This is a genomic window from Paenibacillus sp. J5C2022 (assembly GCF_025567625.1).
GTDB lineage: Bacteria > Bacillota > Bacilli > Paenibacillales > Paenibacillaceae > Pristimantibacillus.
In genome coordinates this window covers 1-57,671 of record NZ_JAOQJC010000005.1, presented here as the reverse complement: position 1 = coordinate 57,671, position 57,671 = coordinate 1, and the positions used below count along the sequence as shown (strand labels likewise).

General features: G+C 53.1%; 57 protein-coding genes and 1 riboswitch (1 of these 58 running past the window's edge). Of the genes, 50 read left to right on the top strand and 7 right to left on the bottom strand.

Features of this window, described 5'->3' with window-relative positions; all coding sequences use genetic code 11:
• From M6D81_RS05545 to M6D81_RS05500, 10 genes are all read left to right on the top strand, one after another.
• Positions 1-218, top strand: partial view of an alpha-ketoacid dehydrogenase subunit beta gene (locus M6D81_RS05545; protein ID WP_262675832.1) — the end only. The gene continues 760 nt to the left of window position 1, outside the view; 218 of the gene's 978 nt are visible here — the last part of the coding sequence; the start codon falls outside the window, past its left edge; it ends in the stop codon at positions 216-218.
• Between the two features lie 55 nt (positions 219-273).
• Positions 274-1,560, top strand: a complete 1,287-nt coding sequence (locus tag M6D81_RS05540; RefSeq protein WP_262675831.1) for a dihydrolipoamide acetyltransferase family protein — start codon at positions 274-276, stop codon at positions 1,558-1,560.
• 3 nt (positions 1,561-1,563) lie between these two features.
• Positions 1,564-2,979, top strand: a complete 1,416-nt coding sequence (lpdA, locus tag M6D81_RS05535) for a dihydrolipoyl dehydrogenase (protein WP_262675830.1) — start codon at positions 1,564-1,566, stop codon at positions 2,977-2,979.
• 115 nt (positions 2,980-3,094) lie between these two features.
• Entirely contained in the window at positions 3,095-3,583 is a 489-nt protein-coding gene (locus M6D81_RS05530) for an acyl-CoA thioesterase (protein ID WP_262675829.1), read from the top strand.
• A 57-nt stretch (positions 3,584-3,640) separates the two neighbouring features.
• On the top strand, positions 3,641-4,597 hold the full coding sequence (locus M6D81_RS05525) for a thymidylate synthase (protein ID WP_262675828.1): 957 nt from the start codon (positions 3,641-3,643) through the stop codon (positions 4,595-4,597).
• 23 nt (positions 4,598-4,620) lie between these two features.
• On the top strand, positions 4,621-5,121 hold the full coding sequence (locus M6D81_RS05520) for a dihydrofolate reductase (RefSeq protein ID WP_262675827.1): 501 nt from the start codon (positions 4,621-4,623) through the stop codon (positions 5,119-5,121).
• 178 nt (positions 5,122-5,299) lie between these two features.
• Positions 5,300-6,787, top strand: coding sequence for a glutamate synthase subunit beta (locus M6D81_RS05515; protein ID WP_262675826.1), 1,488 nt, complete (start codon positions 5,300-5,302; stop codon positions 6,785-6,787).
• 130 nt (positions 6,788-6,917) lie between these two features.
• Positions 6,918-7,235 carry a hypothetical protein gene (locus M6D81_RS05510; protein ID WP_262675825.1) on the top strand — a complete coding sequence of 106 codons (318 nt, stop codon included), beginning with the start codon at positions 6,918-6,920 and terminating at the stop codon, positions 7,233-7,235.
• Positions 7,236-7,293: 58 nt separating this feature from the next.
• Positions 7,294-8,319 carry a hypothetical protein gene (locus M6D81_RS05505; protein ID WP_262675824.1) on the top strand — a complete coding sequence of 342 codons (1,026 nt, stop codon included), beginning with the start codon at positions 7,294-7,296 and terminating at the stop codon, positions 8,317-8,319.
• A gap of 23 nt (positions 8,320-8,342) precedes the next feature.
• Positions 8,343-10,571, top strand: a complete 2,229-nt coding sequence (locus M6D81_RS05500) for a type IA DNA topoisomerase (RefSeq protein WP_262675823.1) — start codon at positions 8,343-8,345, stop codon at positions 10,569-10,571.
• On the opposite strand, the gene M6D81_RS05495 is transcribed toward M6D81_RS05500, so the two are convergent.
• Positions 10,568-11,305 (bottom strand): HAD family hydrolase, encoded by a 738-nt coding sequence (locus M6D81_RS05495; protein ID WP_262675822.1) that lies wholly within the window; start codon positions 11,303-11,305, stop codon positions 10,568-10,570. The genes M6D81_RS05500 and M6D81_RS05495 overlap by 4 nt on opposite strands.
• A gap of 154 nt (positions 11,306-11,459) precedes the next feature.
• Here M6D81_RS05495 and M6D81_RS05490 point away from each other — a divergent pair, with 154 nt between their 5' ends.
• Entirely contained in the window at positions 11,460-11,597 is a 138-nt protein-coding gene (locus M6D81_RS05490) for a hypothetical protein (RefSeq protein WP_262675821.1), read from the top strand.
• Between the two features lie 68 nt (positions 11,598-11,665).
• On the opposite strand, the gene M6D81_RS05485 is transcribed toward M6D81_RS05490, so the two are convergent.
• Positions 11,666-11,890, bottom strand: coding sequence for a hypothetical protein (locus tag M6D81_RS05485; protein ID WP_262675820.1), 225 nt, complete (start codon positions 11,888-11,890; stop codon positions 11,666-11,668).
• Positions 11,891-12,054: 164 nt separating this feature from the next.
• Here M6D81_RS05485 and M6D81_RS05480 point away from each other — a divergent pair, with 164 nt between their 5' ends.
• The 7 genes from M6D81_RS05480 to M6D81_RS05450 all read left to right on the top strand — a co-directional run bounded on the left by M6D81_RS05480 (position 12,055) and on the right by M6D81_RS05450 (position 19,721).
• Positions 12,055-12,786, top strand: coding sequence for a phosphonate ABC transporter ATP-binding protein (locus tag M6D81_RS05480; RefSeq protein ID WP_262675819.1), 732 nt, complete (start codon positions 12,055-12,057; stop codon positions 12,784-12,786).
• Between the two features lie 63 nt (positions 12,787-12,849).
• A complete protein-coding gene (locus tag M6D81_RS05475; RefSeq protein ID WP_262675818.1) occupies positions 12,850-13,461 on the top strand; it encodes a DUF3298 and DUF4163 domain-containing protein in 612 nt (203 codons plus the stop codon).
• Positions 13,462-13,552: 91 nt separating this feature from the next.
• Positions 13,553-15,121 (top strand): amino acid permease, encoded by a 1,569-nt coding sequence (locus M6D81_RS05470; RefSeq protein ID WP_262675817.1) that lies wholly within the window; start codon positions 13,553-13,555, stop codon positions 15,119-15,121.
• A gap of 219 nt (positions 15,122-15,340) precedes the next feature.
• Complete coding sequence (locus M6D81_RS05465; protein WP_262675816.1) at positions 15,341-16,270, top strand: polysaccharide deacetylase family protein; 930 nt, start codon at positions 15,341-15,343, stop codon at positions 16,268-16,270.
• Between the two features lie 21 nt (positions 16,271-16,291).
• Positions 16,292-17,251 (top strand): AAA family ATPase, encoded by a 960-nt coding sequence (locus tag M6D81_RS05460; RefSeq protein ID WP_262675815.1) that lies wholly within the window; start codon positions 16,292-16,294, stop codon positions 17,249-17,251.
• Between the two features lie 14 nt (positions 17,252-17,265).
• Complete coding sequence (locus M6D81_RS05455) at positions 17,266-18,384, top strand: DUF58 domain-containing protein (protein ID WP_262675814.1); 1,119 nt, start codon at positions 17,266-17,268, stop codon at positions 18,382-18,384.
• Positions 18,381-19,721, top strand: a complete 1,341-nt coding sequence (locus M6D81_RS05450; RefSeq protein WP_262675813.1) for a DUF4129 domain-containing protein — start codon at positions 18,381-18,383, stop codon at positions 19,719-19,721. Before M6D81_RS05455 ends, M6D81_RS05450 begins: the two co-directional genes overlap by 4 nt.
• A 61-nt stretch (positions 19,722-19,782) precedes the next feature.
• On the opposite strand, the gene M6D81_RS05445 is transcribed toward M6D81_RS05450, so the two are convergent.
• Positions 19,783-20,760: a YpdA family putative bacillithiol disulfide reductase gene (locus M6D81_RS05445; protein WP_262676008.1), complete on the bottom strand. Its 978-nt coding sequence runs from the start codon at positions 20,758-20,760 to the stop codon at positions 19,783-19,785.
• 111 nt (positions 20,761-20,871) lie between these two features.
• Between M6D81_RS05445 and M6D81_RS05440 the strand changes: the two genes are divergently transcribed.
• The gene (locus M6D81_RS05440) at positions 20,872-21,396 is read left to right on the top strand and encodes an ADP-heptose synthase (RefSeq protein WP_262675812.1); all 525 of its coding nucleotides are present in this window, start codon (positions 20,872-20,874) and stop codon (positions 21,394-21,396) included.
• A 27-nt stretch (positions 21,397-21,423) separates the two neighbouring features.
• Here the strand turns inward: M6D81_RS05440 and xerS are convergent, their stop codons facing one another.
• A complete protein-coding gene (gene xerS, locus M6D81_RS05435) occupies positions 21,424-22,518 on the bottom strand; it encodes a tyrosine recombinase XerS (RefSeq protein WP_262675811.1) in 1,095 nt (364 codons plus the stop codon).
• A 211-nt stretch (positions 22,519-22,729) separates the two neighbouring features.
• Here xerS and M6D81_RS05430 point away from each other — a divergent pair, with 211 nt between their 5' ends.
• The 9 genes from M6D81_RS05430 to M6D81_RS05390 all read left to right on the top strand — a co-directional run bounded on the left by M6D81_RS05430 (position 22,730) and on the right by M6D81_RS05390 (position 30,736).
• On the top strand, positions 22,730-23,311 hold the full coding sequence (locus M6D81_RS05430) for a cell wall hydrolase (RefSeq protein ID WP_262675810.1): 582 nt from the start codon (positions 22,730-22,732) through the stop codon (positions 23,309-23,311).
• A gap of 74 nt (positions 23,312-23,385) precedes the next feature.
• Positions 23,386-24,102, top strand: coding sequence for a DsbA family oxidoreductase (locus M6D81_RS05425; RefSeq protein ID WP_410795696.1), 717 nt, complete (start codon positions 23,386-23,388; stop codon positions 24,100-24,102).
• A gap of 33 nt (positions 24,103-24,135) precedes the next feature.
• Complete coding sequence (locus tag M6D81_RS05420) at positions 24,136-25,209, top strand: lactonase family protein (protein WP_262675808.1); 1,074 nt, start codon at positions 24,136-24,138, stop codon at positions 25,207-25,209.
• Positions 25,210-25,234: 25 nt separating this feature from the next.
• On the top strand, positions 25,235-25,495 hold the full coding sequence (locus M6D81_RS05415) for a cold-inducible protein YdjO-related protein (protein ID WP_262675807.1): 261 nt from the start codon (positions 25,235-25,237) through the stop codon (positions 25,493-25,495).
• 120 nt (positions 25,496-25,615) lie between these two features.
• The gene (locus M6D81_RS05410; RefSeq protein ID WP_262675806.1) at positions 25,616-26,062 is read left to right on the top strand and encodes a thiol-disulfide oxidoreductase DCC family protein; all 447 of its coding nucleotides are present in this window, start codon (positions 25,616-25,618) and stop codon (positions 26,060-26,062) included.
• Positions 26,049-26,927 carry a radical SAM/SPASM domain-containing protein gene (locus tag M6D81_RS05405; RefSeq protein WP_262675805.1) on the top strand — a complete coding sequence of 293 codons (879 nt, stop codon included), beginning with the start codon at positions 26,049-26,051 and terminating at the stop codon, positions 26,925-26,927. Before M6D81_RS05410 ends, M6D81_RS05405 begins: the two co-directional genes overlap by 14 nt.
• A 41-nt stretch (positions 26,928-26,968) precedes the next feature.
• Positions 26,969-27,394: a GNAT family N-acetyltransferase gene (locus M6D81_RS05400; protein WP_317259094.1), complete on the top strand. Its 426-nt coding sequence runs from the start codon at positions 26,969-26,971 to the stop codon at positions 27,392-27,394.
• 65 nt (positions 27,395-27,459) lie between these two features.
• Positions 27,460-28,890 carry an MBOAT family O-acyltransferase gene (locus tag M6D81_RS05395; RefSeq protein WP_262675804.1) on the top strand — a complete coding sequence of 477 codons (1,431 nt, stop codon included), beginning with the start codon at positions 27,460-27,462 and terminating at the stop codon, positions 28,888-28,890.
• 16 nt (positions 28,891-28,906) lie between these two features.
• The gene (locus tag M6D81_RS05390; RefSeq protein WP_262675803.1) at positions 28,907-30,736 is read left to right on the top strand and encodes a polysaccharide deacetylase family protein; all 1,830 of its coding nucleotides are present in this window, start codon (positions 28,907-28,909) and stop codon (positions 30,734-30,736) included.
• Between the two features lie 96 nt (positions 30,737-30,832).
• Here M6D81_RS05390 and M6D81_RS05385 read toward each other — a convergent pair whose 3' ends face one another.
• Positions 30,833-30,979, bottom strand: coding sequence for a hypothetical protein (locus M6D81_RS05385; protein WP_262675802.1), 147 nt, complete (start codon positions 30,977-30,979; stop codon positions 30,833-30,835).
• Between the two features lie 143 nt (positions 30,980-31,122).
• Here M6D81_RS05385 and M6D81_RS05380 point away from each other — a divergent pair, with 143 nt between their 5' ends.
• On the top strand, positions 31,123-32,091 hold the full coding sequence (locus tag M6D81_RS05380) for a 2-hydroxyacid dehydrogenase (protein ID WP_262675801.1): 969 nt from the start codon (positions 31,123-31,125) through the stop codon (positions 32,089-32,091).
• Between the two features lie 711 nt (positions 32,092-32,802).
• Here M6D81_RS05380 and M6D81_RS05375 read toward each other — a convergent pair.
• Positions 32,803-33,609, bottom strand: a complete 807-nt coding sequence (locus M6D81_RS05375) for a helix-turn-helix transcriptional regulator (protein ID WP_262675800.1) — start codon at positions 33,607-33,609, stop codon at positions 32,803-32,805.
• 119 nt (positions 33,610-33,728) lie between these two features.
• Here M6D81_RS05375 and pyk point away from each other — a divergent pair, with 119 nt between their 5' ends.
• From pyk to M6D81_RS05340, 7 genes are all read left to right on the top strand, one after another.
• Positions 33,729-35,147, top strand: coding sequence for a pyruvate kinase (pyk, locus tag M6D81_RS05370; RefSeq protein ID WP_262675799.1), 1,419 nt, complete (start codon positions 33,729-33,731; stop codon positions 35,145-35,147).
• 73 nt (positions 35,148-35,220) lie between these two features.
• A riboswitch (purine riboswitch) is annotated at positions 35,221-35,331 on the top strand.
• Positions 35,332-35,462: 131 nt separating this feature from the next.
• Complete coding sequence (locus M6D81_RS05365; protein WP_262675798.1) at positions 35,463-36,410, top strand: EamA family transporter; 948 nt, start codon at positions 35,463-35,465, stop codon at positions 36,408-36,410.
• Positions 36,411-36,664: 254 nt separating this feature from the next.
• Positions 36,665-37,297 carry an SGNH/GDSL hydrolase family protein gene (locus M6D81_RS05360; protein WP_262675797.1) on the top strand — a complete coding sequence of 211 codons (633 nt, stop codon included), beginning with the start codon at positions 36,665-36,667 and terminating at the stop codon, positions 37,295-37,297.
• 275 nt (positions 37,298-37,572) lie between these two features.
• A complete protein-coding gene (locus M6D81_RS05355; protein ID WP_262676006.1) occupies positions 37,573-39,825 on the top strand; it encodes an ABC transporter ATP-binding protein in 2,253 nt (750 codons plus the stop codon).
• The gene (locus M6D81_RS05350) at positions 39,822-40,313 is read left to right on the top strand and encodes a DUF1854 domain-containing protein (protein WP_262675796.1); all 492 of its coding nucleotides are present in this window, start codon (positions 39,822-39,824) and stop codon (positions 40,311-40,313) included. The genes M6D81_RS05355 and M6D81_RS05350 overlap by 4 nt, the downstream gene beginning before the upstream one ends.
• Before the next feature lie 54 nt (positions 40,314-40,367).
• Positions 40,368-42,593, top strand: a complete 2,226-nt coding sequence (locus M6D81_RS05345) for an ABC transporter ATP-binding protein (protein WP_262675795.1) — start codon at positions 40,368-40,370, stop codon at positions 42,591-42,593.
• 391 nt (positions 42,594-42,984) lie between these two features.
• On the top strand, positions 42,985-43,266 hold the full coding sequence (locus M6D81_RS05340) for a CD3324 family protein (RefSeq protein WP_262675794.1): 282 nt from the start codon (positions 42,985-42,987) through the stop codon (positions 43,264-43,266).
• A gap of 57 nt (positions 43,267-43,323) precedes the next feature.
• Here the strand turns inward: M6D81_RS05340 and M6D81_RS05335 are convergent, their stop codons facing one another.
• Entirely contained in the window at positions 43,324-43,614 is a 291-nt protein-coding gene (locus tag M6D81_RS05335; protein WP_262675793.1) for a hypothetical protein, read from the bottom strand.
• Positions 43,615-44,021: 407 nt separating this feature from the next.
• On the opposite strand from M6D81_RS05335, the gene ehuB reads away from it, so the two are divergent.
• From ehuB to M6D81_RS05265, 14 genes are all read left to right on the top strand, one after another.
• Positions 44,022-44,876, top strand: coding sequence for an ectoine/hydroxyectoine ABC transporter substrate-binding protein EhuB (ehuB, locus tag M6D81_RS05330; RefSeq protein WP_262675792.1), 855 nt, complete (start codon positions 44,022-44,024; stop codon positions 44,874-44,876).
• A gap of 19 nt (positions 44,877-44,895) precedes the next feature.
• Positions 44,896-45,531: an ectoine/hydroxyectoine ABC transporter permease subunit EhuC gene (ehuC, locus tag M6D81_RS05325; protein ID WP_262675791.1), complete on the top strand. Its 636-nt coding sequence runs from the start codon at positions 44,896-44,898 to the stop codon at positions 45,529-45,531.
• A gap of 4 nt (positions 45,532-45,535) precedes the next feature.
• Entirely contained in the window at positions 45,536-46,195 is a 660-nt protein-coding gene (gene ehuD, locus M6D81_RS05320) for an ectoine/hydroxyectoine ABC transporter permease subunit EhuD (protein ID WP_262675790.1), read from the top strand.
• Between the two features lie 59 nt (positions 46,196-46,254).
• Positions 46,255-47,100 (top strand): ectoine/hydroxyectoine ABC transporter ATP-binding protein EhuA, encoded by an 846-nt coding sequence (gene ehuA / locus M6D81_RS05315; protein WP_410795695.1) that lies wholly within the window; start codon positions 46,255-46,257, stop codon positions 47,098-47,100.
• 43 nt (positions 47,101-47,143) lie between these two features.
• Positions 47,144-47,725, top strand: coding sequence for a diaminobutyrate acetyltransferase (gene ectA / locus M6D81_RS05310; protein ID WP_262675789.1), 582 nt, complete (start codon positions 47,144-47,146; stop codon positions 47,723-47,725).
• Positions 47,722-49,035, top strand: a complete 1,314-nt coding sequence (gene ectB / locus M6D81_RS05305; RefSeq protein ID WP_262675788.1) for a diaminobutyrate--2-oxoglutarate transaminase — start codon at positions 47,722-47,724, stop codon at positions 49,033-49,035. The genes ectA and ectB overlap by 4 nt, the downstream gene beginning before the upstream one ends.
• 47 nt (positions 49,036-49,082) lie before the next feature.
• Complete coding sequence (locus M6D81_RS05300; RefSeq protein WP_262675787.1) at positions 49,083-49,466, top strand: ectoine synthase; 384 nt, start codon at positions 49,083-49,085, stop codon at positions 49,464-49,466.
• Between the two features lie 52 nt (positions 49,467-49,518).
• Positions 49,519-50,415, top strand: coding sequence for an ectoine hydroxylase (gene thpD / locus M6D81_RS05295; RefSeq protein WP_262675786.1), 897 nt, complete (start codon positions 49,519-49,521; stop codon positions 50,413-50,415).
• Positions 50,416-50,417: 2 nt separating this feature from the next.
• Positions 50,418-50,939, top strand: a complete 522-nt coding sequence (locus tag M6D81_RS05290; RefSeq protein ID WP_262675785.1) for a DUF2179 domain-containing protein — start codon at positions 50,418-50,420, stop codon at positions 50,937-50,939.
• 344 nt (positions 50,940-51,283) lie between these two features.
• Positions 51,284-51,778, top strand: a complete 495-nt coding sequence (locus tag M6D81_RS05285; RefSeq protein WP_262675784.1) for a MarR family winged helix-turn-helix transcriptional regulator — start codon at positions 51,284-51,286, stop codon at positions 51,776-51,778.
• Positions 51,779-51,872: 94 nt separating this feature from the next.
• Positions 51,873-53,519: an MDR family MFS transporter gene (locus M6D81_RS05280; protein WP_262675783.1), complete on the top strand. Its 1,647-nt coding sequence runs from the start codon at positions 51,873-51,875 to the stop codon at positions 53,517-53,519.
• Positions 53,520-53,629: 110 nt separating this feature from the next.
• The gene (locus tag M6D81_RS05275; RefSeq protein WP_262675782.1) at positions 53,630-55,186 is read left to right on the top strand and encodes an ABC-F family ATP-binding cassette domain-containing protein; all 1,557 of its coding nucleotides are present in this window, start codon (positions 53,630-53,632) and stop codon (positions 55,184-55,186) included.
• Positions 55,187-55,316: 130 nt separating this feature from the next.
• On the top strand, positions 55,317-56,447 hold the full coding sequence (locus M6D81_RS05270) for a tyrosine-type recombinase/integrase (RefSeq protein ID WP_262675781.1): 1,131 nt from the start codon (positions 55,317-55,319) through the stop codon (positions 56,445-56,447).
• 581 nt (positions 56,448-57,028) lie between these two features.
• Positions 57,029-57,232, top strand: coding sequence for a hypothetical protein (locus M6D81_RS05265; protein WP_262675780.1), 204 nt, complete (start codon positions 57,029-57,031; stop codon positions 57,230-57,232).
• Positions 57,233-57,671: the final 439 nt, after the last annotated feature.

Below are 57,671 nucleotides of genomic sequence, written 5' to 3'. Positions count from 1 at the left end.
CGAATCGTTGCATCGTTGTACAGGAAGCGCAAAAAACGTCCGGCGTAGCCGCTGAAATTATCGCGCAAATCAACGAGAAGGCGATTCTTCATCTTGAAGCTCCCGTATTGCGCGTTGCAGGACCGGATACGGTATATCCATTCGCGCAAATCGAGGATCAATGGCTTCCTTCTCCGGCGCGCATCGTAACGGCTGTCAACAAAGTAATGGAATTTTAAATTAGCGACAACGAAGACCGAATGGTTTTAATGAAGAAAGAGGAGGTTGATATCGGTGGCAAAATTCGAATACCGATTCCCCGAGCTTGGCGAAGGTCTGCACGAGGGCGAAATTATTAAAGTGCTTATCCAGCCTGGCGCAAATGTAACAGACGACGACATTATAATGGAAGTGCAAAACGACAAAGCGATCGTAGAGGTTCCTTGTCCGGTAAACGGTAAAGTGCTGGATGTGCTTGTTAAGGACGGACAAGTGTGCAAAGTTGGCGAGGTCGTCGCTATTATTGATGTGGAAGGCGAATTGCCGGAGCAAGCGGAGCCGGCTGCTGAAGAAGCGCCAAAGGCCGAACAGTCTGCTGCTCCTGCTGCAGCTTCAGTGCCTGCAGCTGCGCCTGAAGCGGCGAAGGAAGCGTCTGGTCCCGTATTGGCAACTCCAAGCGTTCGCAAGTATGCTCGCGAGAAGGGAGTAGACCTGACGCAAGTATCCGGAACAGGCAAGAACGGACGTATTACTCGCGAGGACGTAGACGGCTTCGACGGCGCTCCTGCTGCGCAAGAAGCACCGGCCGCTGCTGTCCAAGAGAATGAGCCGAAGGCGGAAGCTGCTGCTGCGGCACCGGCTGCTGCAGGAACGCCATATCGTCCGGAAGAGCGCGAGCCGTTCAAAGGCATTCGCAAAGTGATTGCTGGCGCCATGTCCAAATCGGTATACACTGCACCTCACGTTACCATTATGGACGAGGTCGACGTTACGGAACTGGTTGCCCTTCGCGCCAAATACAAGCCTTACGCAGAGAAGAAAGGATCCAAGCTTACTTATCTGCCATTCATCGTCAAGGCACTTGTAGCCGCATGCCGCGAGTTCCCGATCATGAACTCCACGCTGGATGAGGCTAACCAGGAAATCGTCTATCGCAAATATTACAATGTCGGTATCGCGACGGATACGGACAACGGATTGATCGTTCCTGTCGTTGAGGACGCCGACCGCAAGAGCATCTTCATGATCGCGGACAAAATTCGCGACCTTGCCGTGCGCGGCCGCGACGGCAAGCTTGCTCCGAACGAGCTGAGGGGCAGCACGATTACTATTTCCAACATCGGTTCCGCAGGCGGTATGTTCTTCACGCCGGTCATCAACTTCCCTGAAGTGGCGATTCTCGGCACGGGCCGTATCTCGGAGAAAGCTGTCGTGCGCGACGGCGAGCTGGTAGCGGCACCCGTCATGGCTCTGTCACTCAGCTTCGACCACCGTCTTATCGACGGCGCAACGGCACAACACTTTATGAATCATATTAAGCAGCTTCTGGCTCAACCAGAACTGTTCATCATGGAGGTATAAAAAATGGTAGTAGGCGATGCATCCCTTGATATCGACACACTAGTCATTGGCGCCGGTCCCGGCGGTTACGTAGCTGCGATTCGCGCAGCACAGCTCGGTCAGAACGTTCTTGTAGTAGACAAAGAAAACGTAGGCGGCGTGTGCTTGAACGTAGGCTGTATTCCATCCAAAGCGCTTATCTCCGCTGCACATCAATACGAGTCCGTCAGCCACGCTTCCGACTTCGGCATCGAAGTAGGCGAAGCGAAGGTGAACTTCGGCAAAGTGCAGGAGTTCAAAAGCGGCATTGTGAAGAAGCTGACCGGCGGTGTTGCTTCCTTGCTGAAGGCGAACAAGGTGCAATACTTCAACGGCGAAGTGATGTTCATCAACGAAAATGAGGCGCGTGTATTCAACGATCAGGAAGCTCCGCGCTACCGCTTCAAGCATTGTATTATCGCTACCGGCTCGCGTCCGATCGAGCTGAAGGCATTCCCGTTCGGCGAGCGGATTCTGTCGTCCACAGGCGCATTGTCCTTGCCTGAAGTTCCGAAGAGCCTGGTCGTTATTGGCGGCGGCTACATCGGCATCGAGCTTGGTCAGATGTACGCGAAGTTCGGCACGAAGGTAACGGTAATCGAAGGCTCCGACACGATTCTGCCGGGCTTCGACAAAGATGTGTCCGCAGTTGTTGCGAAGAAGCTGAAAGGTGCCGGCGTCGACGTTGTAACCGGAGCGCAAGCGAAAGGCGCAGACGCAACGGATAAAGAGGTTACGGTCACTTACACCGTAGGCGATAAAGAAGAAAAAGTTGTAGCGGACTACCTGCTTGTAACTGTAGGCCGTCGCCCGAATACTGACGGCGAGCTGGGTCTGGATCTGATCGGCGTGAAGACGACGGATCGCGGTCTTGTGGAAATCGATGAGCAGTGCCGCACAAGCATTCCGCATATTTTTGCAATCGGCGATATTACAGCAGGTCCTGCGCTTGCCCACAAGGCAATGTACGAAGGCCGCGTAGCCGCTGAAGTCATCGCGGGACAGCCAAGCGCTGTCGATTACAAGTGCGTGCCGGCTGTATGCTTCTCCGATCCGGAATGCGCAAGCGTAGGCCTCAGCGAGAAAGAAGCGAAGGATGCCGGCCACAATGTGAAGATTGGCAAGTTCCCGTTCGCTATCAATGGACGCGCTATGTCTCTTAACGCGACTGAAGGCTTCGTGAAGCTGATCTCCGATGCGGACAACGGTCTGGTGCTTGGCGCGCAGATCGTAGGTCTGGAAGCTTCCAATATGATCGCCGAGATCGCGCTTGGCATCGAGATGGGAGCTACGCTGGAAGACATCGCGCTTACGATTCATGCGCATCCTACGCTTGGCGAGATTGTGCTGGACGCTGCGGAAGTGGCGCTTGGACATCCGATTCATACGGTGAGCAAGTAATCGATAGGTTTCTACATGGCGAAGAGGTCACGCAGCTTGCGAGCTGCGGGGCCTTTTTGCATATAATAGAGAAGTGATTGCACATGAACAATTGAGCGCATCGGAGGGAATGACGATGGAGAATAAAGAGATGAAGAATGCTTCGGATTCGCGCACCATTATGACACAGCTAATCTTTCCGTCGGATACGAATCATCACGACACAATGTTCGGCGGGAAGCTGATGGAATATATGGATAAAGCGGCCGCTATCGCCGCAATGCGCCATGCCCGAATGCGTGTCGTTACCGCATCGACCGACAGCCTGGATTTCCTGGCCCCTATTCGAGTCGGAGAAGTCATTGAGATTGAAGCATTCGTTACCTGGACCAGCCGAAGCTCTATGGAGATCTATGTATCCGTCACCTCCGAGAATTTGTATACCGGCAGCCGTACGGTCACGGTTACCGCATTTTTTACGTTTGTGGGACTGGACGAGCACGGGAAGCCGGTTCAGGTACCCGGCGTTCAGCCCGAGAGCGAACTGGAGCGAACCCTCCACTTATCCGCCCCCGGCAGGCATCAGCTGAGGAAGAAAAGAAAGCAGGACAGGATTGCGGATTGATGTTATAATGATTTCTACTTTGTCAGAATGCAGTTATGAGGTAAGGAGGCAACAGGCATGATCACAAGTGAACAAGCCTATCTGCAATTGCTGAAGGATGTGCTGGAGGAAGGGGTGGCCAAGGAAGACCGGACCGGTACGGGAACGATTTCACGGTTCGGCTATCAGATGCGATTTCCTCTCCAGGAGGGATTTCCGCTGTTGACCACGAAGCGGGTGCCGTTCCGTCTCATCGCCAGCGAGCTGCTGTGGTTTATGAAGGGCGATACGAACATACGCTACTTGCTTCAGAATAACAATGGGATATGGAATGAATGGGCCTTCAAGAGATGGGTGGAAAGCAAAGCGTACAACGGTCCCGATATGACCGATTTCGGCTTGCGGTCGCAAAGGGATGAAGCGTTCTCGCTTCAATATAAGGAAGAGATGGATCGATTCACGCATCGTGTATTGCATGATGACGAATTCGCCAAAACATATGGCGAACTCGGCGATGTATACGGCAAGCAATGGCGTCAGTGGCGTACGTCGCAAGGGGAGTATATCGACCAGTTGAAGGACGTTATCGAGGCAATCAAGGTCAATCCGGATTCCAGAAGGCTCATCGTGACGGCATGGAATCCCGAGGATATCCCGTCTATGGCTCTTCCGCCGTGTCATACCATGTTCCAGTTCTACGTATCGGAGGGCAAGCTGTCCTGTCAGCTGTATCAACGCAGCGGCGACATCTTCCTCGGCATTCCGTTCAACATAGCCAGTTATGCGCTGCTTACTCATCTCGTCGCCCACGAATGCGGGCTTGGAATAGGAGACTTCGTGCATACGATCGGCGATGCGCATATTTACAGCAATCATATCGAGCAGATCCGAACTCAGCTCTCCAGAGAGCCAAGGGAGCTGCCGAAGCTGGTTCTGAACAGCGACAAGCGTTCGATATTCGACTTCGAGCTTGAGGATATGCGCGTGGATCAATATGACCCCCACCCTACGATTAAAGCTCCGGTAGCCGTCTAATTGTGGAAAGGAAGTGAGTCTGCATGACAGTTGTACTTATCGCGGCAATGGACCGCAACCGCGTCATCGGCCAAGGGAATGCGATGCCGTGGCATCTGCCTGCGGAGATGGCATACTTCAGGCGTATGACGACAGGGAAGACGGTACTGATGGGCCGCAAGACGTTCGAATCCCTCGGAAGCAAGCCCTTGCCGAATCGCCGGAACGTTGTATTAACGAGACAGCAGGGGAGCACATTCAACGGTTGCGAGGTCGTACATTCCGTTCAGGAGGCGCTCTCGCTTGGCGAGTCGGATGAGCTGATGGTCATCGGCGGGGGAGAAGTGTACGAGCTGCTGCTTCCCTATGCGGAAAAAGTATTGCTTACCCACGTGGAAGCGGATATCGAGAGGGGCGACGCTTCCTTCCCCGAGCTGCCGTCCGGGCAATGGATCATTGCCGATTCTGAATATCGGGCAGCCGATGAAAAGAATGCATATGCCTTTACATTCGTTACCTATAAGCGCATCAATGCCGGCAACTGATCAATAGATTGCCAAATCGACGAACATTTCGTCATAAAGTGCAAATGATTGTGCGGAAAATGCATTATCGATCTAAACAAAGAAATGATACCATGTTATAATATAATGAGTTTAGGGTATGGACACATAGGGATTGATAGACTAGCATACGGGAAACAGGGATGGAGGAAACGCGAGCATGTCAACACCAACTGGTTTTATGGAATATCAACGTGAATTGCCGGCAGACCGCGATCCGCTAGAGCGCATCAAGGACTGGAACGAGTTCCACAAGCACTTCTCCGACGAGCAGCTGCGGACGCAAGGCGCGCGCTGTATGGATTGCGGCACTCCCTACTGTCATACGGGTATGGAGCTGGCGGGATCGGTATCGGGCTGTCCGGTGAACAATCTCATTCCGGAATGGAACAACTTGATCTATAGAGGATTGTGGCGCGAGGCGCTGGAACGTCTGCACAAGACGAATAACTTCCCTGAGTTCACAGGCCGCGTATGTCCTGCGCCGTGCGAGGGCTCCTGTACGGTAGGGCTGATCGGCGAGGCGGTGACAATCAAGACGATCGAGCAAGCGATTATCGATCGCGGCTTCGAGGAGGGCTGGGTTGTTGCTCAGCCGCCGAAGATGCGTACAGGCAAGCGCGTAGCCGTTATTGGTTCCGGTCCGGCAGGGATGGCTGCCGCAGCGCAGCTGAACAAAGCGGGGCACACCGTTACCGTCTATGAGAGAGACGACCGCATTGGCGGACTGCTGACATACGGTATCCCGACCATGAAGCTGGAGAAGGATGTCGTGCAACGCCGCGTAGATTTGCTGATCGAGGAAGGGGTAGAGTTCATTACGAACACCGAGATCGGCAAGGATATCCCGGCCAGCGAGCTTGTGGAGAAGTACGATGCCGTCGTATTGTGCGGAGGCGCGACGAAAGCTCGAGATGTGAATATGGAAGGCCGCGAACTGAACGGTATTCATAAGGCGATGGATTACTTGAACGGTACGATCAAGAGCTATCTGGACTCGGGGCTTCAGGACGGCAACTATATCTCTGCGAAGGACAAGGACGTTATCGTCATCGGCGGCGGGGATACAGGTACGGACTGCGTAGCAACTGCGCTTCGTCACGGCTGCAAGTCCGTCACTCAGTTCGGCACGCATGCGAAGGCTCCGCTGGAACGTGATAATGTGAGCAATCCTTGGCCGCAATTCCCGAACGTCTATACGCTGGATTACGCGCAAGAAGAAGCCAAAGCACTATATGGTGAAGATCCGCGCGCCTTCTCCGTCTTGACGAAGAAATTCGTAGGAGATGAGAACGGCAATCTGAAGGAACTGCACACCGTTCAAATTCAACGTGTTGTAGACGAGACGGGACGGAAGATTTATAATGAAATTCCGGGTACGGAGAAGGTGTGGCCTGCTGATCTCGTCTTGATTGCAGTAGGCTTCGAAGGACCGGAAACAACGCTAATCGAGCAGCTTGGTCTGGAACAGGACCGTCGTTCCAATGTGAAAGCGACTTACGGCGACTATCGCACGAACGTAGACAAAGTGTTCGCAGCGGGCGATATGCGCCGCGGTCAAAGCCTTGTCGTATGGGCGATTAATGAAGGCCGCGAGGTAGCCCGTGAAGTGGACAAATATTTGATGGGAAGCTCCATGCTTCCTTAACCCGCATAACCTTTCGATTTCTAGAAGCACTAGAAGCGCCTACGGGCGCTTTTCTTGCTTTAAAAGCTTCAGTATGTGGGATTAATTTGTCGCAATACGCCAATTTCTCTTGGAGATGAGGAGGATTCATGTGATTAAATACGGATTGGACCGCATAACGGAACTGAAATTTCGCAGCTTTATGCCTCATGTTGAGCGCCGGGATGAGCAATGGATTGATATTGTGCTGCAGCCGGAGCTGGCTGAAGCGACGCCTGTGCCGGATGATGTGATCGACTTCACGATTCTGGTTATCTGCACGCACGATGGCACGATTGTGCAGATGGTGCCGCAGGATGAAGACTGTGACTGCGAGTACGGATTCACTGTTGGGGAGAAAGAGCAGATTGCAGCTTATGTTGCTAGCGATGTTATGCAAAGAGAAATTGCGAAGGTTGCTGCACCATAAGCAGGAAAGTTGTGGTAGAATCGGTGTGAGATGACGTGTAGGGGAGAGGGGTCATGTCATGAACGCCGACAATGCCTATGTGCTTACGGAGCAGGATGTCAACCGAATCCGGAGCTATGTACACGCCAAGTATGCCGCTGCTCCACACGAGCGGCGGGCGGAAATTGTAGCCGATGCGGTCACTCGCATCATCTATCGCGGCTTGCCTGAGTTCGAACCGGATGTACGCCAGCGAATGACGGCAACCTTAATACGGACAACCGTGCTGGAGCAGCAGCGTCCCGTCTGCAGAGGTGACATACTGGAGCTGTGCCGGACGCTTGACCAGCAAGATGAAGCGATTGCGGCTCCGCTGCGACAATGGATGAACAGAACGTCTATTGCCGGAGCAGGCATTGATGCTGCCGCTTCCGGAACTGCCGAGATTATCCCGCTGCACGGGACAAGCAAGGCGGTATCCGTTCGTAGGCAGAAGCGATTTTTGTTGTATGGGGCGCTCAGTCTCGGTCTGGTATCCGCCGTCATGATGTATGGATGGTCGTTGAGCGATCGGATATCTGCTCCTTCATTCCAACCGTCGACGGTTCAACAGCAATCAGTTGAACATCCTGTAGAGAGGGCAAGCAATGAACTTCCGGCGGAATTGCAATACAAGCCGATCGATGAAGTGAGATTGGCTTCTTATCTGAATAGAAGGAACTCGGTGCTTGCCGATCAGGAATATATGCTTCCGATTATCGATGCGGCGGAGCAGTTCAATATTCATCCGCTGCTGCTGTTCGCGATAACCGGACAGGAGCAGGCATTCGTGCCGCGTTCGCATGAACGGGCAGAGAAGATTGCCAACAATCCCTTCAATGTATTCCATAGCTGGCAGCAATTCAATACATCGATTAAGGAATCGGCAGAAATTGCATCCCGGACGATCGTGCGATTGAGCAAGGACAAGCCGCAGCATACGGACCCCATCGCATGGATCAACCGGGAATATGCCGAAGATCCCAATTGGTCGAAGGGAGTAACCTCCTTGCTTCGGTCAATGACGGCTTATATGGAGGCGCCGCACGAAGAGGTCAGCCCATAACTGCTAAGGGAGCGAAGTGCATTTTGAAAACATTGATTATTGCCGAGAAGCCGGATATGGGCCGCAATATTGCGAATGCGATCGAGCCGCGGGCGAAGAACAACAGAACCTATCTGGAAGGCGAACACTATATTATAACTTGGGCGATCGGCCACCTGATCGGCCTTGCGGAGCCGGACGCTTACGACGACAAATATAAAAAGTGGAACTTGTCCCATCTGCCGATCATACCCGATACGTTCAAGCTGATTCCGAACCGGAAGACGAAGGATCAGCTGACAGTCATCAAGAGCTTGGCGAAGCGTTGCGGTAAGCTCGTCAACGCTTGCGATGCCGGGAGGGAAGGGCAGTATATATTCTCGCTTATCCAGAGATACCTGAAGCTGACGCAGCCCGTTCAGCGATTGTGGATCTCCGACTTGACAGCGGAGACGATACAGCGCGGATTCAGGGAGCTCAAGGACGGTGCGGAATACGACAATCTGACGAAAGCGGCATCAGCGCGCAGCGAGGCGGACTGGCTGATCGGCATGAACGGCTCGCGAGCGTTCACGACGAGACATAACGTGCTGCTGTCTGTCGGCAGAGTGCAGACGCCTGTGCTTGCGCTGGTCTACGACCGCCAGAAGGAGATTGAAGCGTTCAACTCCTTGACTTATTATGTGCTGGAAGCTCTATTCGAGACGGAATTGATCACATACAAGGGGATCTGGCAAGGAGAGAGGCTGCAGGACGCAGAGCGTGCAGGAAAGCTGGCAGAGAAGGTGAAGGGCAAGCCCGGCACTGTCGTCTCCTATGAGGTCAAGGATGTGAAGGAGTATCCGTTCAAGCTCTATGACTTGACGTTGCTGCAGCGCGAGGCGAACGCGAAGCTAGGCTTTCCTGCGAAGAAGACGCTTGATCTTGCACAGTCGCTGTACGAGAAGCATAAGGTAATCACTTATCCAAGAACGAACTCCAACTTCGTCACGGAGCAGAATATACCGGAGATGCATGCCGCATTGTCTTCGCTTGCAGGAACGGCTTACGGGGAGTGGGTGAAAGGAGCGAACCGCGGTCTCGTCCATAAAGGCAATAAGTATATATGCAATCCTGCGAAAGTGGAGGACCATCACGCCATATTGCCGACCAAGCGCAAAGCTTCCGGATTGTCCCAGGACGAAAGCAAGCTCTACGATATGGTTGTGCGCCGGTTCCTGTCTCAATTCTATCCTGCCGCACAATATAAGTCCCATACGGCGATGACGGAGGTAGAAGAGGAGCTGTTCAAAACTTCGCTGAAGCAGCTGATCGATCCCGGCTGGAAAGCGATCTACGCAGACCAGCAGGATAAGAGCAAGCCGCGCGGCAAGAAAGGGGAGCAAGAGGACGAAGAGGAGCTGGAAATCAGCGAATCATTCGCGCTGCGGGAGAATGAGCCTGTCACTTGCAAGGATGCGGCAGTGAAGGAGAAGGAGACACAGCCTCCGAAGGCATATACGGAAGGCACGCTGCTGAAGGCAATGGAAAGCGCGGGGAAGAACATTGAGGACGAAGACCTGAAGGATGCGATGAAAGATTCCGGCCTGGGCACTCCCGCTACGCGAGCGGCTACGATCGAGAGACTGAAGAAGGTCGGCTATATTGGTATGCAAGGCAAAAAAATACTGCTGACTTCGAAGGGGAGAACGGCTATCGAATTGATTCGCAGCGCTGGTGTCGAGCTGTTGACTTCTCCGGAGATGACCGGCATGTGGGAGCGGCGCTTGAATGAGATTGCGCGCGGCAGCGCTTCGGACGAGCAATTCATGACGAATGTGAAGAAATTCGCGACGATGATCGTGGAGAAAGTGTCCCGCCAGGAGCGGGCGAATATAGCGTCGTTCCAGCAGCCTGAGAAGCCCGCCAGAGGCAAGAGCGGAACCCGCAAGAAGAGTGCCGGGAGCGGCAGCAGAGGAGCAGCCGCAAGCAAAGCAGCAGCCGCTTCCGGTGATGGAAAGCCGGCAGTCGTGGCGGCATGTCCCCGTCCCGGCTGCGGCGGCTCCATCTTCATGGGAAGGAAAGGGTATGGCTGTTCGCATTACCGCGAAGGCTGCACCTTCGTGATCTGGAAGGAAGCCTTCGGTCGTCAGTTGACGGACTTGCAGGTGAAGGCTCTGATCGAGAAGGGCAAGACCGCGAAGCTTAAGCTGCGCCAACCGGACGGTTCTGCCGTTCAGGGGAGACTCCTCTTGCGAAGCGCAGAAAGCGGAGCGTTGCAGATCGAGGTCTAACGATTAAGGTATTGATGAATCGCGCCAGGCACCTGCTTCAGCAGCTCCAGTGTGAAGAACGCCCCCTTCGGTGCGATGTCGATGCCTACCACATTGTAATGCCACTCCAGCTTCGTCCGCATATGGATGGCGTGAATGCCCGCAGTAAGAGCGGGCACCACATCCGTGCGGATGGAGTTGCCGATCATCCACGTATGGTCCCTGTGGAATTTCCCTTTTGAAAGTATGCCTTCCAACGCTTCGATATTTTTCTGTTGGCGGATATAGATATTGGAGCCGAAATATCTCTCCAATCCCATTGCTTCTATTTTGCGACGCTGAATGGGCGCTTCGCCGCCCGTGTACAAGTGCAATTCATGGCCTGCTTCCGCAAGCTTATCCAGCGTCTCCTCCATATAGGGGTATGGTTCTGTCTCATGCTCGTAGACATCCATGCCCATCTTCCATAGCAGCTCTTGCTCCTTCTTCTGGCGCGCTCTGCCCGTCAAGTCGCTGAAGTGATTGTAAGTGTCGATGAACGATTGCGGGAAGTGCTCGCTCTTGAAGCCGCTAACGCTGATGAGCGCCGTATCCCGTCCCATCTGATAATCCCTGATTTCTTCTTCCGTTACAAGCCCCGTATGGCCGAACCATTCCGTCAGCAAGTCAACGAATTGTTCTATGACGTAGAAGAAATACTTGTTGCAATAGATGAGCGTATCGTCCAGATCAAACATAATTTGTTGTTTTGTCATTGTCAGTTCCCTCCTGCGCCATCCAATCATCCGTATGACCAATCTACCGCAACTGACTGCAGCAAGTCAATGGCGAGGCATCTATCGGGCGGAGCAACGGACGTTACATACTCTGCCCCCATATAGGCCAATAATGATAATGGAGGTGAAGAGCATGCCATTCCATAAAAGCCAGCGTATTCACAACCAACAGAACCATTCCAGCTTGCGCGAGGAAGCCATTACGTCCAAGCTGGACAAATTCGCCAAGCGGCCGCCCAGCCTGAACGGCATTAACAAGCAACTGCCGTAACGTGAATGGTTCCATGAAGAAAGGAGAGAATCCCTTTAATCGGATTCTCTCCTTCGTGCGAATGATGATTATGCGTACTTTAATTGGGAGGCGATCAGCTTGCTCTTGATGAAGAGAATGCGCTTGCGGACGTAGAAGTCTCTGCAGTCTCCCTTCAAGTCTTTGGGCAAGATCACCTCCTCGCTCAGGTTGTCAATAATGACCAGCCTCCCGTCGCTGTAGAACTTAAACGTTAGATCGCGATACGGCCTCACCTTTTGGATATAACGGAAATTTTCGCATTTGTTGTTCATGGTGATCTTGCCTCCTTTTAAAGCAATTTAATGGGAACATCAGAACATTCGTTCTTAAATTCATTATAGCAAACATTTGTTCGGGTGGAAAGAGTTATTTATTTGCCGTAAACTAGATTCATAGAGTGCAGATGTACATAGGATGAAGGGAAAGGGAGCGGCTTATGCTACGAATACAGAAATTGACGAAACGAATCCCGGGAGGGCCCAAAATATTAAAAAATATTACCTTCGACGCATTTGAAGGTGACTTCATTGCAGTAATGGGAGAGAGTGGAAGCGGCAAATCGATGCTGCTCAAATGCTTGGCGCTGCAGGAGGAATGGACTTCGGGCCATTATATGGTGGACGGCAAGGATGTGCTGAAGGAAGGATTCATGGCCAAGCTGAAGCATAAGCGCCAGGTCGCTTATCTGGAGGAGAAGCCGTTCCTGTACCCGGAGAAGACGGGACTGAAAAATGTCATTATCGGCGCAGTCGGGCAAACGCCGGCGTGGCGCAGATGGACAGGCATGGTAAGGAACGACGATTACATGGGCGCAATGGATCTGATCGAGAAGCGCGGTCTGTTGGATAAAGCGCATACAAAAGCGAAAAATCTGAGCGGCGGCGAACGGCAGCGGATGGCGATTGCCAGAGCGCTGGTTCATGGCGCCAAAGTGCTGGTAGCCGACGAGCCGGTATCGGGTCTGGACCCGCATGCGGCAGACGCCGTACTGGGCGAGCTGAAGTCGCTGTGCAAGGAGCAGGGCATCATTGTGATCGCCGTACTTCACCAAGGGGAGTGGGCGGAGCGGTACGCCGACCGGATATTGGGTCTTAATGGAGGAGAGCTGGTGCTGGATGTGTACGGACGCCGTCTGACCCAGCGCGAGAAGCTGCTGCTGGAGCAGTGAACGGAATGAGATAAGCGGACTGCCGCATAGACTATAGCATCCTATGAGATCGAGGTGCTATCTATGGCATTCCAACCGCCCTCCGTCATCCAGACGGCCAGAACGGCATTTCCAAAAGCGGAGCTTCTGTTCCCTCAGATTCTGCACGGACCAAGCACGGAGGCCGTCAGCAAAATAAATGAAGCGATACGGTCCGAAGTGGAACGATTGGTGCATGAGCAAGGCAGTCTGGCCGACCCCAGAGCGGAGATGCAGGGGTACTACGAATTAAAGACGAATGAGAAAAATGTGCTTAGCCTGTCGTTGTATAATTATGCCTATACAGGCGGCGCGCACGGCATGACGCTTCAGAAGTCCATGACGTTCAAGCAGTCGACGGGGGAGCAATACGAGCTGAAGGATTTATTCAAGCCGAGCAGTCCATATGTGGAGACCATCAGCGCGATTGTAGGGAAGCAGATTCAGGAGAGAGGCATACCGACGTTCGAGCCTTTTCAGTCCATCTCGCCGGACCAGAGCTTCTATATCGCCGACCGATCGCTGGTCATCTATTTTCAGCTGTATGAAATTGCCCCTTACGTGTACGGCTTTCTTTACTTCCCGATATCGGTATATGAGCTTCAGGATATTATCAATGAAGACGGGCCGCTTGGGCCTATGCTGATGAATGATTAATGAAGAATGAATACCATGCCGGCATTACAGCGCGCAATGAAGCATGCCTGCCTGACCAGTCTCATACATTTAGTATGGGGGTGGGACGAATATGGCAAGCGCGCTTGTCGGCTTTTTCTTGCATGCTGTTTTTTTTCTGTTCATCATTGCCGTTGCGGTCAGAGGGAGCTTGGCGGTAGGCCGTCATCCTACTTATCAGAGCATGCTCCGTTACGGGCTGGAAATCCAGCTGCTTCAGGACAGGAACGAATTAAGCCAATACGGCATAATCGGCATATTGCGCAGACAATTGCGAACCGTTTCTTCGATGGGGATGTCCTTCAACGCTATAGCATTCCTCGGCACTGCCGTCGTCGTGTACGGACCTTCCATCGGAACCGGCGGGTTGTCTGTCATCGGATACGGCTTGCCTGCGGTGGCGTTGCTGTCGACAGCTCTTGGCGCAACGCTTGCGGAGCTGGCTTCCGAGACACCTACTGCGGGAGGCGTCTACCATGCCGCTTATGCTTCCGGCGGAGGGAGAGCAGCGGCAGCGACTGGCTTGCTGCTGCTGATGGGGTATATCGCCAAGCTGACTCTGCTGGCAGGGGCATTCGCTTATTTGGCGAACGATTACTTGGTTGCCCGCTTCTCGTTCACAGCGACAAGCGTCAGCTACTGGATCTGTTTCCTGATCGTAACGGCTTCCTTGGCTGCGGTGCAGCAAGTCGCATCAAGGGCCATGCGTTGGCTTCTGTCGGCAGGCGTATGGCTTCAAGTGCTTGCGGCATCTGCCATGCTCGGCTGCCTTCTGGTCCTGTTCTGGCCGGGGGAGTACTCGCCTGCCATCTTGTATCAATGGAAGGATGCCGCGCTTACGGGGAATGTGACGATGCCCGCCTTTCTGACCGGTTCTCTGCTATTGCTGCTTCTGTTTCTCGGGATGGACGGCTCCGGGTTAGGCGCTGAGGAATGCGTAGAGCCCCGCGTCCATGTGCCGTGGGCAATTTTTTTATCCGTCGCGTACAGCAGCTTGCTTGTGTGTATGCTGCTGTTCTTCCTATCACTGTTATGGAATCCTGGCGGAGACTTGCTGTCAGAGCAAGGCTTCGGCGGAGCGGCAGTATTTCTGGATACCGTCGGTTCGGAGTGGGGGAGAGGCTGGTGGCTGCCGCTTATCCTTGCGGCGTTGTGGCTTAGCTGCTACTCATCGCTCGCCGCAAGCGCCAGAGCGCTTTTCAGCATGGCGCGAGACGGTATCTTTCCCATCGGGAGTAAGCTGTCGACAGTCTCGCTGCGCAGCGCTCTGCCGCTGTATGCGATATGGGCGTGCGCTGCAGCGGCAATTGCAGTTATGGCTGTCCTTCAGTCGCTCTATGAACTAGCTGTTACACTGCCATTGGCGTCCATTGCGATCGTATGCCTGCTCGCTGCGTACGGCATTGCGCTCTCTTGTCGCGCTTGGAGAGGGCAAGGTGCGAAGGAGAATGGCGCTCCATGGCATCTGGGAAGCTGGAGCAGCCCGATAAGGTATATCGCTATCTGCTGGATAACAGCGGCTGTTCTGCTTGCGTCTGTCTTGCTAGATCCAATTGGCCCGGCAACGGGCACGCTGATGATTGCCTTCTCATGGCTGATGGCGCGACAGCTGCGGCTGCGAAGGAAGCGGAGCGGGAAATGAACGTATTGCCCAGCGAATCATTTCCCGGGGAAGCGCAATAAGCAACAGGAAGCAAATTCATTCGACAGTGTCACTTGCAATTGTCAGATAATTCTGTCGAATATAATCGGTCATATGCGTTTGAATTGCGTATTGATTTTGCCAACATCTGCCTTGGATGTTTATAATAGATGCAGTACGATCCCATATACCGATCCAATAGCGAAGGAGTTATGAGCCATGAGTAGTTTAGCGGAACAATTGGGTTACCATGCTGAAGATCGGCTGCTGCTTGTCAATGCCGATGATTACGGGCTATGCCATTCAGTCAATATAGCCGTGCAAGAGATGCTGGAGCTAGGGGCGGTCAGCTCGGCCACGGTCATGATGCCTTGCGCATGGGCGTATGAAGCTGCGAAGTGGAGTGCGCAGCATCCGCAATATGATGTAGGCGTTCACCTGACCTTTACGAGCGAATGGGACCCTTATCGCTGGGGACCGGTGACGCGGTCGGGAGATGTATCGTCGCTGGTAACGGCGGAAGGATATTTCCCGAGCGATTGCCGAAGCGTGGAAGTTGCAGCCGATGCCGCTCAGTTGAAGCAGGAGATGACGAATCAGATTGAGATGGCGATTTCCCTCGGCATGAACCCAACGCATGCGGACAATCACATGGGGAGTCTGTACGGCTTGCAGACGGGGCGCCATTTCCTGGCCGAAGTGCTGGATATATGCGCCGAATACGGCTTGCCGTTCCGCTTGCCGCGTTATGTCCTTCAGGAGAATGGCAGTATCGCCCCGCCCGATATGCAGGAGCAGGCGAGACAGGTGGCTGCGCTCGCGGATGCGAAAGGGGTCGTCATCCTGGATTACTTGGTCGGCTTGCCGTTCGCGCTGGGAGATGGCGAAACGTATGACGCATTGAAGCAGGAGATGAGCGCTCTGCTTGGCAACCTTCATGCCGGTGTGACGGAGCTGATCATTCACCCATCGCAGGTGACGGATGAGCTGAGGTCATTCCACAGGGAGCCGGAGAAACGGGGAATGGAGCATCGGCTGTTCATGGATGAAGATATTAAAAAGGTACTGCAGAAGGAAGGAATTCGTATAATCAAGTGGCGCGAGCTTCAGTCGTTGCAGCGCTCCAGGTCGAATCAAGCCAAATCGTAATGGAAAGGAGTGCCGCCTGCCATGCCATTGCACGCCATTGACAATCTGGCAACGAAGGTGAAGCAAAACATAGGGAAGGTTATCGTCGGAAAAGCAGATGTTATCGAGCTATTGTTAATTGGGTTAATTACCTCCGGCCACGTGCTGCTGGAGGATGTTCCGGGAACCGGCAAGACGATGCTCGCCAAATCGATGGCAAGGTCGCTGTCGTTGCAGTTCAAACGAATTCAGTTCACGCCGGACCTGCTTCCTTCGGATTTGAGCGGTATTCACTTCTACAATCAGAAGGAAGGCGACTTCCAGTTCCGTCCGGGTCCGCTGTTCACGAACATATTGCTGGCGGACGAGATCAATCGCGCCACGCCAAGGACGCAGTCCAGCCTGCTGGAGTGCATGGAAGAGCGTCAGGTGAGTATCGATGGCGAGACAATGATACTAGAGCAGCCGTTCATGGTAATCGCGACGCAAAATCCGGTCGAGCAAGGCGGGACGTTCCCGCTTCCGGAGGCGCAGTTGGACCGCTTTCTGTTCAAAGTGAATATGGGCTATCCCTCAACGGCAGAAGGACTTCAGCTGCTAAAGCGATTCATGGGGACAAGCCCTCTGGAGCAGCTGGAGGCAGTTGCGAACAAGGCCGATATCGAAGCAGCGCAGCGTGCCTATCCGTCTGTTAAGGCAACGGATGACCTGCTTGGTTACATCTTGCGGATCGTGGAGCGAACCCGCGAGCGCGACGATGTCGCCATCGGCGCAAGTCCGCGCGGCAGCGGTGCGCTGCTTCGCGCGACGCAGGCTTATGCTGCGCTGCGGGGCAGAGACTTCATCACGCCCGATGATGTGAAGGCGATGGCGAAGCCGGTACTTGCTCACCGGCTGTTGCTGCGCGGGATGCACAAGGGAAGAAATCGCGCCGAAGAGATCATTCATGACATTCTTGCTTCCACTGAGGTGCCGACGGAAGCGGATATCGCGGTACGATAGGCGGTGGGACCAACGTGTTGATCTTTCTCTGGTTCCTGGTCATGACAGCGGTGCTGCTTCTGGCGCAAAAAATGATCTATCAGCGCTTCGCGTTGCAAAAAGTGAGCTATTCGAGGCGCTTCAGCAGGAACACCTGCTTCAGAGGGGAAGAGATGACTCTGATCGAACAGCTGGCGAACAGGAAGTGGCTTCCCGTGCCCTGGGTGTCGGCAGAGTCTCAGCTGTCCGCCCATCTGCAGTTCCGCACAGGGGACAACTTCGCAGTGAGCAGCGGCAGCCATTATCAGAATCACAAGAGCTTCTTCAGCCTGAAGCCGCAGTCCAAAATAACGCGTACGCATTGGATTACGCCGCAGCGGCGGGGATGGTACCGACTTCATACGGTATCGCTCACGAGCGGCGATCTGCTCGACATCGGCCGAAGCGTCATGCAGCTTCCGCTAAGCAGCGAGCTGATCGTCTACCCGCGACCCGCCGATGTCGATATGGGGCAGCTGCCTCAGCACAGCTGGCAAGGCGATGTGACAGTAAGGCGCTTCATCGTGCCGGACCCGTTCGTCATCGCGGGAGCAAGACCTTATCAAGCCGGCGACAGCTATAAGATGGTGAATTGGAAGGCGACAGCGCGTGCGGGCAGCCTGCAGGTGCATCAATATGACTATACTGCGGATCGCCGCCTGCTTGTCTATCTCAATGTGGACGATGGAGAAGGCATGTGGCGCAGCGTATCGGACGTCGAGCTTATTGAATACGGCATCGAATGGGCAGCCGGAGCGGTGAATTGCGCGATCGAGGGGGGCATGGAAGCCGGCTTCACAGCCAATATGCCGCTGGAGGGAGAAGCAGACAGCGTTCGGATCGAGCCTTCAGGAGGACATGAACAGCTGTATATGATATTTGAAGCAATGGCGAAGCTTCTCCTGGAGCGGACGGAGCCCTTCCATATGCTGCTGCAACGGGGAGTGGATGAAGGCTATCGCGATCGCGACGTGTTGATCATCTCTTCTTACTGGAATGACGAGCTGGAGGCGAAGGCGCGGCTGTTGCGGCTTAACGGCAATGCGGTTGCGGTATGGGAGCTGCGCATGAAGGAAGGACGCAGCGATACGGAGAGGGAGGGGCAAAGCGCATGAGGATGAAGCGTCTTGCCGGCACGGTGCTGAGAGGAGGCGCCGAGCTGCTGTTTCTGTTTCCGCTGGCTGTCATTGCATCCGCTTACCTGCTGCCGGAACCTCAGGGCATGGTCTGGTATGCAACGTTGTTGGGCAGTTATACCTTTCCTACGCTTTTGTTGTTCGGGAAAGAATCGATTCGCAAGGGGATGCATGGGTTGCTTGCATGCTTGATCGGAACGGTGTTCACTGCGGCGATATTGTACTTGCTGTTGCTGCCGCCTTCGCTCTTGCAGCTTGCCGCCTGTGCTCCGGTAGGCATATATATTGCTTATCAGGGAATCGCGCTGCACATCCGCAACTGGCCGAGCAGCTTCCAGAGCAAGCATATGCTGACGGGACTGGCGCTGTATGCGACAGCGCTTGCGATAAGCGCATTCCGGCCAGACGACCTGGCGAACTATCATATACCGTTGCTCGTTGGCGGCATTGCTTCCACTATTCTGTTCCTATTCATCGCGAACGAAAGGCTGCTGTCGCGGGAGACTGTGGATGACGGTTCCCGATCACCGGCTTTTGCCGATGCCAGACGCAGGAATCGAATGCTGCTCGCAGCGCTCGGAGCCATCCTGCTCCTGTTGTCGTTCCTGCACCGCATCCTGCAATGGATGAAGGAAGCTGCGGAACGCTTGCTTCAGCAAGTGCTGGGCTGGATGAACAGGGAGAAGCAAGAGCCGCCCGTCCAAGAGGAGGGCGTGGCGCAGCAGCCAGGCGGGATGCCGCCGCTGGAGAGCGGCGAGCCGTCCAAGCTGATGCAATTGCTGGAGCTGGCGTTCAAGGTCATCGCAATGGCGATAATCGCGGCTATCGCAATCCTTCTTGTCTACTTCGGCTTGAGATGGTTATATCGGGTATGGAAGCGATTGGCCGCGAAGCTGATGCAGAGAGAGTGGCTGCTGAGCGGAGAGAATGCGGCTTATACCGACGATGTGGAAAGTCTGATGGAGGAGCTGCCGCTCTTGAAGCGGTGGAAAGCGATATGGAAGAGTAAGCGAGGCCCGGAGAAGGAGCCTGCCTGGGATTCGCTGGGAAGCAATGCGGAGCGGATTCGATATCTCTATAAGCAGCTCGTTCGCAAGGCAGCGGGGAAGGGGTATGAACCGGGGGAGCACCTGACTCCCCGTGAGATGGCGGCGGACCTGACGGGGGCGCAAGGAGGCGAGCAATGGAGCAAGCCGGCGCTGGACGACATGATGACGACTTACGAGAACGCCCGTTACGGCGGACATCAGCCGAAAGATGCCGACATTGCGCGTCATAAAGCGATGCTGGAGGAAAGCCGCAGACGAGACAAATAACCTTGCCGATGAGAGACGCTGATCAGAGCTCTCATCGGCAAGGTTTTATTTATTTGTCGTGTTATAGACGTCCTGCTTCGACCATATGTTGTACGATCTTGCGCCCGTGGAAGCGGCCCGTCTCGATAAAGATCTCATTCGCTTCATGGCGAGAAGCGACGACGCCAGCCAGATAGATGCCGGGGACGTTGGTCTCCATCGTATCCTCGGCAAAGGTAGGATAGCCTTCCGCTTCCATCGTCACGCCGGCCGACGATAAGAAGCCGCGATCCGGATGGAAGCCCGTCAAAGCCAGCACGAAATCGTTGGGCAGTTCTCTGTTGCCGTCCGGACTTTGCACCACGATGTGGCGTCGATGTATTTCCGTCACGGTGGAGTCGAACAGCATCGTAATGCCGCCTTTGGCAACCTTGCCCTCGAAGATGGGCCGCACCCACGGCTTGATGCTGGAGGAGTACCGGCTTCTGCGATAGACGACGGTCACATCTGCGCCTACGCGCTCCAGCTCCAATGCGGCGTCGATGCTGGAGTTGCTGCCGCCGATAATAGCGACCTTCATGCCGGCATAAGGATGGGCTTCGCGGAAGAAGTGGCTGACCTTCTCTGAAGATTCGCCCGGAATGCCGAGCATGTTGGGAGAATCGAAGTAGCCTGTCGCAATGACGACATGACGGCAGGCATAGCTCAGCTCCTCTTCCTGGAAGCGATCGTGCCCCCGCAGCTGGAATCCTTCATCCGTTCGCCGGATATCCGTTATCGTCACGTAAGGTGCGATACGGAGCTTATGCCGCTGCGCGACGGTTCGATAGTAGTTCAGCGCCTCCAGCCGCGTCGGCTTGTCATTCGCCGTCGTGAAGGGAACGTCTCCGATCTCCAGAAGCTCGGACGTACTGAAAAATTGCATATAGGTGGGGTACTGCGAGATGGCATGCACAATATTCCGCTTCTCGATGACGAGAGGGCTGACACCGTGCCGCTGAAGCTCGATTGCTGCAGCTATGCCGCATGGACCTGCCCCGATAATGATCGTATGTTCCATATTCATAGTTGAGTCCTCCATTAGGAATGGTTCTGCCAATAAGCTTGTACAAGCATCGAATTGCTGTATAATTAATTATGCATAATAGATTGAATGCAGGAGGAGAGATTCGTGCATCGACGTTTTGTCATTGAAGCAGTGATGGTAGCTACCTTCGGACATCTGCTCGTACCCGGCCATCCTGTGGATTTCGTGGTTCCTTATTCTTCCATAGCCGAGCTGTATGAGATGAGAGACGGCAATGATCCCATTATGGACAATCCGGATGACGACGGGCATGTGAAAGCGCAAATCAATCAGCTTATATTATTTTTCGAAGACCCGCTTAATCGTAAAAAAATTGAAAAAGCGCTTCAGGCGCCGTGGCGGGAAAGCTCGCCGCTGCTTCTGAACGACCGCATACAATTCACGATCGTCAATACGGTGGACACAGCGCAATACGGCGAATTGTTCGATCCCATCGAAACGGAACTTATCTTAACGGCATTAAAGCTAGGCACGCCGCTCTTGACGGACCAGTTCGAATTCCAGGACAAGCTGATTGAAGCGGAAGTGCCCGTGCAGGTTTACGATATCGAAGATTTCGAATTCGCTGTGGAAGAGGGCATTTCCCCGGGCGACCTGGAACAGATGTAGACCAGCGAGGCGAAGCAGCGCTGCCCGTCACGAGGAAGCGTCATCCCCGCCTCTGCGGTCGATCGCCTCGGCCATCGTCTTATCCGTCAGATGCGCATAGATCTGTGTCGTCTCCGGCGATGCGTGGCCGAGCTGTTCCTGCGTCTTGTATATATCGTTCTGCAGATAATAATCTGTTGCGAAGGAATGCCGCAGCTTATGGACGGACAAGTACGGCTTGCCGAACCGCTTGGCGTACTTCAGCACCATCGCCTGGATGGCGCGCTTCGTCATTCGTGAGCCCTCGCTCTTCCCGTTCGCAATGGCAAGGAACAGCGCTTTCTCACGCCGCGGCGCCTTGTATCGCACATCTCTCAGCTCGACGTACGCCTTCAGATCGTCTATCGCATCTTGCCTGAAGTAGACGGGCGTTTTGAAATCGTCGTCGTTCTTCCCCTTTCGATATACATAGATCAGCTTCTTCTTCACATCCAGATCGTCCAGATTCAGATTGACCAGCTCCGAGACGCGAAGCCCGGAATGCAGAATAAGGCTGACGATGCAAGCGTCGCGAGTCCGATTCAGCTCATAGGCGTACAGCGCCTGCTTGTTGCTGGCGATCTCCTCGCCGTAATGACGCTTGATATAATGAAGGAACTCGGCAATTTCCTCTTCTTGCAGCAGCTTGCCCTCCAGCTTCGCCGCCGTATCCTTCGGCTTGTGCGTCCGCTTGATCGCCACCTTCGCCATCACATTCCGCTTGAGCAGCGGGTAGAAGTCGTCGTCCTCGGCGATCTGGCTCAAATAATGGAACAAGGATCGCAGCGAAGACAGCTTGCGGGTAACAGTCGTTTTGCTGTTGCGCTCCTCTTTGTATGTCGTTAGAAACATGCGGAAGCCGTCAACGCTCTCCATCTTCAGCCGCTCCAGCTCCTCCAGCTTAACTTCCCGAATATTCTTCGCTTCCGTCAATCCTTCCGCCATTAGCCAGCGAAGGAATGTCTCATAATCTCTCATATACTCCACCAGCGAGGCAGGCGACAGATCGGGCAGCTTGTATTGGACGAACTGCTCTACGTACCACGGCATGCGCGGCAGTCTTGCTTCCAGCTCCTCCCGGTCCTTCTGCTTCAGAATGTTCATCTTTACGAACTGGCCTCCTACCTGTAAAGTTTCCCTATTCTTATTGTACCAATTGGTGAATCCGGGGACAATGGATACGGCTTTCTACAGCAATTTTCCTTAGTAAATGTATGCAATGGCAGTTATAAGGTTAACGCATCCCGGTTGATATGTTACACTCGTACGAGCCCGTCTGAATGTGCAAGCATAACAGAACAGGAGGAGATCGGGTATGATCAAAAAAGGGATGTTACTGCTGACGGCTGCGCTGGTGTGCGCCGGATGGACGTCGAATTCTGCATCGGCTGCCGAACTGGCGAATCAAGCAAGCTGGCAGCTGTTCCAAATAGAAAATAACAATATTGGGCAAAGCCTCGAGCTGCATCGGGTCATGCTGTTCCCGAACGATGAAAGCGGCATGAAGCAGTCTCAAGGCGAGATTGCCACGAAAGTTCCGTTAACGCTGCATGAGCTTTATCTGCTCGCCAAAATTATTCATGCCGAAGCGCGGGGAGAGGTATATGCCGGTCAGGTGGCCGTAGGCGCAGTTGTGCTTAATCGCGTGGAGTCGTCCGGATTCCCGGATGGGGTGAAGGACGTGATTGAACAGCCGCGAGCGTTCACGGCGGTCCGCGACGGCCAATACGATCTGCAGCCCGACAACTCGGCATACCGCGCCGCATTGGATGCGGCTTTGGGCGAAGATCCGACCGGGGGAGCACTCTACTATTACAATCCCGCCACAGCGACTTCTCAGTGGATACGGACGCGCGAGCATACAGACAAAATCGGACGGCATCAATTCGCGATTTAAGCAGAGACGATTCAAACTTTAGGCCTGATCGTGGTATACTAATAGGCGGAGTTGAACTGCAGGGGGTGCACGTATTGAAAATCGAGATTTGGTCGGATTTCGTCTGTCCGTTCTGTTACATCGGCAAACGAAATCTGGAAGCTGCGCTGGAGCAGTTCCCTTACCGCGAGCATATCGAAGTCAACTATATGAGCTTCGAGCTCGACCCTGCCGCGGATACGGAAGCCGGCGCAAGCACGCATGAAATGCTGGCTCGCAAATACGGCATGAGTCTGGATCAAGTAAAGGGAATGACCGCGAATGTGACTGCGCAGGCAGCCGCAGTCGGACTGGCCTACCGGCTGGACGATACGACGGTTCAGAACACCTTCCAGGCGCACCGTCTGTCGCAATATGCCGCAGCGGAAGGCGCCGGAGCGAAGGTGGCGGAGCGTCTGTTCAAGGCTTACTTCATAGATGCGGACAATATTGGCGATTCGAAGCGGCTGACCGAGCTGGCAGCGGAGTGCGGACTTGATCGGGAAGCCGTGAAGGCCATGCTGCAATCCGATGCGTATAAGGAAGAGGTTCGGGCTCAGGAGCAGGAAGCAGCGGGTCTCAATATTCGCGGAGTGCCTTACTTCGTCATCGATCGCAAATATGCGATCTCCGGCGCGAGGCCGCCCGCCGACTTCCTGGGAGCGATTACGCAGGCTTGGGAAGAGGGGCAGCATTCACCATTCACAAGTCTGGACGGCGAAGGCGAGGCAGGTACCTGCAAGGACGGCTGGTGCGCGCCGTCGAATGACTGAGATAATATCATGATTGGACGGGAGGGGTCGGTTGTGTCCCAGCAACAACAGCTATACGTGTTCTGCGGTGCGTATGCCGAGCAAGGCGAGCAAGGCGTGACGGTATATGTATTCCATGAGGATACGGGAACGATGGAAGAGAAGGGCCATTATTCGGAGTTGAAAAATCCGACTTTTCTTCATGTGGATGCGGAGCGCGAGCTGCTCTACGCCATCTCCGAGACTGTGGATGAAAGCGGCAAGCGCGTCGGCGAGTGCGCGGCATTCCGGATTGACAAGCGGCAGGGCGACATAGAGCTGATCAACCGTAAGCGCAACGTCGATGCAACGTTGTGCCACATACAAAGAAATGGTTCATACTTAACTGTAACGAGCTATCACGGCGGGCTGGTGGGCTTGATCGGACTGCAGGAAGACGGCTCGATCGGCGAGCTTCTGGATGTAAAGCAGCATGAAGGCGGCAGTGTAGATCCGGAACGCCAGCAAGCTCCGCATCCGCATTCCAGCTTCTACAGTCTTGACGGGCAGTACTTGTTCGTTCAGGATCTGGGGCTGGATCGGATTATATCCTATCGCGTGAATCAAGCTGACGGGACGTTGTCCAAGCATGGGGAGACCGAGCTGCAAGGCGGCGCAGGACCACGCCACTTGGCATTCCATCCCGGCGGGAAGCACGCTTACGTCATCAACGAGCTGGATTCTACCGTAACGGTGATGACATATGACGGCGAGAAGGGCGAATTGTCCGCGATTCAGACCGTACGCACTTTGCCGGAGGGATACGACGGAGAGAATGGAACGGCGGAGATCGCCGTCTCCCGAGACGGTCGCTTCGTGTACGGCTCCAATCGGGGGCATGACAGTATTGTCGTATTCGCGGTAGATGGGGGAAGCGGAAGACTGACGGCCATTCAGCATATTTCCTCGGGCGGCGGTCATCCGCGACACTTTGCCTTGACGCCTAACGGCCATTATCTGCTTACTGCCAATCGGGACAGCAACAATATAGTCATTTATGCCGTTAATAAAGAGACGGGCATTCTTGCTCCTGCGGGACATGAGGAGAAAGTATCGAAGCCGGTATGCGTCATACCCGTTTATCTGTAAGGATGACTGAAAAACATAACGATCAATGCGAATACCGTTTTATAGGAAAGGAATCAGGGAACAAGTGACAACGAAGAGCGGCGACAGCAAACCGGATGTAATACCGACTAAGATATGGAAATGCAAAAACAGCGAATGCAAGGCTTGGATAAGAGAGGAATTCACGACTGGCGAGCAGCTATGCCCCATCTGCCGGGGACCGATGCTTCGGAGCATGAGACATCTTCCAGCGGTGAAGAACAAAGTGCCGCGCCAGCCACGGCAGCCCAAAAACGATGCCTTCTAACTCACAAGGAGCTCTGGCCTATGGTCAGAGCTTTTCTCTACCCTTGACTTAGAAATGTGCAATCGGGATGTCTCCTATGATAAGATGAAAGTGGTAGTGGCTTGGAAACGGAGAGTGCGTATGAGAGAGAGGGATGAAGTGAAGCAAGATTGCCCTGTCGTCATTATCGATGGCAAATGCCATCTGTGCCACGGATTGACGCGCTTCCTGGTGGAGCATGACCGGAGCGAGTCAATCCGCTTCGCCGCCCTTCAATCGAAGGCCGGAAGAACTCATCTTGAAGCGGCGGGCATGCCGCCTGCTTATGCGAATTCATTTATCTACTACAAGAACGGGGCGTATTATAAGGAATCCGGGGCAATATTGCGCGTGTTATGGCAAGTGGGAGGGGCGTGGCGGCTGTTGTATCCGCTCTTGCTTGTTCCGCCGCCATTGCGCAATGCCGCGTATCGGTATGTCTCACGCAACCGCTATCGATGGTTCGGCGGATCGGAAGTGTGTCTGCTGCCATTGCCACATATATTAGCACGATTTGTAGAGGACGGTCTCGGGAATGAAGAAATTTAAAAAATTTTATATAGAAACGACTAGCATCTGCAATCTATCCTGTACATTCTGTCCGCCGACGCAGCGGGCGAAAGGCTTCATTACACTGGAGCAGTTCTCCAGGACGCTCGATGAGGCTAAGCCGTTCACCGATTATGTGTACTTTCACGTGAAAGGGGAGCCGCTGCTTCATCCCAAGCTGGATATGCTGCTCGACATTAGCCATGAAAAAGGCTTCAAGGTGAATATTACGACGAACGGCACGCTCATTCGAAAAAATAGAGAGAAGCTGCTTGGCAAGCCGGCACTGCGTCAAATCAACTTTTCGCTGCATAGCTTCGACGGTCATCCCGGCTCCACGGACAAAGTGGGTTACCTGGCGGAAATACTGGCATTCGTACAGGAGGCCGTCGCGGCGAGCGATGTGATTGTCTCCTTCCGGCTGTGGAATCTGGATATGGACAACGGCACGAACGTGCAGCGCAATCGCAATCGTGAGCTTCTCGGGATGATTGAGCGCGCATTTGGGCTGGAATACCAGATTGAGGAGAAGTTCAAGCCCGGCACGGGAGTGAAAATTGCCGAGCGCATCTATTTGAACATGGACCCTGAGTTCCAATGGCCGGACTTGCACGCGCCGGAGGACGACGGGAGGGGATTCTGCCATGCTCTTCGCAATCAGGCCGGCGTACTGATTGACGGTACGGTTATCCCCTGCTGCCTGGACGGCGAAGGGGTTATTAATCTGGGCAATATCCATGAACGAAGCTTGAAGGACATCCTGGACGGAGAGCGGGCGGTGCAGTTGTACGACGGCTTCTCCAGAAGAGAAGCGGTGGAGGAGCTCTGCCGCAAGTGCGGGTACCGTCAGCGCTTCGGTACGTAATCGTTCAAGCTAGAGAGATGCAGGAGAGGAGCAATGACAACATGCTGAAGACAGAACGAATTAGGGACAAGGCCGGACTGGATGCAGCCTTCGCAATACGCACACATGTATTCGTGGAGGAGCAAGGGGTGCCGGTTGAGCGGGAGATGGACGAGCACGATGCATCAGCGCTTCACGTATTGGCCTATTACGAAGAGAAGCCCGTAGCGACGGGGAGAATGAGGATGCTGGATGGCATGGCGAAGCTGGAGCGGATATGTGTGCTTGCAGAGTGCCGGAAGTCAGGCGCAGGGAAGGCGATCATGCTGAAGCTGGAGAGCATTGCGCAGGAGCAAGGTGCGGCGGGCTTGAAGCTGAACGCTCAACGAAGCGCGGAAGGCTTCTACAAGCGGCTGGGATACAGCACGATCTCCGGGGAGTTCATGGAGGAAGGCATCCCGCATGTCACGATGACCAAACCGCTGTAATGCGGTGCGTCAAGAGTGCAAGTCGGCACGTTTTGAAGGCATACGAATGAAAGAAGGCTTGCGATGTGATCTTTTCAACCTACACGTTCATTTTTATATTCCTGCCGATTACCTTCCTCGGCTACCGGCTGCTCAGCGAGCTTCGCTTCCATCAAGCGGCCAAGCTGTGGCTGGTGATGGCGTCGATCTACTTCTATGCGCAGGGGAGCGGCAGCTTCGTCCTGCTGTTTATCGCCGATATTCTGATTAACTTCGCGATCGGCAGTCTGATCGTGCGTGCCGCCAGACGGAAGGCCGTCTGGAGCAAACGAGCGCTGCTAGTGGCAGGCTTGCTGCTGAATGTAGGTTTTCTGGGGTATTACAAGTATGCGAACTTTGTCATTGAGAACATCAACCTGGCAACAGGCGGAGCGTACGGCTTGCTGCAGATTGTGCTGCCGCTCGGCATATCCTTCTATACGTTCCAGCTCATCGCCTACTTGGTGGATTGTTACCGCGAGCGTACGAAGGAAACGCCGATTATCGACTTTCTGCTGTTCATTACGTTCTTCCCGCAACTGATCGTCGGGCCGATCGTTCATCATGGGGATGTTATCCCGCAATACCAGGACCGGAAGCTGATGCGGTTCAATGCGGTTAATTTCATGCTCGGCACTTATTTGTTCGCCATGGGCTGTGCCAAGAAAATCATGCTCGCCGATCCGCTCACATTATACGCCTCCGACTTCTACAGCAATGTTGCGGCCGGAGACACGTTCAGCGCATGGCTGGCTTCGCTGGGCTATACAATCTCCTATTATTTCGATCTGTCCGGATACGCAGACATGGCGATCGGGCTGGCGCTTCTGTTCAATATTCGTCTGCCGCACAACTTCAATTCGCCGTACCGCGCCCGCAACTTCCGGGAGTATTGGCAGAGATGGCATATGACATTATCGAAGTTTTTATCGGACTATATATTCAGAAGCTTCTACCGGAAGGGCAGCGGCAGCTTTAATTTCTATTTCTCCGTCATGATGACGTTCTTCGTCTCCGGCTTCTGGCACGGTGCAGGCTGGCAATTCGTACTGTGGGGCATTATTAACGGGATATTCGTCTGTATGTCCCATGTCATGTATCGGCGCAAGTGGAAGCTGCCGCTGTTCCTGGCGTGGGGGTTGACCTTTGCCGGGGTGATCGGAACGAGAATTCTGTTCGTATCGGACAGTGCAGCGGAAGCGTGGTCAGTCATAGGCATGATGTTCAGCATGGACGACTTCGCAGGCATGACCGTTGCGGAAGCAGGCAGGGCGCTGGGCGTATTCGCAGCCAATCACGCTTATCTGATTGCATTGCTGCTCGTCGGCATGGGCATTTCCTTCTTCACGCCGAATTCCGGGCAGCTGACGGAGAACTTTGTGCCCCGGTACAGACACGCCTTCGTATCCGCACTGCTGCTGGGTCTGTCGCTTGCGCAGATGACTTCCGTATCCAAGTTTTTATATTTCCAGTTCTGAGGTGTAAGTGATGAAGTTGCGCAAATGGTTAATTGCATTTATTGTGTCGCTGGCACTCGCCTTCGGGCTGCTCGCCAGCTTCAATATCGTCGTAGACCCGTTCGGCGTGTTCGGGGACCGGGTGCTGAAGTGGCATTCCTACAATATGGTGAATAATCCGCGTGTGGCGAAAATCGGCTATCTGGAGCAGCACCACGACGAGTATAACGCCTATATTATCGGCGGCTCCAAGTCCAGCTCCATATCGCCGGAGCGTCTCAATGCCTATTACGGAGAGGGAGCCAGCTTTTACAGCATGCTGATGTATGGCGGGGACTTCCACGATTATGAGAAAACACTGTATTATCTGATCGATGAATACGCCCCGAAGCATATTGTGCTGCACATGAGCCTGCAGGAAATCAGCCACTTCAACGAGAAGCCGACGGACTTCAAGCAATCGCTGCATGCGAAGGTGTCCGGCGAGTCGAAGGCGAAGTTCTATTGGGATTATCTGAAGCTGAATCCGTCTTACGGCTACGCCAAGCTGGAAGGCTATGCCAAGCGGCTGGCGGATGACTTCGCCTACTCCCAGTTCGTGCCGGAGACGGGCGTCTACAACAAGGTGAGGCGCGATGCGGAGCCGGTGGACAATCTGGAGGCGTTCATGAGCGCCAATCGGGAAGCGTTCAAGCCATTCGGCAGGCTTGAAGCGGTCGCGATGGAGCAAAATGTGAAGGCGCTGCAGAAGATGAAGCAATACGCCGAATCTCGCGGCACGACATTCTTGCTAATTACGGGAGCAACATATGAGCAAGAGCTGCTCAGCTACAACATGGACGATCTGAAAACCTATTGGGGCATGATTGCGGATGTAACGGACTTCTGGGATTTCTCCGGCTATACGCCGGTTAGCGGCGATCCGCGCTATTATTACGATACGATGCATTACCGGAACACACTCGGGGAGATGATGCTGGGCTATATATTCAAGGACCCCGATGTATATGTGCCGGCCGGGTTCGGGCATTATACGACGAAGGAGAACGTCAAGGAGCACGCCGATGCTGTGTTCACTCCGCCAGCGAATGCGGGAGGCGAAGCAGTGAGCATTCCCATTCTCGTCTATCACCATATTGACGATGACCCCTTCGAGCCCAACTCCCTGATTACGCCTCCCGCAAAATTCAGAAGCGACATGGAAGAGCTGAAGGCGGCAGGGTATAATGCGGTGCATCTTGGCGAGTTGATCGATTATGTGGACGGCAAGGGAGAACTGCCGGACAATCCCGTAGCGATCACGTTCGATGACGGTTATTACAGCAATTATGAATATGCTTATCCCGTGTTGAAGGAGCTGGGACTGAAAGCCACCATATCCATGATCGGCTGGTCGGTCGGCCGGGAGGAACATCGTATTCCGGGCAAAAACTTCTATCCGCACTTTACTTGGGATGAAGCCAAGGAAATGGCGGATTCCGGCGTCATTGAAATTCAGAATCACTCCTTCGACATGCACGAAACCGCAGGAGGAGAGGCAGGCAAGCGAGATGGCGTGCTTCAAATGGACGGGGAGAGCAATGGCGAATACAGCAGGGTTTTCATTGGGGACGCTAGCAAGATGCAACGGATGATTGAAGATCGCGTAGGCAGTGAAGTGGATGTGTATACGTATCCGTTCGGCTATTACACCCATCTGTCGGAACAGATCCTTAAGGATATGGGCTATCGGATGACGTTAACGACGCATTCCGGCATTAGTCAGGTTGTAAAAGGCGATCCGGACAGTCTGTTCGAGCTGAAGCGGATTAACGGAAGTCCGGAAGTTCCAAGCGATGTGCTCATTGGAAAGCTTGCGGTACAATAATTGCAGGAGCTGGAAGGAGACATGCCGTGTCGTTAAAATGACACGGCATATTCCTTCCGGCTCCAGCCGAATTGTACCGGACTAATCCGGTTCCGATTAACCTGTAGACGGGTTGTTCGGGGTATGCCCTTTCTGGTTTCGATTCCTGGAAGAAGATGCAGCTACATTGTTCTCGGCATGAAGCGAGCCGGCTTCATAAGCAAAGTTTCTGCTTGCCATTGACTTGTGTTTATGGCGACCCATACAATAACCTCCATCTCTATAAAGTCGTCACCACCTTAGGGACAAGCATAGTATGTGCAGGGAATCGGGCCTTTATGGAGGTAAAGGTAGTCAGGCACGATGTGTTATAATGTGAACGTTACCATTGGAAGGAGAGACTGCGAATGCGACCACATGTATTTGTAGACAGGCCGATACCGGAGGAAGCGGAAGCTTACTTGAACGAGCACTGCACAGTCGACATCTGGAGAGGTGAAGATACAATTCCGCGCGAGCAGCTCCATGATGCGTTGGCCAAAGCCGACGGATACTTCACGGCGGGAAGGCGCATCGATGAAGCGCTGCTTGCCGCAGCGCCTTCTCTGAAGGCAGTCAGTTCCATGAGCGTCGGGTATAACCATCTGGATATTGAGGCGATGAAGCGGCATGGCGTCGTGGGAACTCATACGCCTTATGTGCTTGACGAGACGGTGGCTGACCTGACCTTTGCCTTAATGCTGGGGATTGCTCGGCGGGTAGCGGAGCTGGATCGCTATGTGCGCGAAGGAAAGTGGCAGCGTGGAGACGGCGAGAATCTGTTCGGCATGGACGTGCATTCCCGCCGGTTAGGCATCATCGGGATGGGTAGGATCGGCGAAGCGGTTGCTCGTCGGGCAGCGTTGGGCTTCGGCATGGACGTACAGTACTACAATCGCTCGCGCAAGCTGAATACGGAGGAGTTCCTTGGGGTGAAGTATGCTTCGTTGGATGAGCTGTTGGCTACATCAGACTTCATCGTATTATTGACGCCGCTGACACCGGAGACGAAAGGCATGATCGGCAGACGGGAATTCGGCCTGATGAAGCATGACGCCTATTTCATTAACGTATCGCGTGGAGCAACTGTAGATGAAGAAGCGCTGATTGAAACGCTCCAGAACGGCAATATAGCCGGCGCTGGACTGGACGTATACCAGCAGGAGCCGCTTCCGGCGAATTCGCCGTTGACGAAGCTTGATAATGTGCTGCTACTGCCGCATCTGGGATCGGCAACGACGAAGACGCGACATGAGATGGCGATGGTGACGGCCAGGGATCTGGTAAGCGTGCTGCAAGGCTCCGCTCCCAAGTATATGGTCCCGAACTTTAAATAACGAGTAACCGATGCGGCAGGAGGGAGATGCTGCATCGGTTATTTTTGCGAGGTGGTCAAAGCGAGTAACTCCTTCAGCTTTGTACGAATAATCGTACAAAGTGGCTAGTGTGAAGTGACATGAAGCGGCATTTGTATGATAAATCGTACAAAGTGGCTAGTGGGAAGTGACATGAAGCGGCATTTGTACGATAAATCGTTACTACTTAGCTAGCTACTAAGCAAGTAGGAGCTTATCGCTCAAAATGGTCACATAGAAGCGGAAAAGTAGTGGGAATTGTGCGCTAGCGCTCATTTTGCTCACATAGCTCCATCAAGCGTGCCTCGTACCGCCGAAAAGTAGGAGCTATCGCTCAAAATGGTCACATAGAAGCGGAAAAATAGAGGAAAGTGTGCGCTAGCGCTCATTTTGCTCACATAGCTCCATCAAGCGTGCCTCGTACCGCCGAAAAGTAGGAGCTATCGCTCAAAATGGTCACATAGAAGCGGAAAAGTAGTGGGAATTGTGCGCTATCGCTCATTTTGCTCACATAGCTCCATTAAGCGTGCCTCGTACCGCCGAAAAGTAGGAGCTATCGCTCAAAATGGTCACATAGAAGCGGAAAAGTAGTGGGAATTGTGCGCTATCGCTCATTTTGCTCACATAGCCCCGCCAAGCTTGCCTCGTACCGAATGGACCTAAGTAGTAACGATAAATCGTACAAAGTGGCAGTCAAAGCGAGTGGGAACTGCGCTCTACAAGAGCGACCGACGGCGGATAGCCGAATGCCCTTTTGAATAACCGTTGAAAGTATGAAACGTCGCTGTAGCCCAAATACTCCGCGATCTCCGATATGTTCAACAGTGATTCCCTCAGCAAATATTGCGCCGTGCGCATGCGGACATGATGGACATATTGACTGATCGTCTGTCCGGTGTGTTGGCGGAATAACGCAGCTGCATGATTCGGGCTGCGACCGATGCAGTCACCTAGCTCAGCTTTCGTAATTTTCTCCCGATAATGATCCGCTATATATTGCTTCATCCGCGCCGCATGATCACCGGACTGCACCGATAATTGCCCTCGATCCAGTTCCCTGCTCCATAACGCCAGCATATCCAATAGCAATGCAGCTGCTCTGACAGTTGCGTATGGCGACTCATCGATCCATTCCTTTTGAATCGCACGCAGCCGCTCGACACACATCTCATATATTCCCGCCTTTGACATTGTATGAAGCGGACAGTTCAATAGCGGAATTGCGCCGCTTTGCTCCATCCTGAACCGGATGACGATTTTTTCATGGAAGACGGTGGGAATGCTCTTGCCATAATAGGGAAGCTGCGAAGGAATGAACAGAAAGTCGCCCCGTTCCGCCATCGTTTTCTCTCCGTTAATCCAATACAGGCATTTGCCGTAAGTCATCACAACGAGCTGCCCGGACGTTGTTTCACCTTCCTGAGATAAGGTGGGACTGGACAATTGCTCTTCGTACCAACTCGTACCTTGATGCTGCATAATGGAGATAACAGAAAGCATAACGCGATCCTCTTTTCCCGAAAAAAATCATACTATACTGTTCCCATCATACTATATTTCATGTACGTTGTCCTCCAGATGCTCTACAATGATGACAGTTCAAGTTGGAGGGATAAGCAATGAGCCACACAAAAATGGTATGTACGATGGGTCCATCGACCCATTCGATCTCGATGCTGAAGGAAATGATGAAAGAAGGAATGAACGTAGCCCGCTTGAATATGGCACATGGCGAGCTCAGCGATCATAGCGGAAGAATTGCAATGATTAGGCAGGCGGCGGCCGAAGTGTCGGCAGTCGTTGCTGTCATGATGGATATTAAAGGGCCGGAAATACGAATCGGTACGTTGGAAGAGGGCTCCTACGCCTTAAATAACGGCGATACACTGAGGCTAGTTACGGATGATATCGTCGGCAACGGGGAGCGCGTATCGGTTAACTATGCGGAGCTGCCGAAAGTGGTTAAGCCGGGCAGCCGCATTCTCCTCGACGACGGATTGATCGAACTGACCGTGAAGCAAGTATCGGATACGGAAGTGATATGCCAAGTCGTGAACGGAGGTTTGCTGAAGCCGCGCAAAGGCGTCAATCTGCCGGGTATTCGCACAACGTTGCCGGGTGTGACGGAACGCGATGAGAGACATATTGCGTTCGGCGTGGCGCAAGGCGTCGACATGATCGCCGTATCCTTCGTTCGCAGGGCGGAGGATATTTTGCAGGTGCGTCAATTGCTGGAGGAAGCGGGAGCTGCGCATATCAGCATTATCTCCAAAATCGAGAATGAAGAGGGCGTAGACAATCTGGATGCGATCATCGAGGCGTCTGACGGCATTATGGTAGCCAGGGGGGATCTGGGCGTAGAGATTCCGGCGGAGGATGTGCCGATGATTCAGAAGTCCATGATTGATAAATGCAATCAAGCCGGCAAACCCGTCATTGTCGCGACGCAAATGCTGGATTCCATGCAGGTGAACCCTAGACCTACGCGCGCGGAAGTGAGCGATGTAGCCAATGCGGTGCTGCAAGGGGCCGATGCCATTATGCTGTCGGGAGAGACGGCTGCAGGCAACTACCCGCTGGAATCGGTGCGCATGATGAGACAAATCGCGGAACGCGCCGAATCCACAATTCAATATACCGACCAATTCCGAGTTCAAATGAATCTGCCATCCTCATCTACGACAGAGGTCATTAGCCAGGCCGCGGTGAGCGCTTCGCTGCAATTGGAAGCGGCGGCTATACTGACGCCTACAGAGAGCGGATTCTCGGCAAGGATGGTATCCAAATATCGTCCGAAGGCACCGATTATCGCCATCTCCGCTCACGATCATGTCCTGAAGCGGCTTAGCCTGATTCGGAACGTCATCCCTGTGAAGGGGGAAGCAACCGCTTCTACCGACGAGATGTTCCAGTCCGCCATCCGCAATGCCTCCCGAACCAATCTGCTGCAGAAGGGCGATTATGCCGTCATTACAGCGGGCGTGCCTAGCGGCAGATCGGGAGCGACGAACTTGATCCGTATTATCGAAGTTGAATAACAATACATGACGTATTGACAATCGGCGCGCATCATGTAAAATAGAAACCGTTGTTGTTTTACTATCAGAAATTTTACAATCGGATATCCTATTTCGTATAACCCCACATAACGGTTAATGGCACAGGGTGGGGGTTTCTACAGGGAGCCTTTACTTCCATGCTACGAACGATTGTCCAGCTTATGGCGGACATGACATTCGTAGCATTTTTTTATTTGGGGATGGGGCGTTCCGTTCGAAATTCATCAAGCATAGTCCGTCATGTCTTGCATGAACGGCATGTGACTGAAGTAAACTAACTGGGGAGGATGAATAATGTTTAAACATATTGCAGCCGTATTTATCGGTGCGGCCAGTTACGGTGTACTGTCGACCTTCGTCGTGCTGGCGTACGACCGGGGATATTCGCTGGGCGAAGTGGTGGGCAGCCAGCAGATGGTCGGATTTCTGCTGACGGCTATGTTCGCCTGGTACATTAGGCAAAGAGAGAGTACAGGCGCGTGGCGACGGAACGAGAGTGTTCGCTCCAATGCACGCGGATTGACCCAGCTGACCTGGACGCAGCGTCTTATTCTTATGGCGGCGGGCATGCCTACGGCGATCACCGGTTTGTTCTATTACCATTCCTTGCGATATATTCCTGCATCGCTTGCCATTCTGTTGTTGTTCCAGTTCACCTGGATTGGCGTCGTCGTGCAAGCCGTCCGGCAGCGGAAGCGTCCCAGCCTGGCTGTATTGATCTCATTGCTCATATTGTTCACAGGTACGATGCTTGCAGCCGGCTTGCTGGAGCAGGGGGCCGGACGCTTCAATATGATCGGTATTGCATTGGGGTTGATGGCGGCTGTCAGCTACACGCTGTTCCTGCTGCTCAGCGGGAAGGCCGTACCGGAGGCGCATCCGGCTTACCGCGGCATGTGGATGATGATGGGTGCGATGCTCATGGTATTTGTCCTGTTCCCGCCGCGCTTCCTCATCGATGGAAGCCTGTGGAGCGATCTGATGCTGTTCGCACTGCTGCTTGGCGTATTCGGCGCATTGCTGCCGCCGGTGCTGTTCGCCTACGGCGTGCCTCATATCGGCGAAGGAATGGCCGCTATTCTTGGCGCCGCGGAGCTCCCAATGGCTGTTCTATTGTCAACGCTCGTGCTAAGGGAGGATATCACGCTGCTGCAATGGGGAGGTGTCGCCATTATTCTGTTCGGCGTCGCTTATCCGGAGCTCATGCGGCGAAGGAGGAAAGGGGCCGCCGCAGTCTCATGAAGCCGTGAGACTGCGACCGGGTTGCCGAACCGCTTTACAGTATCATCATACTGCCGGACCCGCATGCTTCAGAGACTAAATCTGTCCCTGAAGTTTTTGTATTTAATAGCGAGTGAAATTCAGTCCGAGTTCCCTTCGTGCCTTGCCCACTCGGCATTGCCTCTAGCATTTCTAGCATTTCCACTTGACAATAATGGTAGGCGAACGTAAAATGTGGAAAGATTTGATGCTATCAACGTGTGGAGGGGAGCAGCTTGTCACTGATTAAAGAGAATGAAGTTGTACTATTTCAAGGGGACAGCATTACGGACTGCGGCAGAAACCGGGAAGACGGCGGCAGTCTTGGAAACGGTTACGCCAACATGACGGCCGGGACTTTCGGCTACTTGTATCCGGAGCGAAAGGTGACTTTCTTAAACAGAGGAATTAGCGGCAATCGGGTCGTTGATCTGGAGAGACGCTGGGAGGAGGACTGTCTGGCATTGAAGCCCGATTGGGTGTCAATCTATATCGGCATCAACGATACGTGGCGCAGGTATGACAGGAATGATCCTACCTCTACGGAAAGCTATTATGAAGGCTACCGTCGACTTATCCTAAGCACGAAAGAGAGCCTCGACGCCAAGCTTATATTGGTTGAGCCGTTCGTCTTGCCGGTACCCGACGATCGCCGTGCCTGGAGAGAGGATCTGGACCCCAAAATTGCCGCGGTTCGCGCGCTGGCAGAGGAGTTCAAAACGCTGTATGTGCCGCTGGACGGACTGTTCGCCGCACAGAGCATGCGTACCGGGGCCGCATATTGGGCGGGAGACGGCGTTCATCCTTCGCCTGCAGGACATGCACTTATTGCCGATGCATGGCTGAAGGCAGTCGGAGCGCGCAGCTAAACGAAACCGGTTAACGATCAAACTCATACATTTTATCAAGGCAGATAAGGTCTGTTCGCTTTACGAAGCGGGCAGGCCTTTCGTCTTGGATAAGAAGTAATATTCGGCTATAGCCATATGCACCCGCCAGGAAGCATTGACTGTCATCAGAAATGGAAATATGATGTTGTCGTTATGGTAAAAAATGAGCAGTCTGTATGAAAGTGAAACAGATTGCATAATGGAACAGAGGTGGTCGTATGCTCCATGAAGTGCGAGAATCATGCTTGCGACGGATGAAGGTGACGGAAGCAGAGATAGTCGGAGAGCTGATCTGCGATCGCGATGAAGCTGGAAGTTACGTCCATACATACATCGTTCTGACGAATCGTAATATCGTCGTTGCGCGAAGCAGAGGGAAGCCTATTCCGGAAAAAACGTTCCGGGGTTATGCGGGAGGCACGTCCAGCCAGGAGAAGAAGGTCGGGAACGCCGAATGGGAGATGGAACGGATCAGGTTAACCGAAATTGTCGCATTGGAGACCGTTGAGCTGGTCTCTGCCGGCATGCTGCTTCTAAAGGGCAAGAAAGAGCAATGCGTACTGGCCTCCTATACCAGTGAACTGAGCAGCAGGGCAGCCGCATTCGCCGCCCTCGTTCAGAAGGTGAAGTCCGGGGAGGATGCGCTCGGGGAGAAGCTTGCCGCGTCTGATGAAGAGGGAGCTTGTCCAACTTGCGGCATGATTTATCCGGAAGAAGGGAGAACTGTATGCCCCAAGTGCTTGAAAAAATCGGCGTTATTTTTTCGGCTGCTTGGTTTTGCGAAGCCGTATCGCAACAAAATCTCGCTTGTCATCCTGCTGATGCTTCTCAATTCGGCTGCTTCGCTCGCTATCCCTTATTTAATGGGCACAGTGCTGTTCGATCAAGCCTTGCGCGGGGAAGGCAGATTCGCTGACCAGATCGGCCTTGTTATCCTCCTTATGATCATTTGCCGGACGATTGCACTGCTGTGCGGGGTAGGTTACGGTGTCGTCAACGCAGGCGTCGCTTCCAATATCATATTTGACTTGAAATCGGCGGTGTTCTCTTCCATGCAGCGCTTGTCGCTTGGCTTCTTCCAGCGGCGGCAGACTGGTCAGCTCATGACGAGAGTGAATAACGACTCGGTTGAATTGCAATACTTCTTCGTCGACGGTTTATCTTACTTCATCGTTAATGCCATGAATATTATCGGCATCGTGACGATACTGCTAATGCTGGATTGGCGCCTGACCTTGCTGTGCTTTCTTCCCATGCCGATTGTCATCCTGCTCGTCCATCGCACCTTCCCGAAGCTGTGGCGTATGTCCTGGCGAAGCCACCGCCGAATCGCAGCGCTCAACTCCATCATTAGCGATTCCATTAAAGGGACGCGAGTGGTGAAGGCGTTCGGCAAGGAGCAAGCTGAAATACGGCGGTTCGGCAGCGCCAATACCGGCTTCTCGGGTGCAGAGCAAAGCTACAACAAGCTCAGCGGTACCCTATTCCCCGTCTTGAATGCGCTTACGGCAATGGGCAGCGTCATCATATGGGCGTTCGGCGGTTGGCTTATATTGCGAGGGGAGATTGCATTCGGACTGCTGCTGACCTTTGTCCATTATATGCATATGCTCTATGGACCCATCCAGTTCCTGAACAATATCGTCAACTGGTGGTCGTATTGCATGACGGCGGCGCAGCGAATATTCGAGATTATGGATGCGGCTCCCGATGTGAAGGAAGCTGAGCGTCCAGTAGAGCTGCAGCCGATGAAGGGTGATATCTCTCTTAGGAACGTCTCCTTCGGCTACGAACCCAATAAGCCTATTCTGAAGGGGGTATCCCTGAATGTGAAGGCGGGCACGATGCTGGGAGTTGTCGGCCAATCGGGAGCGGGCAAGTCGACGCTGGTCAATCTGATCTCGCGACTCTACGATGTGAACGAAGGCGAAATCGCAATAGACGGCATCAATGTGAAGGAGCTGTCATTCGCTTCGCTAAGAGATCAGATCGGCATCGTATCGCAGGAAGTATATGTGTTCACAGGCACTATCGCCGAAAATATCGCTTACAGCCACCCGGATTGCGGCATGGATGAATTGATTCAAGCGTCCAAGGTGGCGGGGGCGCACGACTTCATTATGAAGCTGCCGGACGGGTACGACACGCTCGTCGGAACGGGCAATTATGCGCTCTCAGGCGGCGAGAAGCAGCGGTTGTCGATTGCAAGAGCCGTTCTGCACAATCCGAAGGTGCTTATTCTGGACGAAGCGACTGCTTCACTGGATACGGAGACGGAGCTGAAAATTCAAGAGGCGCTGGAAGCGCTCATACAAGGACGTACGACAATCGCGATCGCCCATCGGCTCTCCACACTGCGCAATGCGGATTATCTGGTCGTGCTTGACGGAGGCTGCATCATGGAGGAGGGCACGCATGATGAGTTAATGGATAAAGGCGGAAAATACAGCGAACTGGTTGCGATGCATAACAAAGCATTGAAGATGAGCGAGGGGATAGCGGGATGAAATCATTAGTTACCTATATACAAGGAGATGCGGCAGCTTTCAGAAAAACGGATGGCGGGTTGCTCGCCATTGCAATCGACGGCAAGGAGCATGAACCCGTATTTGTTCACGCTGCGTTCCCCCATACGATGCCGCGCAGTTATTTGTCCATCGTAACGAAGGAAGGAACTGAGCTCGGTGTTATCGCTTCCCTGGACGATGTCGATCGCACGACCGCAGCTCTGCTGGAGGAGCAGCTGCTGCTTCGCTACCATACGCCAGTTATTACGAAGGTCGTGCAGGTGAAGGAAGAATTCGGGTATGCCTATTGGGAAGCCGAGACGACTGCAGGCCTGTGCCGCTTCACGACGAGAGGGAATGGCATCAGCGCGAAGCTGGTGACGGAACAACGGCTGCTCATTCAGGACGTGAACGGCAATCGCTTCGTCATACCGGATATCGGAGAGCTTACGGATAAGGAATACAGAATGGTGGAGATGTGCATGTAGCGGGTAGACCGCTGAAGCATGCAGCTCATCGCTGGAGAACGAGGTGATGCCGGAATGAATTTGAAGTATTCGCTAACGGACGAGGATAATAGGGCGGCAGCGGGAGCGGTAGGAGAAATCACCTATTGCGTCCCCGCCAACCTGAGCATGCTGGGCCGCCGGCTGGAAGGGTTCTTCGTTATCGGGGAAGAACGCTGGGCTTATGTCCAGAAGGGAGAAGTGAAGGCAAGCAGGGACATTGCGGAAGGCGAACAATATGCGGTAGTCGCACTGGTCGGGAATGTCGTGTTGGAGATGAAGGTAAGGGGAGAGACGCATGTCCTGATCAGGTCGACGATGGAGCATGCCGCCAGATTGGGTTATCTCGCCAGCATCCTGAACGACAAATGGGCTCGTCGGAAAGTGCGCATCTATGACAACGACGAAGTCACCGCATGCAGGAATTGCGGCAGCGAGCTTGTGCCCGGCACTCGCATCTGCCCGAAATGCATGAGCAAGGGAGCCGCATTCCGCAGATTGATCGCCTTGTCTGCCCAATATGGCAAGGGGTTCGCCGCGATACTGGCTCTGCTGCTGGCCGCATCAGGCATTGCGCTGGCAGCACCTTACTTCCAGAAGCTGCTCATTAACGGCGTATTGCAGCCGCCTGACGGGGAGAGCGCCCAAATTCCGCTATTCTATATCTCAATAGGGGCTATAGCCGTCTGTCTGTTGCTCGGGGAGCTTCTGGCCATACTGCGCGCCCGCAAGATGGCGACGATCAGCTCAGGCATCGCAGCCAGCCTGCGACAGCTAGTGTACGACAAAACGCAGCAGCTGTCGCTCGGCTTCATGACCTCTCAACGTGCGGGAGATATGATGAACCGGATTACGTCGGATACCGAGCGTATCCGACATTTTATTCAAGAGATGTGCACGAATGCGATCTATCAGATGATTCTGCTGACGGCGGCGAGCTGCTTGCTGTTCATGGCGGACTGGCGTCTGGCTGTAATCGTATTGCTGCCTGCTCCGATCGTGGCGTACCTGCATCATTATATATGGAAGCATGTGTTGTTCAAGCTGTTCCACAAGCAGATGCGCATCTATGACCGTGCGAATACTTATCTTCACGACGTGCTGAGCGGCATTCGCGTAGTCAAGGCATTCGGTACGGAAAGAAGAGAGATTCGGCGCTTCCGTGAGCATAATCGGCAATTCGCTGCAGCGACATATCAGTCGGAGAAGCTGTTCAGCATTCTGGCTCCGGTCACCAATTACTTGATTGAGCTGGGTCAATATTTCGTCCTGATGCTTGGCAGCTACCTGATTCTGAACAAGGAGATGAATGTAGGCGAGCTGATACAGTTCAGCATGTACGCCTCCATGATCTTCGGTCCTATCGCCTGGCTGATGTTCATGCCGCGATGGGCAGCCAATGCGCTCATCTCGATTGACCGAGTATTCTCGGTCATCGACGAGCAGCCGGAGGTGACAGATGCCGCACAGCCAGTCTCTCATCGTATTGACGGTCATATTGCGTTCCGCAACGTATACTTCGGTTACAAGTCCTATGAGCCTGTGCTGAAGGATATTCAATTGGATATCCAAGCGGGTGAGATGATCGGGCTGGTCGGCCACTCCGGCTCGGGGAAGTCGACGCTGATTAATCTGATCTCACGCTTCTACGACGTCAACGAGGGGAGCATCACGATCGACGGACAGGACCTGCGCTCCATTAAAGGGGAGGATCTGCGTGCCCAGATCGGGGTAGTCCTTCAGGAAACCTTCCTCTTCAAAGGGACGATTAAAGAAAATATTCGCTATGCAAAGCCGGACGCGACAGAGAACGAGATTGTCGAAGCAGCTCGAATAGCGAACGCGCACGGATTCATCATGAAGCTGCCGGATGCATATGACACACTGCTGGAGGAGAACGGCAACAATCTGTCCGGCGGAGAGCGCCAGAGGCTGGCGATAGCGCGTGCGATTATGAACGATCCTCGCATTCTCATCCTGGATGAAGCGACAGCGTCGCTGGATATCGAGACGGAGTCCGCTATTCAGGAAGCGCTGCAGCGGGTAACTCGCAACCGTACGACGATCGCCATCGCTCATCGCCTGTCGACTCTTCGGCATGCCGACCGGCTGATCGTGCTGGAGAAGGGTAGGATCGCCGAGCACGGCTCGCATGAGCAATTAATGAAGCAAGAGGGCATTTATTTCAAGCTGATAACGGCACAGCGGCAAATGTCGGGACGCAGCAAGCCGGCAGCAGCCGAGATAACGGCGGTGAGGTGAGGGCAGGTAAAGTTCCGTTTAAAGCGTTCTTTCGCTATCTGCCTTCCATGGAATGGAAGTATAATAAGGGTGTCGGGCCGATGAATTAATCAGGAAAGGAGTTGATTGTGTTGATCAATTTTAAAGAGGTGATCTCCGCTTAAATAGCGGGGATCGCCATAACCGGGGAGGCCGCAAGGCCTCCTTCCACTTTGTGGGGAATGCGAGAAAAGTCGGGGGCGGCGGTTGGAATCGAAATCCGGCGTTGTAGAAGTAACGAGTTTTCAATATAATGGAATCATGAAGTTAAAATACGAAAGAAAGGGAGGCGTTAGCATGTTAGTCATCACACTGCAAGGAACGACAATGACACAAGGCCAAATTACGAAAATGTTCGAGGAGGATTTATACCGTGAACTACAGAAATGGAAGAGACGTGCTTCCCCCTAGTTTGCTTGCCGAGCTGCAGCAATATATTCAAGGGGATCTGATTTATATTCCCAAACCGTCCAATCAACGTGCGAGCTGGGGCGAGAAGAGCGGAGCCAGAAAGCTGCTTGCCGAGCGCAATCGCGAAATATACAAGTGTTACGCCGATGGCGCCACGATCTCGGAGCTTGAGCGCAAGTTCCACCTGTCCAGCGAAAGCATCCGCAAGATCATCGTCAAAGTGAAATGCAAGCTGACGGTATGAGCGGCCATTAAGAAAGAACCTCCCAAGTGAAATGGAGAGGTTCTTTTTCTTGTGCGCTTAATGGAGAGCGGTGGCTGGCAATTCCAGCTTCGTCCGCGGATACTTGTAATCGTCCCGGTAGCATCTGGTCTCGGCATCGTAAGTAGATTGCGACAGCCGATGGGAAATATCGAAAACGGGCAGATGTGGATTGACATGCAGCGTCGACCCGTAAAAGGAACAGCCTTCAAAGTTGAAATCAAGGGTAGTGATAATGAGGACGCAATTGGTAAAGACACAGTTTTTAAAGCTGAAGCCGTCAAAATTGATCGTTTCGTTGTTAAAGCACTCGTTCATGATTAGTTTCATTCACAACTCTCCTCTGCAAATAGTGAACCGTGGAGCGGCAAGATCAATGTTATCAAAGCGGCTATGAAATGTTTGTCGCAAACTGCTTGTCAGAGACAAAAAGTTATCGACAGGGTGCGCCTTTTTTCTCTATAAGAAAAATTTATGAATAGAACCGTGGCAATAAAGATTCATATCTATAAAAATTGCTTATATAACATACATCCGATGACATGTAAAATCTTCTATACGGGAATATAAGGAAGGATAAAGCAGGAATAAGGAGGACCCGCCTCGTCAGCCCCCCTCTCCTATAGTTAGCTATATATAACCTTGATTATGCCCTTTTACTGGAAATGACCTCAGCGCCGATTGATGGTAGCCTTTTAAGTGTCCGAAAAAAAGTATTGGAAAGGTTGGGGTTCAAGGTGCGAAAGTTGTGGCTGACGCTGCTTACTATTCCATTGCTGCTGCTTAGTGCATGCGGCGGAAATGAGCAGGTAACGCTGGAGGAGCTACAGAAACAAGGTTATGTAACCGTGGGGTTCGCTGGCGAAAATCCATATGCGTACAAAGACGAGAACGGCAAGCTTACCGGAGAAGCAGTGGAGATCGCGCGTGTTATTCTGGAGCGGTTGGGCATTGATGAGATGAAAGGAGAATTGACGGAATTTTCAGGCTTGATTGCGGGGCTGAATGCGAAGCGGTTCGATATGATTACAGCCGGAATGTTCATTAACCCGGAGCGGTGCGAATCGGTCAACTTCGCAGATCCGGAATACAGCATCGGCGAAGGACTGGCCGTGAAGGCGGGCAACCCGCTGGGATTGAAGAGCTATGCGGACATTGCCGCGAATAAGGATGCTAAAGTAGCCGTTATGGCCGGCGCGGTAGAGATCGGTTATCTGGAAGCATCGGGCGTTCCGGAAGATCAGATGGTGTTCGTCAACAATCAGGACGATGCGATCAGTGCACTCCAATCCGATCGGGCCGATGCGATGACGATGACGGGTCCGGCGCTGCAATCGCGACTGGATGCGTCGGGTGACAGCAATCTGGAGCGCGTCATGGACTTCGAGCAGCCAACGGTGGATGGCGCGAGTGTACGCGGTTACGGGGCTAGCGCATTCCGCAAGGCTGACACAGAGCTGCGGGACGCATTCAACGCCGAGCTGGACAAGATGAAGGAAAGCGGAGAACTGCTTGAAATACTCCAGCAATTCGGGTTCACCGAACAGGAATTGCCTGGCGATATGACGGCACAGCAGCTCTGCGAAGCGTAGAGTAGTGGACTTCCCGATTATGAAATGGCTGCCGTTCCTTGTGGACGGCGCCATTATCACCATTCAGGTGACGCTGCTCGCAGGAGTCGTATCCACCATACTGGCGTTCCTGTCCGGACTCGGCAGGCTGTCGAATATTGCGGCCATACGCTACGTATCGCGAATTTACATGGAGATCTTCAGAGCTTCGTCGTTGCTGGTCCTGCTGTTCTGGGTATACTTCGCTCTCCCGATGATCGGGGTGGAGCTGCCCAAGCTGTGGGCAGCGGTGCTGGCGATCGGTCTTAATATCGGCGCGTACGGATCGGAAATTGTCAGAAGCGCGATTGTGTCGATCCCGCAAGGCCAGTACGAAGCATCCACGGCGCTGAACCTGACACCTCTGCAGCGAATGCTGAAGATCATTATGCCGCAAGCAATCGTCCGGATGCTGCCCCCGATGGGCAATCTATGGATCGAGTTGCTGAAGTCGACATCGCTCGTCTATTTTATCGCCATGTACGACTTGACATTCGAAGCAATGATTATCCGCAATAATAATCAATCGTATGAAGCTATTATTTTCGGCTTATTGCTGGTTATCTATTTCTTGTTGTCCACTTGTGTCACCGTCACGGTTCGCTTGCTGGAACGCAAATTAACCGCTTGGAGGTGATCGTATGTGGAATTGGGATTATGTCGTCGAATTATTGCCCACGCTCCTGGACGCATTAATGGTGTCGTTGTACGCTACCGTCTGCGGTTTCCTGTTGGCGGTCGTATTGGGACTGGTGTTCACACTCGGCAAGCGCTCACCCAGACGTTGGATCAATATGATAACCAATTCCGTGGTGGAATTCGTAAGGCGAACGCCGCTGCTGGTGCAGCTGTTCTTCTTGTACTTCGGAATATCCAAGATGCTGCCCGTGTCGATGTCGGCATTTCTTACCGGGGTGATCGGACTGGGAGTTCATTATGCCACCTACTTGTCCGAAGTGTATCGTTCCTGTATCGAAGCGCTGCCGAAGGGGCAATGGGAGGCATCTACCGCGTTGAACTTGTCCAAGGCGAAGACATGGCTGCTGGTCATCTTGCCGCAAGCCGTTCCGCCTGCGCTGCCGCTGATGGGCAACTATTTGATCGTTATTTTCAAGGAAACGCCGTTGCTGTCGGGCATCACGGTGATGGAAATGCTGCTGCGCGTAAAAAATGAAGTATCCAAGTCTTATCTGGTATTCGAGCCGTATACCGTCATTGGCGTCTTCTTCATCGTCATCAGCCTTGCTATGTCGCTGCTGTTCAACCGGCTGGAGAAGCGGATTGAGAGGCGGCATTCCTAGCAGCGAATGCTGGCGGCTTGCAGCGGAGATATGACAGCAAAGAGAAACGGAAGGAGTGAATGACCGTGAGCGCTGTATTGGAAAGAGACGAAGAAGCCGAACGGAAAACGAAGGAGCCGCCTTCCGGACGGCTGCTGGGAGAGCCGATCGTAAGGTATGAGAATGTGACCAAATCGTTCGGCGATCTGGAAGTTATTAAAGGAATCGATCTGACGATGCATGCGGGTGAAAAGCTTGCGCTTATTGGGCCGAGCGGATCGGGCAAGACTACGCTGGGACGTATGCTGATGACGCTGGAGGAGCCCACTAGCGGTATGATCACAATTGACGGCGAGCCGCTATGGCATATGAAAAATCGCCGCGGGCAGCTCGTCAGAGCGAACGAAAAGCATCTGCACAGGATGAGGGAGAAGGTGGGCATGGTGTTCCAGCATTTCAACCTATTCCCCCATCTGACGGTGCTGCGCAACGTGACGCTTGCGCCGACTACCGTGCTTAAGATGTCCAAGGAGGAAGCGCATGAGCGCGCCGTCACGATGCTGCGCAAGGTCGGACTGGAGAGCAAGCTGGATGTGTATCCCGCGCAGCTGTCAGGGGGCCAGAAGCAGCGGGTGGCCATCGCCAGAGCACTCGTCATGCAGCCGAAGGTGCTTGTGTTCGACGAAGTGACCTCGGCGCTTGATCCTGAGCTGGTCGGCGAGGTGCTGGAGGTGATCAAGGAGATCGCGCAGGAGACCGATACGGCGATGATGCTCATCACGCACGAGATGGACTTTGCAAGAGATATCGCCGATACAGTCGTCTTCGGTGCAGAGGGGAGAATCGTGGAGCAAGGCTGTCCGACGGAGCTGTTCGACAATCCGGAGAGTGAGCGGCTGCGGTCCTTCTTGAGCAGATTCCTCTAAAACCGATTAATTGTGGTGGAAAGACAACGATGAGGAGGCATTTATGCAACAAGCATCAGCAACAAAGCAAGATGAGCAAGAAAGCAGCGAAGATGGCAAGCTACTCTATCGAAAGCCAAGCGTGGAAGAAGGAGCAAAAGCATGGGAGCTCGTCAAGGATTCCGGTGTGCTGGATCTGAACTCCGCATACAGCTACTTGATGCTGTTCGATCTGTTCCGCGACACCTGCTGTGTAGCGGTGGAAGGAGGAGAACTCGTCGGCTTCGTCTCGGCGTTCCGCAAACCGTCGGAGCCAGCTGCCCTGTTCGTCTGGCAGATCGGAGTATCTGCGAAGATGAGAGGCAGAGGCGTGGGCAAGGAATTGCTCAAGCAGCTGCTGCAGCGTGAAGCGTATGCGGACATTCAATATGTCGAGGCGACAATCAGTCCCGGCAATGTGCCATCCAGCAAGCTGTTCCGGTCAATGGCCGGCGAATTGGGGGCGGAATGCGACATTCGGGATTATTACGCTTCGGAGCTGTTCCCTGGCGATGGTCACCATGACGATGAGAGGTTATACCGGATCGGACCGTTCCGGCTTCACGAGACGACTTGGAGACTACAATTAGAGGAGGCAGGGGAATGAAACAAGTACAAGAGAAGGCATCTTCGTTGAAAGTATTCGATCAAATGGAATCTGAGGTGCGCAGCTATATACGCAGCTTCCAAACGGTATTCAAAAAAGCAAGCAACGCTAAATTATGGGATAAGGACGGCACCGAATATATCGATTTCTTCGCAGGAGCCGGATCGCTGAACTACGGCCACAACAATGAGAGCATCCGCAACAAACTGGTGCAATATCTCATGGGGGACGGCATTACGCACAGCCTCGACATGGCGACAGAAGCGAAGGAAACGTTCCTGCTTCGCTTCAACGAGATTATATTGGAGCCTCGAAAGCTCCAATACAAAATCATGTTCCCGGGGCCGACGGGGACCAATTCCGTTGAGAGCGCAATGAAGACAGCAAGAAAGGTGACGGGTCGAAAAAATATTATCTCCTTCACCAATGCGTTCCATGGCATGTCGCTAGGTTCGCTTGCGGCGACAGGAAATTCCTTCAAACGCGGCGGTGCAGGTGTCAGCCTGCCTGACACCACATTCGTGCCTTATGACGGCTATCTGGGCGGCTCAGTCGATACGTCGCTGATTCTGGATAAGCTGCTTGACGACCCCGGCAGCGGTGTTGACTTGCCTGCAGCCGTCATCCTGGAGACGCTGCAAGGGGAGGGCGGATTGAATGCCGCCAGCGCGGAATGGCTGCAGCGCATCGAAGCGATCTGCCGCAAACACGACATTCTGCTCATCGTCGATGATGTACAGATGGGCTGCGGCCGTACGAGCACCTTCTTCAGCTTCGAGGAAGCGGGAATCGAGCCGGACATTGTCTGCTTGTCCAAGTCGATCGGCGGCTACGGACTGCCCATGGCGCTGACGCTTATCAAGCCGGAGTACGACGTGTGGAATCCGGGCGAGCATAATGGCACGTTCCGGGGCAACAATCTCGGCTTTGTCGCTGCGACTGAAGCGCTGGCCTATTGGAAGGATGATCAGCTGGAGCAGAAAATCGCCGCAGATGCGGAGCTGATTCATTCGGCCCTGCAAGGTCTGAAAGCCAAGTACAGCAGCCATATCGTGGAATTGCGCGGCAAAGGCTTGATTCAGGGAATGGTCTTCAAAAAGCCGGAGGATGCTTCGCGCCTTAGCAAGGAAGCGTTCAAGCTGGGTGTCATTATGGAGACGTCCGGTCCGCGCGACGAGGTAGCCAAGGTGATGCCGCCGCTTACAATCGAGAAGCCGCTGCTGCGGGAAGGATTGGCGCGCATCGAGGAGGCATTGTCCGCGATGTACGATTCCGCCGGCAGCAAGGTGCAAGTGAAGGCGCGCGCTTAACAGCAAGACAACAAACCAAGGGATAGAAGCAGGGAGAGTGACAACAGGTGATTGTAAAACATTTGGACGACGTCATTAAAACTGAGGATGACATTCAAGCGGAGACATGGAACTCCAGAAGGCTGCTTCTGAAAAAGGACGGCATGGGCTTCTCGATGCACGATACGGTCATCAAACCGGGAACGGAGACGTTAATCTGGTACCGGAACCATGTAGAGGCCGTCTATTGCATTGAGGGGCAAGGGGAAATTGAAGTGATTGGCGGTAAAACGTATCCGATCGTGCCGGGCACATTGTATGCGCTCGACGGTCATGAGAAGCACCTGCTTCGTACAGAGATAGGGATGCGCATGGTATGCGTATTCAATCCTCCGATTACCGGTAATGAGGTACATGACAAGGATGGCGTATATCCGCTAGTCGAGGAATAATTCCAATCAAGTCATAATTCAAACCATTCGAGAGAAGGAGATGTTGGCCAGGATGAAAATGGATCAAACAGTAGTGAAAACGAAGGAAGATGCTTACCCGTCCCGAATTGCCGAGCAACCGGAGCTGCTGGAGCGCAAGGACCCTGTCGTACATAGCGAGTGGTCCCAGGGAGCCGCGCTTACGAAGGAGCAATCGGACTTCTACGACAAGAACGGCTACTTGTTCCTGGAGGGGTTCTTCTCGCAAGAGGAGATCGAGGCATGGCGCCAGGAGCTGGCGCGGCTGCAGGATGCTTATCGAGATCAGGAAGCCGCCCATGTCATTCGCGAGCCCGGAGGCAACGAGGTGCGCTCGATATTCGCGGTGCATGAGAACAACGACATCTTCAAGCAGCTCGCTGCGCATCCCAAGCTGGTAGCTATGATGGAATACTTGCTGGGATCGGAGACATACATTCATCAATCCCGGATCAATTTCAAGCCTGGCTTCAACGGGAAGGAATTCTACTGGCATTCCGACTTCGAGACTTGGCATGTAGAGGACGGCATGCCGCGCATGCGCGCGCTGAGCTGTTCGATCGCGCTGAGCGACAATCATCCGTTCAACGGTCCTCTGATGGTCATTCCGGGCTCGCACAAGAAGTTTGTTGCTTGCGTCGGTCAGACGCCGGAGAATCACTTCAAGGATTCTCTGCGCAAGCAGGAATACGGCGTGCCGGATCATGACAGCTTGACGAAGATGGCGGAGGAAGGCGGCATCGATACGCCGGTCGGCAAGGCGGGCTCCATCCTGCTGTTCGACTGCAACGTGATGCACGGCTCGAACAGCAACATATCGCCTCTTCCGAGAAGCAATGTGTTCATGGTATTCAATAGTGTGGAGAACAAGCTGCAGGAGCCATTCTCCGGCCAGAAGCCTAGACCGGATTATATCGCTTCCAGAGATTAATCATGAGTCCTGCCCTCATTGTCGCTTTGATACTGGGGATCAATATTACGTATGTCTCCATCTTCACACTGCGATTAATATTGGTCATCAAGGGCAAACGGACGATGGCAGCCATGCTGTCCATGATCGAAGTGTTCATCTACCTTGTCGGCTTGCAGATCGTGCTGGATAACCTGTCCAGCCCGCTCTACATCGGCGCGTACTGTATCGGCTTCGGCATCGGCGTATACATGGGCAGCCGGATCGAGGAAGCGTTGGCGCTCGGTTATTCCGTCGTGCAGGTGATCGCGGATACCGTGAATACAAGCTTGCCTGACCGGCTCAGAAACTACGGCTACGGCGTTACGGTATGGCATGCGGAAGGGCGCAACGGTCCGCGAATGGTCATGCAGGTGCTGGTAAAGCGCAGCAACGAGAAGCGGTTGCTTGAGCGAATCGCGGAGGAGGCACCCAAGGCGTTCGTCATCTCTCACGAACCAAGGCACTTCCGCGGCGGCTTCTGGGCGAAGATGCTGGAGCGATAATTTTGCGGCATGCGTTTAGAATAAACAACTGCAAGACGATAACGAACGGAAACAGAGCATTGATGGATGGATTTGAGCAGGAGCATGGCACTTGGCGTCCCCTACCGAATATGGTGGGGGATTTTTTTTCGTGGGGCCTCGTCGCCTGAGACAATTAGATTGCAGTGGGCAGAATAAAGGAGGAGAGAACTGTCGGGCATATTTATGCATACGCTGTTGATGCTCGATCATCCGATAGCTCGTCAAAAGATGTACTTGACAAATAGATTGTTTATTACTTAATATTTAAATAGTTTAAATATATAGTGGTGAAGTAAATTGGGCAAATAAGGCGGGTGATGAAGGTGATATCGTATAATAGCCGATTCTTGCAGGCCATTACGGCGCTGAATCGGTATTACGGAAGAGAACTGATGTACGAACTGGGCGAGGGTGTAACCCGCACACAGCTGTATATGCTTCTGATGATTAAAGAACGAGGCAAGAGCAGGCCGACAGAGCTTGCGGAGAAGCTCGATGTGAAGCCCAGTGCGGTGACGGTCATGATCGACAGACTGGAGAAGGCCGGGTACGTGGCACGTACGTATGATCAGAAGGATCGAAGAGTGATATTAATTGAACTAACGGAAGCCGGACGGCACATGCTGGATCGGGCGCTTGAAGTTCGCAAGGAAATGGTTGGCAAACATCTGGCGCGATTAAGCGGGGATGAGACGAAGGCAGTAACGGAAATACTGGAGAAGATGGTGCAATTCATTGCGGACGATGGGCAGCACGGCACAGGGTGCGGTCATGGGGCTATATGCAAATCAACGGGGGAAGGAACGGAGAAAAATTAGTCGTTCCGGTCCCAGTAAGTGCGTGGTATCGCAAACAAGCAGTTAAGTGAAATTTATCGAGAAACAAATGTTTACAGGGATTGGGGAGAAAAATATGGAGCATTTATCCAATAAAAGGAAAATTACGATTATGCTGGCGATTATGTCCGCCATGTTCTTCGCTGCCATCAATCAGACGATTGTTGGAACCGCGATGCCGCGGATAATCGCTGAGCTGGGTGGCATGCAGTATTACAGCTGGGTCATTACGATCTACTTGCTTACCTCTACGATAGCAACGGTAATGGTGGGCAAATTGTCGGATATGTACGGACGCAAGCCATTCATGCTGATCGGCATAGTCATCTTCATAATAGGCGGGCTATTGACAGGCTTCTCAAAGGATATCGCCCAGTTGATTATATACCGTGGCGTTCAAGGGATCGGAGCCGGTATTATTATGGCATCAGTGTTCACCGCAGTCGGTGACTTGTTCTCGCCGAGAGAAAGGGGCAAGTGGACGGGCATTCTAATGGCCGTATTCGGCTTCTCCAGCATGATCGGTCCTGCGCTGGGCGGCTGGATCGTCGAGCATATGCCTTGGAGCTGGCTGTTCTGGATCTTCCTGCCGATCGGTCTTATCGCCTTCGTCATGATCTTGTTCTTGTTCCCGAAGGTGGACCAGAAGTCGAACGAGCGAATCGATTACGCAGGGTCCATATTCCTAAGTCTTACGATTATCGCGCTGTTGACGGGCTTCTCGCTCGTCGGCTCCGGAGACGACTTTACTTGGACTTCACCGGAAATTATCGCCTTGTTCGCAGCAACCATCGTATTCCTGATCATCTTCATTATGGTGGAGCGCAAGGCGAGCAGCCCGGTGCTGCCGCTGAGCTTGTTCCGGAATGATATCGTGGTCATCTCCAACATTATTGCCTTCATTATTAATGCCGGCATGATCGGCGCTCTGATCTACATTCCTTTCTTCATCCAGGGCGTAGAGGGCGTGTCTCCATCGCATTCCGGATATGTCACGATGCCGATGTCCTTCGCAATGGTTGTCGTCAGTGCCGTCGTAGGGCGTGTAATTACGAAAACAGGCAAATACAAGCGATATGGCATTATCGGTTTGCCGATTATGATTGGCGGAATGCTTGTCATGGCCAATATGACCGAAGTGTGGCATGCAGTTACCGCCATGACGGTATTCGGCATCGGACTTGGCCTAAGCATGCCGATCTTCACGCTGACGGTTCAGAATGCGGTCAGCCCGCGAGAGCTGGGTGTGGCCACTTCATCCTCGCAGCTGTTCCGCAGCGTCGGCGGAACGATCGGCATCGCTGTACTGGGCTCCATCATGCAATCCCGCATGGTGAAGGAAATGCAAGAGCAAGCGGCAGCTGCAGGCGGCGGAGGATCGCTTGAGGGAATGGACCCGAAAGTGGCGGAAGCACTCGCACCGCTGCAATCGCCGGAAATACTGCTGAACCAGCCGGAGCTGGAGAAGCTGCTTCATGGCTTGCCAGAGGCAGTTCGGCCGATCGCAAACGGCATCGTCGAGATGGTGCGCACAGCTATGGCCAACTCGCTTAGCACGGTCTTCCTTGTCGGAGCCGGACTGGTTGTCGTGGCTTTCGTACTCGTGTTCTTCCTGCGCGAGATACCGCTTCGCACAAGCAATCAAGTGCCCGGACAGGAATCTGGAGAGGCGGCGGAGCGCACGCCGGATAAGATGCCATCCAACATGGAAGGCGCTCATTAAGCTAATTTGATGATTTTTTGCCGCCCGAAGCCGGATTAATAGTTGAGCTTACCTCCTATAAACCTTTATAATAGAGCGTATATGAATTTTTATAGGAAAAGGTGCAATGAATGAGCATACTAAACGTAGAGAAACTAAGTCACGGCTTCGGCGATCGGGCAATCTTCAATGATGTGTCGTTCCGCTTGCTGAAAGGTGAGCATATCGGTCTGATCGGCGCCAATGGAGAAGGCAAATCCACGTTCATGAATATTATTACCGGGAAGCTGCAGCCGGATGACGGCAAGGTGGAATGGTCCAAGCGGATGCGGGTCGGCTATCTGGATCAGCATGCAATGCTGACGAAGGGTATGACGATTCGCGATGTGCTGAAGAGCGCATTCCAGTATCTGTTCGACATGGAGCAGGAAATGAACGATATGTACGGACGGATGGGCGAGGTGACGCCCGAGGAACTGGAGACGTTGCTGGAGGAAGTCGGTACGATTCAAGATACACTGACCAATCAGGACTTCTATATGATTGATGCGAAGGTGGAGGAGACGGCGCGCGGTCTGGGCTTGACGGATATCGGTCTCGACAAGGACGTGCACGATCTGAGCGGCGGTCAGCGGACGAAGGTGCTTCTGGCCAAGCTATTGCTGGAGAAACCGGACATTCTGCTGCTTGACGAGCCGACCAACTATCTGGACGAACAGCATATCGAATGGCTGAGGCGCTACTTGCAGGAGTACGAGAATGCATTTATTCTGATCTCTCATGATATCCCGTTCCTGAACAGCGTCATCAATCTGATCTACCATATGGAAAATCAACAGCTGTCGCGTTATGTCGGCGACTACGATCACTTCATGCAAGTGTACGAGATGAAGAAGCAGCAGTTGGAATCGGCGTTCAAGCGCCAGCAGCAGGAGATTGCGGAGCTGAAGGACTTCGTGGCGCGGAACAAGGCGAACGTCGCGACACGCAACATGGCGATGTCCCGTCAGAAGAAGCTCGACAAGATGGATGTCATCGAGCTGGCGAAGGAGAAGCCAAAGCCGCAGTTCAACTTCCAGGAAGGAAGAACAGCCGGGAAGGTGATCTTCGAGACGAGAGGGCTGGTGATCGGCTATACGGAACCGCTATCGCGTCCGCTTGATCTGAGAATGGAACGCGGACAGAAGATCGCCTTGGTCGGTGCGAACGGCATCGGCAAAACGACGCTGCTTCGCAGCATCCTGGGAGAAATCCCTGCGTTGTCCGGCGAAGTGGAGCGGGGCGACAATCTGGAGATCGGCTACTTCGAGCAGGAAGCAAAGGATGCGAATTACAACACTTGTATCGATGAGATCTGGAACGAGTTCCCTTCATTGAATCAATTCGAGGTTCGCGCAGCTCTGGCGAAATGCGGATTGACGACCAAGCATATCGAGAGCAAAATTCAGGTGCTCAGCGGCGGGGAGAAAGCGAAGGTTAGACTTTGCAAGCTGATTAACCGCGAGAGCAATGTGCTTGTGCTTGACGAGCCGACGAATCATCTTGACGTCGATGCGAAGGAAGAGCTGAAGCGTGCTCTTAAAGCGTATAAGGGCAGCATTCTGCTGATTTCCCACGAACCGGAATTTTATCGCGATGTCGTGACGGAGACGTGGAACTGCGAGTCGTGGACGACGAAGGTGTTTTAATAATAGGTAATAGGCAGTCTGAGTATCCGGAAGAACTGGAGAATGGCATTGTCCCATGGGCAATGTTGTTCTCCTTTTTTGTGCAGCATCTGTCAAAATTTTGCGACAATGGTATAATGGGAGGGATTATGTGGAAATTAAAGTGAGCAAAAGGGACGATCAGTGGCTAGGCGTTCGGATTGAACCTTTCTCCATGGATACCGTAGTGAAAATAAAATCCATAGCGGGGCGAAAGTGGCAGGCTGAGGAAAAGCTGTGGCTCGTTCCATACAAGCTTGCGACCATCGCTCAGCTGGCGGAGCTATTCCATGGGGATGTGATTCATGTTGATGAGGTGCTGGATGAGGAATGCTATTTCCTTCGGGAATGGGTGGATGCCGGCAAGAAGACGGCCGAACGTTGCTCGGGGCTTCTGGCGAAGTGGGAGTCCGAGCACCATCAGATCATGAACAATGTATTAGTGGCGAAAGGATACAGCTCTAAAACAGTGAAGGCGTATAGCGGACATGTCAGGCGATTGTTGGCCTATATGCTGGAGGAACGAGGGAATTGCGACCAAATTGGAGAGGCCGATATTCGTCAATATACGGTTCGTATGTTAAACGGTAAGAAATCGCATGCCTATGTGAACCAAGCGATCAGTGCCATCAAATTCTATTGCGAGCATGTGCTGCTGCTGCGAATCCGCGAAGCTTACATTAGACCGAAGAAGGAGAGTAAGCTTCCTGCCGTATTCTCGATCGAAGAAGTGAGAGCCATCATCTTGGCTCCGAGCAATGTTAAGCATCAGGCGATATTGGCGTTGACCTATTCGTCGGGGCTTCGGGTAAGCGAGGTGGTACGTCTGCAGTTGGAGGATATAGATATTGGCCGCAAGACCGTCCGTGTTCGTCAAGGGAAGGGAAGGAAAGATCGGTATAGCATCTTGTCAGGTAATGCGCTTGCCATTGTTCAGAAGTATATGAGGCTGGATATGCCGGACAAGTGGCTGTTTCCGGGAAGTGAGCTGGGTAAGCACTTGACGGAGCGCTCCGTGCAGAAAATGTTCGAGCAGGCGTTAATTAAATCGGGCGTCGCGAAAAAGGGGAGTGTGCACAGCTTGCGTCATTCATTCGCCACCCATCTATTGGAAAGCGGCATAGACATTCGCTATATCCAGCAATTGCTGGGCCATGAAAGCACTCGCACCACCGAGCGCTACACGCGTGTGAGCACCAAGAGCATCAGTCGAATAAAAAGCCCATTGGATACTATAGAGTAAACGGGGCGGATGGTGTGGACTATGTGCAAGAGTGCTTATTACAAAGATACCCATGTTGAACTACGCAAACCCTCTCTTCTTCAAAGTATTAATGAAATACATAGATAGGGTGTTATCTGAAACTCCTGAAGTTGAACACGGAAGAAATACCCATCCACAGACATCCGATGAACATCTGGACGAAGTGGAACGCAAGATCGGATTCATGTGGTACGAATTGAGCCACATGACGGTTTTATCCCCTCCCCCTAAAAACAAAAAGCATAAAAAGATTGGGTAAGAACGGAACATATTTGAATAGCCTTGAAAGAATGAAGAAATGGATTGGAGTAATCTGCCGCGTAGGAATAACGTAACGCAAATCGGCAGAGTAAGGAGAACAGTAGGAGTCTCCGAAAAAGCAAAAGATATGGTTAAAAGAATCGGATAAGCCTTCTCCGTTAGCGGAACGTTACGATATACGATGGTGGAACAAGTTTGAATTGTCGTCGCCGTCGTGAATGAAAAAGAATGATTGAATGAATCTAAGGACTTGAGAACCAATGAAAACATGAAAACAAAGGGGGAGGGGATAAAACCTAATGAACCGATCTTACTTGGGCATGTCAACGGAGCATCAGATAACACCGTATTCACGCAGCGTCGCCTATCGGCTCCTTGGTCCGGCCGAAGTTGAAGAAGTGGATTCGATTGAGGTTAATTCAGAAGCAGAGAAGCAGAGTCAGCCGGACAACCCTGCAAGGCTAAGTGGCGGAGCCACCCGGCAATCTGGTCGCTGCGCTTGACCAGTTCCGCTGCTTTAAGCCTTTCGGGTTCGTGAATACAAGAACGTTATCTGTAAGATCTGCCCCAAGAGAATTGTAAGTAACTCATCCACAACGTCCTGTTGTTTGAAGCAATTCGAGTAGAGACATGAAGTGCGTAGAAGAAATCACTAGTTAATGATAGCCAGCGTGTCAACATATAGCAAGAACGTATTTTTGTAAGTGAGTCGGAGAAGCTAGCGTGTCAACATTTAGCAAGAACGTATCTTTGTAAGTGAGTCGGAGAGGCTAGCGTGTCAACATATAGCAAGAACGTATTTTTGTAAGTGAGTCGGAGAAGCTAGCGTGTCAACATATAGCAAGAACGTATTTTTGTAAGTGAGTCGGAGAAGCTAGCGTGTCAACATTTAGCAAAAACGTATTTTTGTAAGCGAGTCGGAGAAGCTAGCGTGTCAACATA

What these genes read in the sequence shown, in the direction of transcription:
- M6D81_RS05445 (WP_262676008.1), bottom strand. Translation starts at nt 20,760, where the DNA reads ATGGAACATACGATCATTATCGGGGCAGGTCCATGCGGCATAGCTGCA.
- M6D81_RS05400 (WP_317259094.1), top strand. Translation starts at nt 26,969, where the DNA reads ATGCTGAAGACAGAACGAATTAGGGACAAGGCCGGACTGGATGCAGCC.
- M6D81_RS05365 (WP_262675798.1), top strand. Translation starts at nt 35,463, where the DNA reads ATGTTTAAACATATTGCAGCCGTATTTATCGGTGCGGCCAGTTACGGT.
- M6D81_RS05530 (WP_262675829.1), top strand. Translation starts at nt 3,095, where the DNA reads ATGGAGAATAAAGAGATGAAGAATGCTTCGGATTCGCGCACCATTATG.
- thpD (WP_262675786.1), top strand. Translation starts at nt 49,519, where the DNA reads ATGAAAATGGATCAAACAGTAGTGAAAACGAAGGAAGATGCTTACCCG.
- lpdA (WP_262675830.1), top strand. Translation starts at nt 1,564, where the DNA reads ATGGTAGTAGGCGATGCATCCCTTGATATCGACACACTAGTCATTGGC.
- M6D81_RS05480 (WP_262675819.1), top strand. Translation starts at nt 12,055, where the DNA reads ATGCTACGAATACAGAAATTGACGAAACGAATCCCGGGAGGGCCCAAA.
- M6D81_RS05485 (WP_262675820.1), bottom strand. Translation starts at nt 11,890, where the DNA reads ATGAACAACAAATGCGAAAATTTCCGTTATATCCAAAAGGTGAGGCCG.
- M6D81_RS05520 (WP_262675827.1), top strand. Translation starts at nt 4,621, where the DNA reads ATGACAGTTGTACTTATCGCGGCAATGGACCGCAACCGCGTCATCGGC.
- M6D81_RS05275 (WP_262675782.1), top strand. Translation starts at nt 53,630, where the DNA reads ATGAGCATACTAAACGTAGAGAAACTAAGTCACGGCTTCGGCGATCGG.
- M6D81_RS05410 (WP_262675806.1), top strand. Translation starts at nt 25,616, where the DNA reads ATGAGAGAGAGGGATGAAGTGAAGCAAGATTGCCCTGTCGTCATTATC.
- M6D81_RS05380 (WP_262675801.1), top strand. Translation starts at nt 31,123, where the DNA reads ATGCGACCACATGTATTTGTAGACAGGCCGATACCGGAGGAAGCGGAA.
- ehuA (WP_410795695.1), top strand. Translation starts at nt 46,255, where the DNA reads ATGACCGTGAGCGCTGTATTGGAAAGAGACGAAGAAGCCGAACGGAAA.
- M6D81_RS05350 (WP_262675796.1), top strand. Translation starts at nt 39,822, where the DNA reads ATGAAATCATTAGTTACCTATATACAAGGAGATGCGGCAGCTTTCAGA.
- M6D81_RS05470 (WP_262675817.1), top strand. Translation starts at nt 13,553, where the DNA reads ATGGCAAGCGCGCTTGTCGGCTTTTTCTTGCATGCTGTTTTTTTTCTG.
- M6D81_RS05415 (WP_262675807.1), top strand. Translation starts at nt 25,235, where the DNA reads ATGCGAATACCGTTTTATAGGAAAGGAATCAGGGAACAAGTGACAACG.
- M6D81_RS05505 (WP_262675824.1), top strand. Translation starts at nt 7,294, where the DNA reads ATGAACGCCGACAATGCCTATGTGCTTACGGAGCAGGATGTCAACCGA.
- pyk (WP_262675799.1), top strand. Translation starts at nt 33,729, where the DNA reads ATGAGCCACACAAAAATGGTATGTACGATGGGTCCATCGACCCATTCG.
- M6D81_RS05450 (WP_262675813.1), top strand. Translation starts at nt 18,381, where the DNA reads ATGAGGATGAAGCGTCTTGCCGGCACGGTGCTGAGAGGAGGCGCCGAG.
- M6D81_RS05430 (WP_262675810.1), top strand. Translation starts at nt 22,730, where the DNA reads ATGATCAAAAAAGGGATGTTACTGCTGACGGCTGCGCTGGTGTGCGCC.
- xerS (WP_262675811.1), bottom strand. Translation starts at nt 22,518, where the DNA reads ATGAACATTCTGAAGCAGAAGGACCGGGAGGAGCTGGAAGCAAGACTG.
- ehuD (WP_262675790.1), top strand. Translation starts at nt 45,536, where the DNA reads ATGTGGAATTGGGATTATGTCGTCGAATTATTGCCCACGCTCCTGGAC.
- M6D81_RS05490 (WP_262675821.1), top strand. Translation starts at nt 11,460, where the DNA reads ATGCCATTCCATAAAAGCCAGCGTATTCACAACCAACAGAACCATTCC.
- M6D81_RS05280 (WP_262675783.1), top strand. Translation starts at nt 51,873, where the DNA reads ATGGAGCATTTATCCAATAAAAGGAAAATTACGATTATGCTGGCGATT.
- M6D81_RS05345 (WP_262675795.1), top strand. Translation starts at nt 40,368, where the DNA reads ATGAATTTGAAGTATTCGCTAACGGACGAGGATAATAGGGCGGCAGCG.
- M6D81_RS05460 (WP_262675815.1), top strand. Translation starts at nt 16,292, where the DNA reads ATGCCATTGCACGCCATTGACAATCTGGCAACGAAGGTGAAGCAAAAC.
- M6D81_RS05405 (WP_262675805.1), top strand. Translation starts at nt 26,049, where the DNA reads ATGAAGAAATTTAAAAAATTTTATATAGAAACGACTAGCATCTGCAAT.
- M6D81_RS05475 (WP_262675818.1), top strand. Translation starts at nt 12,850, where the DNA reads ATGGCATTCCAACCGCCCTCCGTCATCCAGACGGCCAGAACGGCATTT.
- M6D81_RS05525 (WP_262675828.1), top strand. Translation starts at nt 3,641, where the DNA reads ATGATCACAAGTGAACAAGCCTATCTGCAATTGCTGAAGGATGTGCTG.
- M6D81_RS05515 (WP_262675826.1), top strand. Translation starts at nt 5,300, where the DNA reads ATGTCAACACCAACTGGTTTTATGGAATATCAACGTGAATTGCCGGCA.
- M6D81_RS05495 (WP_262675822.1), bottom strand. Translation starts at nt 11,305, where the DNA reads ATGACAAAACAACAAATTATGTTTGATCTGGACGATACGCTCATCTAT.
- ectB (WP_262675788.1), top strand. Translation starts at nt 47,722, where the DNA reads ATGAAACAAGTACAAGAGAAGGCATCTTCGTTGAAAGTATTCGATCAA.
- M6D81_RS05465 (WP_262675816.1), top strand. Translation starts at nt 15,341, where the DNA reads ATGAGTAGTTTAGCGGAACAATTGGGTTACCATGCTGAAGATCGGCTG.
- M6D81_RS05335 (WP_262675793.1), bottom strand. Translation starts at nt 43,614, where the DNA reads ATGAAACTAATCATGAACGAGTGCTTTAACAACGAAACGATCAATTTT.
- M6D81_RS05375 (WP_262675800.1), bottom strand. Translation starts at nt 33,609, where the DNA reads ATGCTTTCTGTTATCTCCATTATGCAGCATCAAGGTACGAGTTGGTAC.
- M6D81_RS05290 (WP_262675785.1), top strand. Translation starts at nt 50,418, where the DNA reads ATGAGTCCTGCCCTCATTGTCGCTTTGATACTGGGGATCAATATTACG.
- ehuC (WP_262675791.1), top strand. Translation starts at nt 44,896, where the DNA reads ATGAAATGGCTGCCGTTCCTTGTGGACGGCGCCATTATCACCATTCAG.
- M6D81_RS05385 (WP_262675802.1), bottom strand. Translation starts at nt 30,979, where the DNA reads ATGGGTCGCCATAAACACAAGTCAATGGCAAGCAGAAACTTTGCTTAT.
- M6D81_RS05355 (WP_262676006.1), top strand. Translation starts at nt 37,573, where the DNA reads ATGAAGGTGACGGAAGCAGAGATAGTCGGAGAGCTGATCTGCGATCGC.
- ectA (WP_262675789.1), top strand. Translation starts at nt 47,144, where the DNA reads ATGCAACAAGCATCAGCAACAAAGCAAGATGAGCAAGAAAGCAGCGAA.
- M6D81_RS05265 (WP_262675780.1), top strand. Translation starts at nt 57,029, where the DNA reads ATGAACCGATCTTACTTGGGCATGTCAACGGAGCATCAGATAACACCG.